Genomic DNA, 56455 nt, shown 5'->3' on the forward strand with positions numbered 1-56455 from the left:
TCTTTTTCCGCCGCCGCCAGCCGGTTGACCAACGGCTGTTTGTCGGCGTTAAGGGTTTTGACCTGGTCGAGGGTGGTCTGCTGCGCCTTCTCTGCCGCGGCGAGCCGGTTAGCCAGCGTCTGCTTATCTGTATTCAGAGCGGTGAGGCTGGCGCTGAGCCGTTTATTTTCAGCTGCGGCTTGCTGAAGCTGTGACGTTAATTGTTGGATCTGCTTCAGCGCGGCGGCCTGACTTTGCTGCAGAGTCGTATTCTGGACTGCGCCTTCTTTTTTAATTAACGCCTCATTTTTCGCGGTGGCGGCGGTTAAGGCGATCTGTAATTCTTTTATTTTGTTATTTAAGGCCGCTTGCTCATTCGCGATGGAGGTTTCTGTGGCCGGAGTGTTAGCAAGCTGTTTTTTTAATTGCTGAATAGTTTTATTTTTTTGCTCAATCGTCGCCTGCTGGCTGACGATTCTTTTTTGCAATTGTGCGGTATTGGGCGTCTTTTTTTTATTATCCGCAGGTTGACGATCGCCGGACGTTTGCTTTGCGGTTGCAGCATCGCTTTTTTCATGCGCCTGGGTTTGCTGCTGGGCGTAGTCAAGAAACGCCGGCGCGGCGCCGGCGAAGAAAGGTGTTGAAAGCGCCAGCGCCGCGACGAGCATCAGCAGGGGCGCGTTGAGGGTCAGCGTGGCGGCTCTGTTCATGGCTGCTTGCTTTCACCCCGCTGTACCAGGCTATCGATTAGCGTTTTCTGAATATCGGCGCACAATTTGATGGATTTAAACTGATACATGGAGTCAATGCCAAGCCGGGTGGGATCCGCCACTTTCTCGCGCACGCTGTTATATTGTGACGCCGCACGCACTAAGGCATTGAAGTCATTGCTGAGTTTGGTTGCCTGCTGTGGGTTAACCTCTTTTAGCGAGTCCAGCGCCTGTCGGCAGGATTCAATGCGCGCTTGTTCGCTGGCCGCTCGCTCCTGCTCTGCTTGCTGCTGCGACGTTAGCGGGGTGGTGAGCGGTTTTACCTGCTGGCGAGGGGCGGTATTGCTACAGCCGGCTAATAACATAGCGGCAAGTGGAATAATACGAAGAGTCAGCGAGATATTCACAATTTCAGTCCATGAAGTAGATATATTTTCAACGGATTCTAAAAGGCTGCTTTTTATTTTGCAATATATCGTTAGGGATATTTTGTTGTTTTTATCTGCCAGGGCTGTTAGTACGGGTTTAATTTATTTATTGGCTTGATATATTGCGAGGTAGATAAAATTTATTTTGTATAAAATAATAATGGTAAATACTAAAGGCGGGTGAGTCGGGAAAAAGCGCGGCGCGTTGCCGCCCGCGCGGGAAATTATTTGACGTAAGCCAGCAGGCTAAGTGAATCGCGGGCCAGCGCTTTACATTTTTTCGCCGTCGGAAGGTTAATGCCGCTGAGATCGCGATAGCTGTCTTCGCCAAGCGCTTTCATGTTGTAGCTGTCGTAGTTGCTCAGGTCCCATTGGTTCTGCTGGGCAAAGAACACCAGGGCGCGACGGATCTGCGTGTTGGGCAGGTTCTGGTAGCCACAGTCGTTTTTCAGAAACACAAAAACCGCGGTTAAATCAGCCATGTCTTCCGCTTCTGATTCGCTGAGCGCGTAGCTGTTGGCGGAGAGAGTAAGCAGGCTGCCGAGTACCATTGTTCTGAAAAGCGTCTTCATTTTTTCTACCGTTAGATCACCGACGCTTCAAATTAGCATACTTCTTTACACAGCGCCGATCTTTATTCTTACTCTTCTGCTTGACCTTCCCGTTACGGTAGGGTTTAAGCTCAAATATTCGCCCGCAGAATAAAAGGATGTGAATATGCAACGTCGAGACTTCCTGAAACTGACCGCCGCGGTCAGCATGGCCAGCGCGTTACCGCTTTGGAGCCGTGCGGTCTTTGCGGCCAGTCGCCCGGCCCTGCCGGTACCGCCGCTGTTGACGGCTGATGCGCGCAACCGTATCGCGCTGACCATCCAGGCGGGCAAAACGCAGTTTGGCGCTTTGAACGCCACCACCTGGGGGTATAACGGTTCGCTACTGGGTCCCGCGCTGCAGCTGACGCAGGGGAAGGCTATCACGGTGGACATTACCAACCAGCTGGCAGAGGAGACGACGCTGCACTGGCATGGTCTGGAGGTACCCGGCGAAGTCGACGGAGGACCGCAGGGGGTCATCGCCCCGGGCGCCACTCGGACGGTGAGCTTCACGCCAACGCAGCGGGCGGCCACCTGCTGGTTTCACCCGCATCAGCACGGGACCACCGGTCGGCAGGTGGCGATGGGGCTGGCGGGGCTGGTGCTGATCGAGGATGAAGAGAGCGGACGCCTGCTGTTGCCGAAGCAGTGGGGAATCGATGATGTACCGGTGATTGTGCAGGACAAGAAATTTACCGCCGCTGGCGAAATTGATTATCAGCTGGATGTGATGAGCGCTGCCGTCGGCTGGTTTGGCGATACGCTGCTGACCAATGGCGCTCTCTATCCTGAACATGCCGCCCCGCGAGGCTGGCTACGTCTGCGCTTGCTGAACGGCTGTAATGCCCGTTCTCTCAATTTTGCGGCCAGCGATAAGCGCCCGCTGTACGTGGTGGCCAGCGACGGCGGTCTGCTGGCAGAGCCGGTGAAGGTCAATGAATTACCGGTCTTGATGGGGGAGCGTTTTGAGGTGCTGGTGGACACCAGCGACGGCAAACCTTTTGATCTGGTGACCCTGCCGGTGAGCCAGATGGGCATGGCCATTGCGCCTTTTGATAAACCACAGCCGGTACTGCGCGTCCAGCCGCTGGTCATTCCTGCCTCCGGCAAGCTGCTGGATACCCTGGCCGCTATGCCGGCGCTACCTTCTCTGACGGGGCTGACGCAGCGTCAGCTCCAGCTGTCGATGGATCCGATGCTCGACAGGATGGGCATGCAGGCGCTGATGGAGAAATATGGCGATCAGGCGATGGCAGGAATGGATCACGGCATGATGGGGCATGGCGGGATGGGCGACATGGGGAATATGCACCATGGCGACATGAACAACATGAACCACGGGTCCGGCATGGATCATGGCATGTCGTCGGGCAAGGGATTTGATTTCCATAACGCCAACCGCATCAACGGCAAAGCCTTCGACATGAATGTGCCGATGTTCGCCGCCGCCAGAGGCCAGTATGAGCGCTGGGTGATTTCGGGTAAGGGCGACATGATGCTGCATCCGTTCCATATCCACGGCACCCAGTTCCGCATCCTGAGCGAAAACGGCAAGCCGCCAGCGGCGCATCGTCGCGGCTGGAAAGACACCGTGCGTGTGGAAGGGGACGTGAGTGAAGTATTAGTGAAGTTTGATCATCCGGCGCCGAAGGAGTTTGCCTATATGGCCCACTGCCACCTGCTGGAACATGAAGACACCGGGATGATGTTGGGGTTCACGGTTTAGGGCGGTATAGCCCGGGCGCGTGGGAGAGGGGATAAAGACAAAAAAAAACGGCAACTTTCGTTGCCGTTTTGCGTTTTATTTCGCCTCATCCGGGAGCGCATAGGCGACGATATAATCGCCCATTTTGGTCCCGAACGAGCCGTGACCGCCGGCAGAGATGACAACATACTGTTTGCCATTCACTTCGTAGGTCATCGGGGTGGCCTGACCGCCGGCTGGCAGACGGGCTTCCCACAGCTTCTCACCGTTGCTCATATTGTACGCGCGCAGGTAGTTATCCGCGGTCGCGCCGATGAACAGAACGTTGCCCGCCGTGGAGATCGGACCGCCCAGCATCGGCATACCCATGGTGAATGGGAGTTTAACCGGCATCGGGAACGGCAGGCTGTCCTGCGGGGTACCGATACGTTTTTTCCATACCACTTCGTTAGTTTTCAGATCCAGCGCGGAGATATAGCCCCAGGCCGGCTGTTTGCACGGCAGACCGAACGGCGACAGGAACGGGTTCAGGGTGACGCCGTACGGGACGCCGTACTGCGGCTGCACGCCGGACTCGGTGCCTGAGCCTTTCGCATCTTTCGGCGGCTCCATTGGGTTGCCCGGGCCGCGTGGGATCAGTTTAGAGACGAACGGCAGCGCCATCGGGTTGGCGATAGCCACCTGACGGTTCGGATCGACGGAGATACCGCCCCATTCAAACATCCCCAGGTTACCCGGGAAGACGAGGGTGCCCTGCTCAGATGGCGGGGTGAAGATACCCTCATAGCGCATCTGATGGAAAATCACGCGGCACACCAGCTGGTCGAACATGGTGGCGCCCCACATGTCCGCCCCGGTCAGATCTTTCTTCGGACGGAAGCTCAGATCGGAGAACGGCTGGGTTTTGGCGACGTAATCGCCTTTGGCGGCGCCCTGCGGAACCGGTTTTTCCGGGGCAGGGACCACCAGCTCGCCGTTACGGCGATCCAGCACGAAGATGTTGCCGGTTTTCGCCGGAGCATAGACGACCGGCACGGTTTTGCCGTTGACTTCAATGTCAGCCAGCGTCGGCTGGGAAGGCATGTCCATATCCCACAGATCGTGGTGGACGGTCTGGTAGCTCCAGGCCAGCTTACCGGTGGTGGCGTTCAGCGCGACAATCGAGCTGGCATAGCGCTCTTGCTCCGGCGTGCGGTTACCGCCCCAGATATCCGGAGTGGTCACGCCCATCGGCAGATAGACCAGATCCAGTTTGGCGTCGTAGGCGGCAGGCGCCCAGGAGTTGGGTGAGTTGAGCGTGAAGTGATGCTCATCGCTTGGGATGGCGTTCGGATCTTTCGCGCCCGGATCGAAGGCCCACAGCAGTTTACCAGTATTCACATCAAAGCCGCGGATCACGCCTGACGGCTCGCGGGTAGAGAAGTTATCGGTAACTGCGCCGGCAATCACGATGGTCTTATCGGTGATAATCGGCGGGGAAGTGGGTTCATACATGCCCGGCGTGGTCACCGGCATGTTGGTCTGCAGGTTGAGAATACCTTTGTTGGCAAAGGTTTCGCACAGCTTACCGTTGTCGGCGTTCACTGCGAACAGGCGACCATCGTTCACCGGCAGGATAATGCGGCGCGGACAGTCGGCGACGACGTCGGCAGGGGCGTTATCCGCTTTCGCTTCGTGATACGAGACACCGCGGCAGGTGACGTGCTGGAACGACGGGTCGGCGTTCAGCTGCGGGTCAAAATGCCACTTCTCTTTACCGGAGGCGGCGTCAAGCGCGAACAGACGCTGGTGGGCGGTACACAGGAAGAGCGTGTCGCCGACTTTAATCGGCGTCACTTCGTTAGTGATTTCACCCGGATCGTTCGGCTGTTTCAGGTCGCCGGTGCGGAACACCCAGGCTTCCTTCAGGTTCTTCACGTTGTCGGCGTTAATCTGCTTCAGCGGGGAGAAGCGCTGGCCTTCCTGGTTGCGGCCATAGGCCGGCCAGTCGCCGTCAGCAACGTTGGAGATCGGCGCCGCCGGGGTGGCGTCGGCGCTCAGAGTGCCGTTGATCTCCTGCGGGTCGTTAAAACCAGCCCAGGTCAGCATGCCGCCGCTGATCAGCAAGGCGACGACCAGCGCGCCTACGGCGCCAGCGGAAGGCACCGGCAGACGACGCCAGACAAAGGGCAGGATCAGCCAGATACCAAAGAAGACGAGGATATCGCTACGCGGCGTCAGCGCCCAGAAGTCGAAGCCGACTTCCCAGACGCCCCAGATCATGGTTGCCAGCAGCAGCGCGGCGTACAGCCACAGCGCAGCGCGCTTGCCGCGGAACAGCATCACGGTCACGCCCAGCATCACCAGACCGGCGACGGGGTAGTACCAGGAGCCGCCAAGCACGACCAGCCATGCTCCGCCGATTAAAAGATAGAGGCCGCAGAACGCTGCAAATAGCGCAGTCAGCGTCACCAGGAGCCTTGATTGTTGAGACTTTGTTTCAGCCATAGAAAGTTACTCATGTGTTTGTTAATTTTTTAACTGCAATTAATTATAGGTTTTAACAAGTGTGATCGGAATCACAAATATGGCTTTATTAATCCCTGCACCGCAGATTTCTTTTTGCTGGTATACTGGATGGCTTGCCGGTCATCGTCGGGGCGAAAGCAGCGGCTTTGATGATTTATATTTAGAATCAAATGGTTAGTCTTATGAAACATACTGTAGAAGTGATGATCCCGGAATCCGAGATCAAAGCGCGCATCGCGGAACTGGGTCGTCAAATCAACGAACATTATCAGGACAGCGGCAGCGAAATGGTGCTGGTGGGGCTGCTGCGCGGCTCGTTTATGTTCATGGCCGACCTGTGCCGTGAAGTGCAGGTGCCGCATGAAGTCGATTTTATGACCGCCTCGAGCTACGGCAGCGGCATGTCCACTACCCGTGATGTGAAAATCCTCAAAGATCTGGACGAAGACATCCGTGGTAAAGACGTTCTGATCGTGGAAGATATCATCGACTCCGGCAATACCCTGTCTAAAGTGCGTGAGATCCTCAGCTTGCGCGAGCCGAAGTCGCTGGCCATTTGTACGCTGCTGGATAAACCAAGCCGCCGTGAAGTGAATGTTCCGGTTGAGTTCGTCGGTTTCGCCATTCCGGACGAGTTCGTGGTGGGCTACGGTATCGACTACGCTCAGCGCTACCGCCATCTGCCGTATATTGGCAAAGTCACCCTGCTGGACGAGTAAGGGGATATCCCACTCTGGCGCGCGCGCCAGAGTGGCTAAGTCTGAAGGCTATTTGTGGTTGATGTGCTTGATCTTGAGGTTGGAGATCCCGTGGCGATAGCGCTGTTCAAGGGTTTCCCGGCTCACGGCGGTCACATCCAGATCGCGCAGCAGTCCGTCGTGAATGCCATATGCCCAGCCGTGGATGGTCACCTTCTGTCCGCGCTTCCACGCCGATTGCATAATCGTCGAATGTCCCAGGTTGTACACCTGCTCCATTACGTTCAGTTCACAAAGGGTATCCAGACGGCGCTCCTCCGGCATTTCCCCCAGCAGCGAGCTGTGTTTAAACCAGATATCGCGGATATGCAGCAGCCAGTTGTCGATGAGCCCCAGCTCCGGGTTCTCCACCGCCGCCTGTACGCCGCCGCAGCCGTAGTGGCCGCAGATAATAATGTGCTCGACTTCGAGAACATCGACGGCATACTGCACCACCGACAGGCAGTTGAGGTCGGTGTGGATCACCAGATTCGCCACGTTACGATGCACAAACAGTTCGCCTGGCTCCAGGCCGGTGAGTCGCTCAGCGGGAACGCGGCTGTCAGAACAGCCAATCCACAGGAAGCGCGGTTTCTGCGTTTGCGACAGTTTCTCAAAAAAGCCGGGGTCCTCTTCCACCAGCATTTTTGACCATAGTGCATTGTTGCTGATGAGTGTATCTATATCATTCATGGACGTTATCGGCCTGTAACCAAGTAAGTGCGTTGCGCTAATATAGGGTAAGCTCACCTTTTTTAAAACCATCTTAACCCGTGATGCTTCCGGCTGCAGATGCGCTGGCCGCGCCACTACAGCGCAAACGTCAGTCAGGCGGGTTAATGACGTGTCATGACACGAGAAGAGATATTTAATGACCATTGCTCTGGAATTAAAACAGCTCAAAAAAACCTACCCCGGCGGGGTTCAGGCACTGCGGGGAATTGACCTGCAGGTTGAAGCGGGGGATTTCTATGCCCTGCTGGGCCCGAACGGGGCGGGAAAATCCACGACGATCGGCATCATCAGCTCGCTGGTGAACAAAACCTCCGGTCAGGTCAATGTCTTTGGCTACGATCTGGAGAAAGATGTCGTCAACGCCAAGCGCCAGCTTGGCCTGGTGCCGCAGGAGTTTAACTTTAACCCGTTCGAGACCGTGCAGCAGATCGTCGTTAACCAGGCGGGCTACTACGGCGTTGAGCGTAAAGAAGCCATCGCCCGCAGCGAAAAGTACTTAAAACAGCTCGATCTGTGGGAAAAACGCAGCGAACGCGCGCGGATGCTTTCCGGCGGGATGAAGCGCCGCCTGATGATCGCTCGCGCGTTGATGCATGAGCCGAAGCTGCTGATCCTCGACGAGCCGACCGCCGGCGTCGATATCGAACTACGCCGCTCGATGTGGGGCTTCCTCAAGGATCTCAACGATCGCGGAACCACCATTATTCTGACCACTCACTATCTGGAAGAGGCCGAAATGCTGTGCCGCAACATCGGCATCATCCAGCACGGTACGCTGGTGGAAAACACCTCGATGAAAGCGCTGCTGTCGAAGCTGAAATCAGAGACCTTTATTCTCGACCTCGCGCCAAAAAGCCCGGTGCCGAAGCTCGAGGGCTACCAGTATCAGCTGGTCGATACCTCGACGCTGGAAGTGGAGGTCCTGCGCGAGCAGGGGATTAACAGCGTTTTCGCGCAGCTGAGCGCCCAGGGGGTGCAGGTATTGAGTATGCGTAACAAAGCCAACCGTCTGGAAGAGCTGTTTGTCACCCTGGTGCATGAGCGAAAAGGAGAGTCAGCATGATGCAGCTTTATTGGGTCGCGCTGAAAAGCATCTGGACCAAAGAGATCCACCGTTTTATGCGCATCTGGGTGCAGACGCTGGTGCCGCCGGTGATCACCATGACCCTGTACTTCGTGATTTTCGGTAACCTGATCGGGTCGCGCATCGGCGAGATGCATGGCTTTACCTACATGCAGTTTATCGTGCCGGGCCTGATCATGATGGCGGTGATCACCAACGCTTACGCCAACGTCGCCTCGTCGTTCTTCAGCGCCAAGTTTCAGCGCAACATTGAGGAGCTGCTGGTGGCGCCGGTGCCGACGCACGTGATTATCGCCGGCTACGTGGGCGGCGGGGTGGCGCGCGGGCTGTGCGTGGGTATCCTGGTGACCGCGGTGTCGCTGTTCTTTGTGCCGTTCCAGGTTCACTCCTGGCTGTTTGTCGCCCTGACGCTGCTCCTCACCGCGGTGCTGTTCTCGCTGGCCGGACTGCTGAACGCGGTGTTTGCCAAGACCTTCGATGACATCAGCCTGATCCCGACCTTTGTGTTGACGCCGCTGACCTATCTCGGCGGGGTGTTCTACTCGCTGACCCTGCTGCCGCCGTTCTGGCAGGGGCTGTCGCATCTGAACCCCATCGTCTACATGATCAGCGGCTTCCGCTTCGGCTTCCTCGGTATCAACGATGTGCCGCTGGTGACCACCTTTGCGGTGCTGGTGGTCTTCATCGTCGCCTTCTATCTCCTCTGCTGGTCGTTAATCCAGCGCGGTCGCGGCCTGCGTAGCTGATACTCATCACGGTTAGCGCTTCCGGACGTCAATACGCGAAGCGCTAACCGCTTATCTTTGACCCCCATCACCGATACGCCATCTTCCCCTTGCTACATTATTGGCTGGCTAAGGAGGGAAGCATGCTTGGTTGGGTCATTACCTGCCACGATGAGCTGGCGCAGGAGATGCTGGATCGTCTTGAACAAAAATTTGGTCCGCTGGCCCAGTGCCGGGCGGTCAATTACTGGCGCAATCTCAGCAGCAATATGTTGAGCCGGATGATGTGCGATGCGCTGCATGCCACCGACTCCGGGGACGGGGTCATTTTCCTAACCGACAGAACCGGCGCGGCGCCTTATCGGGCCGCGGCGCTGATGAGCCACAAACATACCCACTGCGAAGTGATCTCCGGCGTCAGCTATTCATTACTTGAAGGAATGTATCTGCTGCGGGACACGTTAAGCAGCGAGGCGTTTCGCCAGGCTATCGTCAGCGCGGGGGGGCCGATGGTGAGCAGCCTGTGGCATCAGCAGCAGAAGAACCCCCCGTTCCGGTTGCGTCATGATACCTTTGGAAATTAAGCAGCGGGACAGATGCCGCTTTTGTTACAATAACCGCCGTTGATGGTTTACCGGTTCGATGCGCATGCTTGCCCGATTTTTTACTCTGCTTCTTTTACTGACCTCACTCAGCGCCTCCGCCAGTCTGCTTAGCCAGCAGGGCAAACCTGTGCGCTATATGCAAACCACCGAAGACGCGGTGATCTGGGCGCAGGTGGGGAACCATGTGGTCAGCGTGGGCAATGTGCGTGCCGGGCAGATCCTCGCGGTTGTCCCGACGGCGGCTGATTACTATGAGTTTCGCTTCGGCTTCGGCACCGGGTTTATTGACAAGGGCCATCTGGAGCCAGTGCAGGGGAAGCAGCGGGTGGAGGACCGTCTGGGGGATCTCAATAAGCCGCTGAGTAACCAGAATTTACTCACCTGGAAAGATACACCGCTCTATGACGCTCCCTCAGTGAGCAGCGCGCCGTTCGGCACGCTGGCCAATAATCTGCGCTATCCGATCCTCAGCAAGCTGAAAGACCGCCTCAATCAGACCTGGTTTCAGATCCGCATTGGCGATCGGCTGGCGTGGGTCAGCAGTCTGGATGCGCAGGAGGATAACGGGATCCCCGTGCTGACCTATCACCATATTCTGCGTGACGAAGAGAACACCCGTTTCCGCCATACCTCGACCACCACCTCGGTACGCGCCTTCAATAACCAGATGACCTGGCTGCGGGATCAGGGGTATACCACGCTGACCCTGTATCAGCTGGAAGGCTACGTGCGCAATAAAATTAACCTTCCGGCGCGGGCAGTCGCCATTACCTTCGATGACGGTTTGAAATCGGTAAACCGCTACGCCTATCCGGTGTTGAAACAGTATGGCTTCCACGCCACCGCTTTTATTATCTCTTCGCGCATCAAGCGTCATCCGCAGCAATGGGATCCGAAATCGCTGCAGTTCATGAGCATTTCTGAGCTCCGGCAGATCCAGGACGTCTTTGACATTCAGTCGCATACCCACTTCCTGCACCGGGTAGACGCCGGCCGGCGGCCGATCTTATTCAGCCGCAATTACCATAATATTCTGTTTGATTTTGCCCGTTCGCGCCGGGCGCTGAGTCAGTTTAATCCACATGTGCTCTACCTTTCCTATCCCTTCGGCGGCTATAACGCCACGGCGGTGCAGGCGGCGAATGACGCCGGGTTTCATATGGCGGTGACGACGGTGCGTGGGAAGGTGAAGCCGGGGGACAATCCGTTTCTGCTAAAGCGGTTATATATCTTACGCACGGATTCGCTGGAGACGATGTCGCGGCTGATCAGTAACCAGCCGCAGGGGTAAACTTCGGCGCTGCGCCTGAGCGCAGCGCCGTGGTCATCAGGCGACCTGCACCGGAATCGCTTTCGCCTGGCGCTTCATTTCGTTGTCGCCTTCGAAGTAGGCGATGTTGGGCTGCCAGCGGCGCGCCTCTTCGTCAGACATGGTGACGAAGCTGGCGATGATCAGGATATCGCCGACGCTGGCGCAGTGCGCGGCGGCGCCGTTAACGGAGATGATTCTGGAACCCCGCTCGGCGGCAATGGCGTAGGTGGAGAAACGGTTGCCGTTGGTGACGTTCCAGAGGTGAATGGTCTCATTCTCCAGAATACCGGCCGCATCCAGGAAATCCTGGTCAATGGCGCAGGAACCTTCATAGTGCAGGTCAGCCTGCGTCACTTTTACGCGGTGGAGCTTGCCCTGCAGCATATTACGCATCATAACTTCTACCCTTCAACCTTAATGTAGCAGAGCGGACACGACGTCCGCCCTGAGAAAAGCCCGGGCAAGTATTGCCCGATTTTTACCCGCTGTCTACTGACCGAGCGTGACGATCTGGTTGTCGATCAGGCGGGCCTGACCGAGCCAGGCGGCCATCAGGATCACCGCGCGCTGGCTGGCGTCGGTCAGCTCAAGCAGGGTGTCGGCATCGCGGATCTGAATGTCGTCGGCGCGGAAACCTTTCTCGTTCAGCTCCTGCTCGGCGATAGCGATGATCTCGTCGAGCTGACGGTCGCCGGCGGCCAGTTTTTCCGCCACCGCGCTCAGCACTTTATACAGACCGGGGGCGATTTTGCGCTGGTCGGCGGTCAGATAGCCGTTACGCGAGCTCAGCGCCAGGCCATCCTTCGCGCGGACGATCGGCACGCCGATAATATCGATATCGTAGCCCATGTCGGCAACCATCTTGCGGATCAGCGCCAGCTGCTGGAAGTCTTTCTCGCCAAAGCAGGCGACGTCTGGCTGAACCAGGTTGAACAGCTTACTGACGATGGTCGACACGCCGCGAAAATGGCCCGGACGGCTGGCGCCTTCCAGCATAGTGGACAGGCCGGGGACGTCGACGTAGGTCTGGCCTTCGGTGCCCTGCGGGTAGACTTCCGCCGGCGTCGGCGCGAAGACAAAGTCGACATGACGCTTGTTCAGCTTTTCGCAATCATCCTGCAGGGTGCGCGGGTAGCGCGCCAGGTCATCGGCGCGGTCAAACTGCATCGGATTGACGAAAATACTGACCACCACCACGTCCGCGCTGGCTTTGGCTTCATCAACCAGCTTCATATGACCATCATGCAGGTTGCCCATCGTCGGGACCAGCGCGATACGCTTGCCTTCCTGACGCAGACGGCGGATATGCTGACGCAGCAGCGGCACGGATTCTATAATCAGCACAACAAGACTCCTTAATGGAAACTGTGTTCTTCGCCCGGATAGACCCCGGATTCGACTTCGGCAATATACTGCCGCACCGCGGCGCGGATGTCGCCCGCCTCGGCAAGGAAATTCTTGGCAAATTTCGGAATGTGGCCGCCGGTAATGCCGAAAGCGTCATGCATCACCAGGATCTGCCCATCGGTGACGTTGCCCGCGCCGATGCCGATCACCGGAATGGTCAGGGCTTCGGTGATGCGTTTCGCCAGGGCGACCGGGACGCACTCCAGCACCAGCAGCTGCGCGCCTGCCGCTTCCAGCGCTAACGCGTCTTCAAACAGGGTCTGCGCCGCATCGCCGCGGCCCTGCACTTTATAGCCACCAAATACGTTCACCGACTGCGGCGTCAGGCCGAGGTGGCCGCAAACCGGCACCGCGCGTTCCGCCAGCATCCTCACGGTCTCGGCCAGCCAGGCGCCGCCTTCGAGTTTGACCATATTGGCGCCGGCGCGCATCACGATGGCGGCATTTTCGAAGGTCTGCTCCGGCGTGGCGTAGGCCATAAACGGCAGGTCGGCGAGCAGCAGGCTGTTCGGCGCGCCGCGGCGGACGGCGCGGGTGTGATAGGCGATATCTTCCACGGTGACCGGCAGGGTGGAGTCGTGACCCTGCACCGTCATTCCCAGCGAGTCGCCCACCAGCAGCACATTAATGCCTTCATCGGCGAACAGCTTCGCGAAGCTATGGTCGTAGGCGGTAATGGTGGCAAAGCGCTTCTTTTCCTGTTTGCATTTCTGCAGCAGGGCAATGGTGGTCGGTTTCATAACATTTCCTGATGATGAAAGTCATATTAACCGGCATTCTAACAGCAGCATTTAGAGGGGCAATGATTTTGGGCAACCGATTACGACGATCGCCGTAAATGCTAAAAAAGGAGAGGGAATTACCAGATAGCGGGTTTTGTCGCGCCGAGATCATCCAGTACGGTACGCAGCGCAGGGCCGTCAGGAAAGCGGAGGTCCGGGGCGATCTCGAACAGCGGCCAGAGCATAAAGCCGCGGTTTTTCATATCGTAGTGCGGAACGGTCAGACGCTCGCTGTTAATGACCGCATCGCCAAACAGCATGATATCGAGATCGAGGGTGCGCGGCCCCCAGCGTTCGGCTTTGCGCACCCGACCCTGCTGCAGCTCAATGCGCTGGGTGTGATCGAGCAGCGCCTCGGGGGCCAGCGTGGTTTCCAGCGCGACGGCGGCGTTGAGATAATCCGGCTGATCCTGCGGGCCCAGCGGCGGCGTGCGGTAGAACGAAGAGACGTTCACCACGCGGCTGTAAGGTATTTCGCCCAGGGCGCGGATAGCCGCCTGCACCTGCGCCAGTGGCGAAGCGAGGTTACTGCCGAGGGCGATATAGACCAGGGTCATGCGTTACCCTGGCGCGGCGCGCGCTTGCGCGGACGGCGGTGGCGACGGCGCGGCGCCGGATCGTCCCCGAGGTCGTTGAGCATATCTTTTTGCGCTGGCGGCGCGGCGACCTGGAATTCGCCCCACCATTTGGTCAGACGCTGCAGTTCGCCGTTGTTTTCAGCGCCGGCGCGTAGCTCCAGCAGATCGTAGGCGGCGCGGAATTTCGGATGCTCCATCAGCTTCCAGGCGCGTTTGCCCTGGCGACGGGACATGCGCAGCTGCAACTGCCAGATATCGCGGATCAGGGTGGTGATGCGCTTAGGGATCGCCAGCGTACGGCAGGCTTCGTCCAGTACGTCGTTCATCGCCAGCGCGAAGGCGTCATAGTACGCCAGGCCGCTCTCCTGAGCGATTTTTTGCGCTGTTTCCAGCAGCGGATACCAGAACATCACCGAGAAGAGGAAGGCCGGATTGACGCGCATGTCGTTATGAATGCGGGTGTCGGTGTTCTTCAGCACCTGGTTGATGATCCGCTCCATCGGGCTATCGCCGCGCTCGGTAAAGTAGCGGGTGATGGTCGGGAACAGCGGCTGGAACAGGTTGTATTCCCGCAGCAGTAGGTAGGTCTGATAGCCATGCCCGGCCTGCAGCAGCTTGAGCACTTCTTCGAACAGGCGCGCCGGCGGCACGTCGTGGAGCAGGGCGGCCAGCCGCGGCAGCGGTTCGGCCGTTTCCGGGCTGATGGTCATATCCAGCTTGGCGGCGAAGCGCACCGCGCGCAGCATGCGTACCGGATCCTCGCGATAGCGGGTTTCCGGATTGCCGATCAGGCGGATCACGCCGTCCTGCAGATCCTTCATGCCGCCGACGTAGTCGCGCACGGTAAAGTCCGCCACGCTGTAATAGAGGCTGTTAATGGTGAAGTCGCGACGCTGGGCGTCCTCTTCGATCGAGCCGAAGATGTTATCGCGCAGCAGCATGCCGTTCTGGCCCCGCTGGGAGGTGACGCGATCGGTAGTGTGTCCTTCGTGATGGCCACGGAAGGTAGCGACCTCAATGATTTCCGGCCCGAACATCACGTGCGCGAGGCGGAAACGGCGCCCGACCAGACGGCAGTTGCGGAACAGCTTACGCACCTGATCCGGCGTGGCGTTGGTCGTGACGTCAAAATCTTTTGGCTTTTTGCCAAGCAGCAGGTCGCGGACGCCGCCGCCAACCAGCCAGGACTCGTAGCCCGCCTTGTTGAGGCGGTACATGACCTTGAGGGCGTTTTCACTGATATCTTTGCGGGAAATAGCATGCTGCTCACGCGGGATCACCGTCATAGGCGTTGGTTCGACGGCGGCTTCTGCCTCGCGCTCCTCACGGCTTAGCACCTTACGGCAAAAATTAGCGACTCGGGTAAAAATGGTGCACCTCGTAGTGTCAGACGGACTTCAGATCAACTGTACAGTGTAAAAATAGCGGCTAATCATAGCTCAGCGGGAGCCATTTGAGAATGCTCGATTTTCGCGGGCTGCCAGTTGGCGACGGCCTGGGCGAGTAAATCAGCGACGCTCAGGGCCTGCCACTCCCCGGCGATCTCCTGATTCAGAAAGCGGAGCGCGCGGACGATTTCGGGGCGCGGATCGCCTTCCGGCAGCGCCGGCGCGTGGTTTTGTTTAGAGAGCTTATTGCCGTCGGCATTGAGGGCCAGCGGCAGATGGAGGTAGTCCGGCGCCTGCCAGCCAAAATGCTGATACAGCGAAATCTGCCGCACCGTCGGCTCAATCAGATCGGCGCCGCGGACGATCTCGGTGATCCCCTGAAAGTGATCATCGACCACCACCGCCAGGTTGTAGGCAAACAGCCCGTCGCGACGGTGGATAATAAAATCTTCACGCGCCAGCGGCTCGTTGGCGACCAGCGTGCCGCGCAGGCGGTCGGTGAACTGCAGAACCGGACGGGTCTGGCGCAGACGCAGCGCGGCGTTTTCCGCCCCCAGGCCAAGGTCGCGGCAGTGACCATCGTAGATCCCGCCTACGGCGTGGATCCGCGCGCGGGTGCAGGTGCAGTAATAGCTCAGCCCTTGCTCACCCAGCCAGGCCAGCGCCTCGCGGTAGGCTTCGTGCCGTTGCGACTGCCAGAGCACTTCGCCGTCCCAGTGCAGACCGTAGTGGTCGAGCTGGCGCAGGATGGTGTCGGCGGCCCCGGGGACTTCGCGCGGCGGGTCGATATCTTCAATACGAACGCGCCAGATACCCTGGTTCGCGCGGGCTTGCAGGTAGCTGCCGAGCGCGGCGATCAGAGAGCCGAAGTGAAGTTCGCCGGAGGGGGAGGGAGCAAAGCGCCCTATATAGCGTGAGTCAGTCATGATACGGACAACAGAACCAGGCGGGAGAGACTCCCGCCAGAGAGTGAGGCAGCAGGGGATTAGCCCGCCATCTGTTTTTCGCGAATTTCCGCCAGGGTTTTGCAGTCAATGCACAGATCCGCTGTCGGACGCGCTTCCAGACGGCGAATGCCGATCTCCACGCCGCAGGATTCGCAGTAGCCGAAGTCTTCGTCTTCAACTTTTTTCAGCGTTTTCTCGATCTTTTTGATCAGTTTACGTTCGCGGTCGCGGTTACGCAGCTCCAGGCTGAACTCTTCTTCCTGGGCGGCACGGTCTACCGGGTCCGGGAAGTTAGCAGCTTCATCCTGCATGTGCGATACGGTGCGATCCACTTCATCCCTGAGTTGATTACGCCATGCTTCAAGAATACGCTTGAAGTGCGCCAGCTGGGCTTCGTTCATATACTCTTCGCCCGGTTTCTCTTGGTACGGCTCCACCCCAGCGATGGCGAGAATACTCAGGGACGATGTTTTACGGTTTTGCCCTTCTTGCATGTTGCTTCTCCTTAACACGCACTATCGATCCCCATGTGGGGGAAAATCAGGCCGCTATAAATAGCAGATGCTTTTCCGGATAGCAATTATCTAAACGTTACACTTGACAACCCTGTGAAGAAAAGCGTATTCGCGCTTGCGACCCGAACACTATTTAGCCACTTATTTACCGGGGTTTAACACCACGGCGATCGGCTTATTCAGAGTCATCCTCGTCGTAGAAAGTTCCGCTTTCCAGGCGAGAATTTCCACCCCCTTGTCGCGGGCTTCTGTTAACAGCTGTGCGTATCTGGCATCAATATGATGCGCGGGAGAGAAACGGTCAATTGCCGAATGCAGGACGGCAAATAAAATCACCGCGCGGTCGCCATTTGCCGCGACGGCCATCAGCTCCCGCAGGTGCTTCTGACCGCGCGTGGTCACCGCATCGGGAAAATAACCGTATTCTTTCTCCGCCAACGTAACCGATTTCACTTCAATATAGCAGTTTTGGCGATCATCTGCCTGTAACATAATATCGATACGGCTATTCTCTGCGCCGTATTTCACTTCGCTTTTCAGCTGGTTATAGCCTGAAAGTTCAGGGATTATTCCGGCGGAAATCGCCTCTTTCGCCAGCGTATTCGCGCGCAGCGTATTGACGCAAATAACGGCGCCCTGCTGCGTTTCAGTTAATTCCCAGGTGTGGGCATATTTGCGCTTCACATTGTCAGAGGTGGAATACCAGACGGTGTCGCCCGGGGCGGCGCAGCCGGTCATCGCCCCGGTATTCGGGCAGTGGAGCGTCAGCTCGCGGCCATCGGGGGTCACCACGTCGGCAAGAAATCGTTTGTAACGTTTAAGCAAAATGGCGGGCTGCAACGGCGGATCAAACTGCATCAACTTTCCTTATCAAACGGATAATGTTCCAGCGCCGTGTAGCGCGTGCGCCCCCGGCTAAAGCTGGATTCATAGAGCACGAACTTGTTCACCGGAAACGTCCAGCGAAAGCCGGGCGGCGGGATCGGCACCGCCTGGCGGGCGTCGCGCCACAGGGTAATATGCGGATGAAACGGCTGCGGACTCTGATAGCAGCCGCTGCGCGCCGCCTGAGCGCGCAGCATGCTGGCGAGCTGCAGCAGGCCGCGCGGCGGCTGACGGGTCCCGAGCCAGACCACCCGCGAGCGCAGCCACTGTCCGGCATCGTCCAGCGTCAGGGTAAAGCCCGGCGGCTGGAGGCGGCCGGCGAGGGCGGTCAGCGCCCGCTGTTTTTCCGCGCTCACCTCGCCGAGAAACGCCAGCGTGAGGTGAAGGTTATCCGCCGCGACGGGCCTGCCGGCATCCTCCGGGAAGTGCGTTGCCCGCCACTGGACAATCTGTTTGCGGATGGCAGGCGGCAGTTCAATCGCAAAAAACAGCCTTTTCGGCTCAGACATGATAGAGACTCGGTAATGAATTAGGGGGATGCTACAATGCGAGCCCCTGAATGTTAACCCCCGGAGCCTTTTGTGTCCTCATTGCCGGTTGCCGCCGTCCTCCCAGAACTGTTATCCGCCCTGCAGCATGCGCCGCAGGTTTTGCTCAACGCGCCGACCGGCGCCGGGAAGTCGACCTGGCTGCCGCTGCAGATCCTTGCCGAGGGCAACATTACGGGACGCATTATCCTGCTGGAGCCGAGGCGTCTGGCGGCGCGCAATGTCGCGCAGCGGCTGGCTGAACTGCTCGGCGAAAAGCCGGGGGAGACCGTGGGTTACCGCATGCGCGCCGAAACCTGCGTCGGACCGCAGACCCGCCTGGAGGTGGTCACGGAGGGGATCCTGACGCGCATGATCCAGCGCGATCCCGAGCTGACGGGCGTGGGGCTGGTGATCCTCGATGAGTTTCACGAGCGCAGCCTGCAGGCGGATCTGGCGCTGGCCCTGCTGCTTGATGTCCAGCAGGGGTTACGTGACGATCTCAAGCTGCTGATTATGTCGGCGACCCTCGATAACGAGCGCCTGCAGCGTCTGCTGCCGGAGGCGCCGGTGGTGGTCTCGGAGGGGCGCGCTTATCCGGTGGAGCGTCGCTTCAGCCCGCTCTCCGCTCACCAGCGTTTTGATGAGGCGGTGGCGGTAGCGGCGGCGGAGCTCCTGCGGCATGAACAGGGGTCGATGCTGCTGTTTCTGCCCGGCGTCGGCGAGATCCAGCGCGTTCTCGACCAGCTGACGGAGCGCGTGGCGGAGGATGTCATCCTCTGTCCGCTGTATGGCGCGCTGCCCCTGAGCGAGCAGCGCAAAGCGATCCTCCCGGCGCCGGCCGGGAAGCGCAAAGTGGTGCTGGCCACCAATATTGCCGAGACCAGTTTGACCATCGAGGGCATCCGCCTGGTGGTCGACAGCGCCCAGGAGCGGGTTGCCCGCTTTGACCCGCGCACCGGCCTGACCCGGCTGGTGACGCAGCGCATCAGCCAGGCATCGATGACGCAGCGCGCCGGACGCGCCGGTCGTCTCTCCCCGGGGATCTGCCTGCATTTGCTTGGCAAAGAACAGGCCGAACGAGCGGCGGCGCAGAGCGAACCGGAGATCCTGCACAGCGATCTGTCGGCGCTGTTGCTGGAGCTGCTGCAGTGGGGGTGCCACGATCCTGCCGCGCTGGCCTGGCTGGATCAGCCGCCGGCGGTGAACCTGGCCGCCGCGCGCCGCCTGCTGGAGGCGCTCTCGGCGCTGGACGGCGAGCGGCTGTCGGCGTTTGGCCGCAAAATGGCGACTCTCGGCAACGAGCCCCGGCTGGCGGCGATGCTGGCCGCTGCGCAGACCGATGACGAGGTGGCGACGGCGGCCAGGCTGGCGGCGATCCTCGAGGAGCCGCCGCGCGGCGGGCTGGTGGATTTGGCCGCCGTCTTTTCCCGTCAGCAGGCCAACTGGCAGCAGCGGGCGCAGCAGCTGATGAAGCGTCTGGCCTGCCGCAGCGGACAGCCCGACGCCGGACGAATGGCCGCGCTACTGGCGTCGGCCTTCGCCGACCGCATCGCCCGTCGCCGCGGTCAGGAGGGGCGCTATCAGCTGGCGAACGGCATGGGCGCGATGCTTGACGCCGACGACGCGCTGGGCCGCCATGAGTGGCTGATCGCTCCGCTGCTGCTGCAGGGCAGCGCCTCGCCGGATGCCCGCATGCTGCTGGCTCTGCCGGTGGATATCGGCGAGCTGATCGCCGCCCGTCCCGAGCTGGCGCAGCGTTCCGACACGGTGGAGTGGGATGAAGCGCAGGGGACGCTGAAAGCCTGGCGGCGGACCGTGACGGGCCAATTGGTGATCAAGACCCAGCCGCTGGCGAAGCCTTCTGAAGCGGAGCTGCATCAGGCGATGCTCAACGGTATTCGTGAGAAAGGCCTTGCGGTGCTCAACTGGACGCCAGAGGCCGAGCAGCTGCGACTGCGGCTGCAGTGTGCGGCGCAGTGGCTGCCGGAAGAGGCATGGCCCGCGGTGGATGACGCTTCGCTGCTGGCCTCGCTGGAGGCATGGCTGCTGCCGCAGATGAACGGCGTTCACTCGCTGCGGGCGCTGAAGGCGTTGGATCTGCGTCAGGCGCTACAGGACTGGCTGCCGTGGCCGCTGCGCCAGAAGCTGGATCGCGAGCTGCCGACGCACTATACCGTGCCCACCGGCAGCCGTCTGGCGATCCGATACCATGCGGAGAACCCGCCGGCGCTGGCGGTGCGTATGCAGGAGATGTTCGGCGAGGCCACGACGCCGGTTATCGCCGAGGGGCGGGTGCCGCTGGTGCTTGAGCTGCTGTCGCCCGCCCAGCGTCCTCTGCAGATCACTCGCGATCTCAGCGCCTTTTGGCAGGGAAGCTACCGCGAGGTGCAAAAAGAGATGAAGGGACGTTATCCGAAACACGTCTGGCCGGACGATCCGGCCAACGCCGCCCCGACCCGGCGCAGCAAAAAATATTCGTAGCCCCAGGCGCCGGGCGGCATTCTGCCCGGCCAGGCGAACCACTCACGCTAGACCATCTGCTGCCAGAGAAAAACGCCCCCTCCCGCCAGCGCCAGCCAGGGGCCGAAGGCCAGCGGCTGCTGCAGCGACTGCCTGGTCCACAGGCGTTGCAGCAGGGTCGACGCCAGCCCGCTGGCCGAGGCGAGCAACAGCACCTGCGGCAGAGCCTGCCAGCCGCACCAGGCGCCCAGCGCCGCCAGCAGCTTAAAATCGCCATAGCCCAGGGCCTCTTTGCCGGTCAGCAGGCGGAACAGCCAGTAGACCGACCACAGCGCCAGATAACCGGCCATCGCCCCGGCGACCGCGTCCGGCAGCGCAATGTACACCTCGTTAAGATTAAACAGCAGTCCGGCCCACAGCAGGGGCAGGGTCAGGCGATCGGGCAGCAGCTGGGTCCGGGCGTCAATCCGCGCCAGTATCAGCAGGAAGGAGAGCAGCACCAGGCCGCCCGCCAGCGCCAGGCCCGGCGCGAGCAGCACCCCGGCGAGGATAAACAGCAGGCCGGTGGCCAGCTCGGTCAGCGGATAGCTCCACGAGATGCGCGCCTGACAGCAGCGGGCGCGACGGCCTAGCCAGAGGAAGCTGAGCAGCGGGATATTGTCCCGCCAGGCTATCGGCTGGCGACACTGCGGGCAGGATGAGCCCGGCGTGCTGAGGGTTATCGGCTCGTCGTCCGCGGTTTGGGTCAGCATGCGCGGCAGACGGTAGATCACCACGTTGTAAAAGCTGCCCAGCGCCAGGCCGAACAGCAGCAGGAAACCATACCAGACAAGGGGAAAATGCAGCGATAATGCGGCTAATGTCGTCATTTTTGCTCCTTTAATCACCATTTTCCCTGCAGCTGCCACGGCGTCGGGCCCGGGGCGTTTTTCGCCATCGGGCGGGTGACCAGCAGCGCCAGCAGGGGCGGCATCCCCTGACGGGGCTGTAGCGTACCGCGAAACAGATAGCGGCCATCGGGCGACAGGGTTCCCTGGCCGCTGAGGCTCAACTGATGAGAATCCTGGCGGATGGCCAGCGCCACGGCGCCGTTCGCCGTACAGCTTAAGGCGCCACTGACCTGGGCCAGCTCTAGGCTACCGACCGGAGAGTGCAGCCGGGCCTGACGCCACTGCGCGCGTCCGGCGGTGATTTGCCGGCAGCGCCCCTCGCTGAAGTGCGCTTCGGCCAGGCTGAAAGTGACCTCTCCCTCGGCGCTGACGGGCATAGTCGGCGTTAGCCAGCGACCAAGCAGGCTGGCGGGGGCGGTGAGTCGCCCCTCCTGCAGACGCAGATCGCGGATGCCCCACAGCCGGGCCTGGCCCTCCACGCCGCGGGGATCGCTGAGCGCGATCTGCCAGCCAGCCAGGGTGAGCGACCACGTCAGCCGCTCAAGCCGCACGCCGCGCCAGGAGACCGACTGCGCTGCGCCGCGCCAGATGCTGCCGCTAAGGTTGGCCACCTGTACCTCGGACGGCAGCATCGGGACTAACAGACGCGCCGGGGCGGTGGCGGTCAACCACAGCAGATAGAGCGCCAGCAGTAGCCCACCCGCGAACGCGTTAGCTTTCATCGTCGCGCTCCAGCAGCAGATGGTTGACCGTGACCCAGCCCGGCCGCGACGGCTGCCCGGTTACGGACAGCGAGATCGCGTTGACGCCGCGCATCGACGGGGCGTCCAGCCAGTCCATTAGCGCCTGGAAGGTGCAGGGCTGAAGGGTGACCTGCAGACGTTTCCCCTGCGGCTGCAGACGAACGACTTCCAGCCCGTGGCTCGCCGCCTCGCGCATCACCAGCGCGGTGAGCGCCTCTTTTGCCGCCGGCGCGGGCTGCTGGCTGAGCTGCTGCAGGCGCGGACCCTGCTGCGTCATCCAGCGCAGGCTGGCCTGCTCTTTCACCAGGGTTTGCCGCCACTGCGCCTCGCGGGCCCGCCAGGGCTGCCACAGCCCGTACCAGAGGGCGCAGGCTGTCAGCAATCCCGCCAGGCCGAGCAGCAGGCGCTGCTCCGACAGCGTGCGCTGCCGCCACCAGATGAGCAGATTAGCCATCGTTTTCCTCCAGCGTCAGCTGTCCTTCAATGCCATCCGGCCTGGTGGTCATGTCGCCTGGCCGGACGCGAAACCGCGGCTGCGCTCGCTGGGTAAACTGCTCCAGCGCCCGGGAAGAGGCCGCGGCGATATCCAGCTGCAGACGGTTGCCTGCGGCATCCCAGCTCAGCGCCCGCAGGCGGATCCCCGGCGTTTCGCTGATGATGTTTTGCAACGCGCTGAGGCGGTCGACGAGGGGGGCATGCTGCGCCTGACGGGCAAGGGTTTGCAGATGCTGCTGCATCTGCAGTCGCGGGTTAATCACCTTTTTCTCCGTTGGAAACCAGCGATGATAGTAGGCCCGGCTGGCCTGCCGGGCGGCCTCGGCCTGACGCGCCAGATCGCGATGATCCAGCACGCTGTTCACCGCCGCCAGCAGAGTCAGGGCCAGCGCGGCATACCGCGCCGGACGCCAGCTCGTCTGATCAGGCCGTCGACGGCGGACGGCGAACTCCCCCTGCAGCAGACTGAGCTTCTGCGCCGCCGGATGACTTGCGGCGAGGGAGAGCAGCGTCTGCGCAGGCTGCGCGCGCCACTCTCCCGGCGCCGCGGGCGGCGGCGAATAGCTGTCGATGACGTGCTCTTCCGCCTCGCCCTGCAGCAGCTCCGCCAGCCAGGGGCTTTCCGCCGCCATGCCGGCCCATGGCTGGTGGCGGATCAGCCACTGGTCGTCCGCCTGCACCGCGCTCCACGCCGGTGGTTGCCAGGGCAGGGCCAGCACATCGGGCGTCAACGCCAGGGGCCGTAGCGAGAGCGACCCGCAGCGCGCCAGCCAGTCGCGCATTTTTTGCCGCTGCACGGCGACGATCTCGCACTGGGCCTGCTGGCGGTGGAGCAGGGCAAAATGGGTGGCTTCCACCTCGTCGGCCAGCTGCTCTTCCAGCAGGAAGGGGGCCACCTGCAGCGGCGGTTTACGCAGGCCCGCCGGCAGGGTGAGGGTGTGAAACGCGCAGTCGCTGGCCGGGATCAGCACCCAGGCCGGGTAATGCGCCGCCAGCGTCGGGAAAGGGCTGGCGTCGTCAGCCGGCCACCGGCCGCTGGCTTCGTGATGCGGCTCGCCGGGGGCGAAGAGTTGCCAGTGCAGCGGCGCCTGCCCGGGGGCGAAGCGCACGATCAGCATGGCCTGGGGGGAAGCGTTAAACTTATTCATCAACCACCATAGAAAGTCCGTATCGCCGCTGGACGACGGTAAAGGCGCGCCCCTCCTGTTGCAGGACGCTGTGCAGCTGAAAGCGAAGGTTGCCGGTCACCACGGTGAAGGCGGCGATAAAGCGTGCGCTGTGCACCGTCAGCCAGGGACGGGCGAGCGTGGTATCGGTTTTCTGCAGCGTCGGCTGCGCGAGAAAGGCGGCGACGCTGCTCCACCCGGTTCGCGGGCGGTTGTGCAGCAGCTGTTGCGCCTCCTGCAGCGTCAGATCGCCGGGAAAGAGGGCCGCCAGCAGGGCGGCCTGGGAGGGGCGCAGGGTGTTGACATTGACCTGCAGCGCATCATCCGGCTGGACGCAGACGAAGGGGATCAGGCGCTGATAGAGCGCGGCGTCCATTCCGGCCAGCAGGCGCAGCTCGCTGACATCCTGCATCGGCTGGTTGGCGGCGAGATAGCCCGGGGTTTGCGCCATATAGACCTCGTCTTCCGCGCCGTTCAGCCGCGGCTGGCCGTCGCTGTCCGTCCAGTCGCCGAGGGCGGCGGCGATCTGGCTGGCGCGCAGCGGCGACTCGCCGAGCAGCGCCAGCAGCCGGGCGAAGACGTCGGTCGGGTAGGGCGTACCGCCGCTGGTCTCATCCGCGCGATGGTTGATGGCATTGAGATTAAAGCAGGCGTGCCCGTCGCGGATCGTGGCGAGGATTTCGCCATCGTCGAGGGTAAAGCGGCGCCCCTCCTGCGCCCAGGTTTGCGCCAGGTTCGTTTGACTGGGCGAGTCCAGCGCGTCGCGTTGCAGTAGCGCGGCGGCCATGTTTTCCGCCGCCAGGGCGTACCATCTGGCCTGCAGATTATCGAGGGTCACGGCGGTGTGTTGATACATGACCGAGGTGCGTTCGGTCATGGCGCTGGCGAGGATCATCATCAGGGCGAGGATGAACAGCACCATCAGGAGCGCGACACCGCGTTGCCGATTTTTCACTGGCCGCCTCCCGGGGTGAGTAAAAACAGGCGGGTTATCTCCCCGCTGTTCGCCAGCGTCAGGGTGATCTCCAGCCCCTGCGGCAGCGACTGCGAGCGGTCCCAGGTCTCCTGCCAGCGCCCGTCGGCATAAAACCGCAGGCGAAACGCCGTCACCTCGCGCAGCAGCACCCGGACCGTCGGCTGGCTGCCGGTCAGCGGATCCTGTTGATCGAAGCTGAGCCGTTCAAGCTGCTGCTGGCGCAGGCGGTAGCTGACGTTCTGGATCTCCGAGCGCGGGAGGATCCCCAGCGGATTCGGCCAGCCGCTGCGGCTGAAGGCCAGCCCCCAGTCGTCGCTCTGCAACTGGAAACGTCCGGCGAAGAAAAGCGTGTCGCTGTTTCTGGCGCGACGGGGAATGATGTGCGTGACATCATCGGCGATCTGGCGAAAGGCGCGCTGGAGGGCGGCGATCTGCTGGCTCTTCTCGCGGGTCAGGCCATCGGCGCGGATGACATTCTGCAGCACCATCACGGCGGCGGCGCTGAGGACGGCGAGGATAGCCAGCGCCAGCAGCGTTTCAATCAGGGTGAAACCGCGCATTTTCGTTATCATGGCGACGTCACCCAGGTGCGAAGCGTCGCCAGCGGCGCGGGATCGCTTTTTTGCCGCCGGACCTCCACGTCCAGCGCCCGCAGCTGCGGCAGCGCGGTTTCCACCCCCTGCCAGCGGACGAACCAGCGCGTCCCGGCGGCCTCCACGGTGGTTTCGGACCAGCTGAGGGCGGGCCAGCGTTTCTCCAGCCGCAGCTGCACCAGCTGATTATCCGCCAGCCAGCTGGCGAGGATTTTCTCTTCCATACGCCCAAGCTGGCGCGTCTGCTGCAGGGTGGACTGCATCACCGCCAGGCCGGCGAGGGCGAAAATCACCAGCGCGACCATCACTTCGATAAGCGTCATTCCGCTCTCGCGTTTCATGGCTGCTCCCGCGCCGCCAGCGGCTGACTGTCGCCCTGGGCGTCGATGTTGATGCCCGTCGCGGCGTCAATCCGCAGCTGAAACGGCGTGACTTCGCCACCGGGGAAGATGATCACGTCGGGCTGCTCGCCCGGCGTCCACGCCTGGCCGTCGGGAAAGCGCAGCGTCAGCCTGGCCTGCGGGAGGGTTTCCGCCGTGGTGGCGCGCCCGGCCTGCAGCGGCAGCCACTGCGCGTTGCCCCAGCGGTCGTCAGCCGCCGCCGGGGCGCCTTCGTCTGCTGGCTGCAGGCGCATAAACTGCCAGCGGTCAGGGTGGATGACGATCCCGAAGAGCTGGCCGGTTTGCTGCCCGCGCTCGCGGACAAAGTCCAGCTGCGCCTGAAAGCGCGCCAGGATCTGCGTGGCCTCCTGGGTGCGGGCGGAGGGAAACGCCAGCAGCACCATGCTGGCGCTGACGCCGATCAGCAGCAGGACCAGCATCATTTCCAGGAGGGTGAAACCGCGCTGAGACACTATTTCTTCCCGAGGGTCCAGTTGCCGATGTCGTCATTGGTGTCGGGCATCCCGTCCGGGCCGACGCTGAAGACGTCGATGGCGCCATGCTGACCGGGGCTTAACAGCTGATACTCATTTCCCCACGGGTCCTGCGGCAGGCGGCGGATATAGCCCCCTTCCGGGTAGTTGCGGGCATGCGGCTCGGCGGCCGGGGCGGTTACCAGCGCCTGCAGTCCCTGTTCGGTATTCGGGTAGCGGCTGTTGTCCAGCTTATACATGTCCAGCGCCCCCTCGAGCGCCACCAGATCGCTGACCACCTTCTGGCGGTCCGCTTTCTCCTTGTTGCCCATCAGGTTAGGTACCACCAGGCTGGCGAGGATGCCGAGAATGACGATCACCACCATAATTTCCAGTAACGTGAAGCCGCGTTGCCGTTGCATAGTTTTCTCCATTAATACAGTCACATACTCATAAGGGTATTCAGTTGCAGGATCGGCTGCAGGATGGCCAGCACGATAAACAGCACCATGCCGGCCATGGTGACCACCAGCAGGGGTTCAAACAGGCTGAGGGACATCTGGATCTGCGCGCTCAGCTCCCGGTCCTGGTTCTCCGCCGCGCGCTCCAGCATGGCGGTCAGCTCACCGCTCTGCTCGCCGCTGGCGATCATGTAGCGCATCATCGGCGGAAACAGCGCTGTGGCCTCCAGCGCGCGATGCAGGCTGACGCCTTCGCGCACCGATTCGCTGGCGGTCTCCAGCTGGCTGCGCGCCCAGGCATTGCTGAGGACGCCGGCGCTGATGCGCATCGACAGCAGCAGCGGCACCGCGCTGGCGTTGAGAATGCTTAAGGTGCGGGCGTAGCGCGCGCTGTTGACGCTGCGCGTCACGCGGCCGATGACCGGCAGACGCAGCAGCGCCCGGTCCCAGGCGAGCCGCCGGGCGGGCTGGCGCAGCAGATAGCGCAGCCCCAGCAGCGCCAGGAATGACAGCAGCACCAGCCAGGGGCCCGCGCTGCGCACAATGTCGCTCAGGCTCATCAGCAGCCGGGTAGAGAAGGGCAGGGCCTGTTTTAGGTGGACAAACTGCTCGACGACTTTCGGCACCACGGTGGAGAGCAGAATGGCGATCACGCTGATGGCGACCAGCGTCAGCACGATGGGGTAGATCATCGCCTGTAGCAGGCGGGCGCGAAGCTGCTGGCGCTGCTCGGTATAGTCCGCCAGCCGGTTCAGCACGCCGTCGAGATGGCCGGAGGTTTCGCCGGCCGCCACCATGGCGCAGAACAGGCCATCGAAGCAGGCGGGATAGGCGCGCATCGCCTCCGCCAGCGAATGGCCTTCAAGCACTTTGCTGCGCACCCCAGCCATTAACGTTCTCAGCGACGCCTTTTCGCACTGCTGGGCGACGGCATCGAGCGCTTTTTCCAGCGGAATGCCGGCGGCGACCAGGGTGGCCAGCTGGCGAGTGAGCAGGGCTAAATCACCGGCGCTGGTGCGCCGGGCGATCAGCCCGCCGCGCCACAGCCGGCTCGCCGGGTCGGCGGTGGCCACTTCCAGCGCCAGCCAGCCCTTGTCCCGCAGCAGCTGGCGGGCGTGGCGGGCGGAGTCGGCCTGTTGAACGCCGCGGCGGGTTTTGCCCTGCGCGTCCAGCGCCTGATAGCGAAAGAGGGCCATCTCAGACGCTGTCCGCCGTTTGCTGTTCGGTGACCCGCATCACCTCCTCCCAGCTGGTGATCCCCGCCAGCGCTTTATCGCGCCCGGCATGGCGCAGGGTCTGCCAGGCTGGCCCCAGCTGCTGGATCAGGGTGATCTCATTTTCGCCGCGGTGGATGGCGGCGCGGACGCGGTCGTCAATGAGCAGCAGCTCGTGAATGCCGGTGCGTCCGCGATAGCCGGTGAAATTACACCGGGCGCAGCCTTTTGGCTGCCACAGCGGCGTACCGGCCGGGACCGCCATCTGCCGGGCGGCGTCAGCATCCGCCTGCCAGGGCTGACGACAGTGCGGGCACAGCCGACGCACCAGCCGCTGCGACATCACCGCCAGCAGCGAAGTAGAGAGTAAAAAGGGCTCCACCCCCATATCCTGCAGGCGGGAAACGGCCCCCAGCGCGCTGTTGGTGTGCAGCGTCGACAGCACCAGGTGGCCGGTCAGCGACGCCTGGATGGCGATCTGGGCGGTTTCGCCATCGCGGATTTCGCCCACCAGCACCACGTCCGGATCCTGGCGCAGTATGGCGCGCAGGCCGCGGGCGAAGGTCATCTCGACTTTGGCGTTGACCTGGGTCTGGCCGATACCTTCCAGCTCATACTCCACCGGATCTTCAATGGTCATGATGTTGCGCTCCCGGGCGTCGAGGCGGCTGAGGGCGGCGTAGAGCGTTGTGCTTTTCCCGGATCCGGTCGGCCCGGTGACCAGAATGATGCCGTGTGGCCGGGAGATCAGCGCGTCGACCTGGTCAAGCAGGGCGGGGGGCATGCCCAGCGTCTGCAGATCCAGGTTGACGCTGTTTTTGTCCAGCAGGCGCAGCACCACGCGTTCGCCGTGGCTGGAGGGCAGGGTGGAGACGCGCACGTCTATCGCCCGCCCGCCGATACGCAGCGCCATGCGGCCATCCTGGGGCACCCGTTTTTCGGCAATGTCCAGGCTCGCCATCACCTTGATGCGCGAAATGAGCAGCGCGGCCAGCCGCCGCTGCGGGCGCAGAATTTCCCGCAGCACGCCGTCGACGCGAAAGCGAATTTGCAAATGGCGCTCATAGGTTTCGATATGGATATCGGAGGCTTTCTCTTTGATGGCCTCGGTGAGCATGGCGTTGATCAGACGGATAATCGGCGCATCGTCTTCGCTGTCGAGCAGATCGTCGGTATCCGGCAGCTCTTCGGCGAGGGTATAGAGGTCAAGCTCATTGCCGATGTCGGCCATCATCCGGTGCGCTTCCGCCGAGTCACGCTGATAGCTGAGCACCAGCACTTTCTCGAACGCTTCCGGCGCCAGACGGCTGACGCTCATCGGCCCGTCCGCCAGGCGGCGCGCTTCCAGCAGCGCCCGGGCGGCGGTATCAGCGCGGCACAGCGCTTCGCAGCGTTCGCCGTCGCTGAGCAGCACCAGATGGTGCGCGCGGGCCCACGCGAAGGGCAACAGCGGACGGCGTTCGGCAGCTGGCGTCATGGGCGGCCTCCGAGGTTAAAGGCGTCAATGGCGGCGCTAACCTGGCGGAAGGCCTGGGTCTCCTGCTGCGGATAGATGTGCAGCAGATCGTTGCTGAGCGATGCTTCGCTGCTCTCTTTGCCCCGCTGTTTGGTTTGCGCATCGTTGAAGGCGGTGTACTGGCCGGAGGAGGCCCGGCGGTACTCATCGCGGTCGCGAATAATGGTCGGGCGGATAAACAGCATCAGGTTGCGTTTCGACACTTTCTTGCTGTCGGAGCGGAACAGCGCGCCGATCACCGGGATGTCGCCGAGCAGCGGCACTTTGTCGGCGCTATCGGTGACGCTTTTATCCAGCAGCCCGCCAACCACCACCGTTTCGCCGCTACCCACCAGCACGGCGTTATTTACCGTCCGGGTATTAAAGGTCGCCCCGAGATCGCTGCTGGTGCTGGAGGCCGAATCGGCGACGCTCGATACTTCCTGCTCAATCTCCAGCAGCACGGCATCGCCTTCGTTAATCTGCGGTTTCACCTTCAGCTTAATGCCCACGGTTTTGCGCTCGACGGTATTGAAGATGTTGTCGCCGGAGGTGGTTTGCGAGCCGGTTAACACCGGGACTTCCTGGCCGACGTTGAAGGTGGCTTGCATATTGTCGAGGGTGACGATGCTGGGGGTGGCCAGAATATCGTTCTTGGTACTGCTGGAGAGGGCGGTGAGCAGCATCGCCCAGTTCCCCTGGTAGAAGCCGGCGGCGATACCGTTAAACGAGCCGAGGGCGCTGGCCAGCGAGCTGCTGATGGTGCCGTCTTTGTTGTACTGGTTGGCGCCGGCGATCGCGGTGGAGATCGGCAATCCGCTGTTGGTAAACTGGGTCATGCCGGCGTTTTTATTGGCCCACTGGATACCGAGGTTGAGTCCGTCGGCATCCTGCACTTCGGCGATAATCGCCTCCACCAGCACCTGCGGGCGGCGGATATCCAGCTGGGCGATCACCCGCTCCAGATCGTTCATCACGTCCGGCGCCGCGGTGACGATCAGGGCGTTGGTCTGGCCGTGGGCTTTGATAATAATATTTTTATCGATCGCGGCCACCGGTTTGGCGCTTTGCTTATCGTTCTGCAGCGAGCTGCTGATCCCGGTCAGGACCTCCACCAGATCGGCGGCTTTGGCGTACTTCAGGTAGATCACTTTGGTGTTGCCCTGCACCGCCTGCTGGCGGTCGAGCTGTTTGATCATGGCGATAATGCGCTGGCGCGAGTTTGGCTCGCCGCTCACCAGCACCGAGTTGGTGCGCTCATCGGCCACCACGTTCGCCACCATCGATCCCGGCAGCGCCGACTTGCTGGTGTCTTTATTGAGTTCGGTAACCAGTTTGACCACCTCCGCGGCGGAGGCCCAGGAGAGAGGCACGGTCACCACGCTGCGATCCCCGGCGTTGTCGACGCGTTCGACAATGGTCAGCAGGCGTTTGATCACCGCCGCGCGGCCGGTCATCAGCAGGACGTTGGAAGGTTCATAATGGACCACGCTGCCGGCGCCAGCGTTATCGTTCAGCTGGCGGAGCAGCGGCGCGAGATCGCGAGCGGCGACGTTGGTCAGGGGCACCACCCGGGTGACGACCTCATCGCCTTCGCCCGGTGCGGCCTCGCTGGCGACCGGAACGGCCGAGGTCTTGGCATCTTTGGCGCGGACCACCTTCAGCACGCCGTTATTCATATTAATCACGGCGAAGCCATATACATCCAGCACGCTGAGGAAGAATTGATAATATTGCTCTTCATTGAGCATATCGTAACTGCGCACGGTGATAGTGCCGCGTACGCTGGGATCGATAATCACCGTTTTATTCAGGTTTTTGCTGACGGTATTGATAAATTCCTGGATATCGGTGCCTTTAAAACTGGCGGAAAATTCCTCCGCGGCGGCCGGAGAAAATAGCAGCGGGGTTAATATCAGCAGCGCAGGAAGCATTTTTCGCAGGCGTTTCATGGTTGGCAATTATTCATCCCCCAGGGAGAAAGCAATATCGTGTCGTTGGCCTTCCCGCTCAACGGTTAGCGTTATTTCGGTCATATCGGCCAGATTCTGCAGCGCCTGTTGCGCTTGTTCCTGATCGCGTAAATCGATGCCATTTAAGGCGATCGCCAAATCATTTGCCTGCAGGCCGGCCTGGCGAAACAGCGAGGCGTCTTTGCCAGGGTTAAGTCGGTAGCCCTGCAGTTTGTCGCCGCTGAGTACCGGCGAAATCGTTAAATAAGTGAGGATATTTTGCGGCTGCTCACGGAGTCGCTTCATAAGGGGCGGACGGGGCGCGGCGGCGGGCGATGACGACGACGCGCGGGTATCGTTAAATAATAAAATGGCCTCCTGGCGCCCCTGATAGTTGACGATGATCCGGTCTGGCAGGATGGCAGCGATCTGTGCATTGTATCCCGGGGTGGTATCGCCGACGCTAAGGCTAACCTGCTGATTTCCTTTTTCAATAATCGCGATGGAACGCGCCGGGTTGCTGCTGGCGAGCAGCCCGGCCAGGCGTAGCTTCAGGCTGGAAACCGGCACCTGATCGAGGCTGGTGGCCTCCGCTGGCGCGGGGGGATTTTTCGTCGCCAGGCCAAACAGGGTAAACGCGGGCCGCACGTTTTTTAATTCCGGTTCCGCTGCCGGAGGCGCAGTTAACGGCAGGGCGGAAATATCCTCAGAACTGACAGGGAATACCACTCGCCAGGTTAATTTCGCCAGCTGCGGAATGGCGGTTATTAATATGATGAGCGTCACAATTCGGGGTAATAATTTAATTATCCCTTTATTTATATTTGTTAACCCCATCACAGAAATCGGCATTTTAATTCCTTTGCTAATTTATTTTTCTGCACGCTGGCGTAATACCCTACCGAAACAGGTAGGTGATTATTGGCTTTTGAATGAATTATTGCCGGAGAGTGGCGATAAGCGTGGCGAATCATAATCAGTTTGCGGTTTGCGGTCGTCATTCCCTTTATTCATTTACTCCCCCGGCTTCCTACGCCCCCCTCTCATTTGTGGGGGATGATTGCGCCTGAGAAAGCAAAAATATCTAATTAGCGCGCTGTAAAGATATTCATCCTTTCTTACCTTTTATAATTTAATAAGCATATTAGGGACTATCGAATGCTCAGATATACCTGTCATGCCCTATTTCTTGGATCGTTAGTATTATTGAGTGGCTGTGATAACAGCTCTTCCTCCTCTTCCTCTGGCTCACCTGGCGAACCCGGTAATCCTGGTACGCCCGACCCGCAGGATGTCGTCGTCCGTTTACCGGACGTTGCCGTCCCTGGCGAAGCGGTACAGGCCTCTGCCAACCAGGCTGTCATTCATCTCGTCGATATCGCCGGCATCACCAGCAGCACGCCGGCCGACTATGCCAGCAAAAACCTCTATCTGTGGAATAACGAAACCTGTGATGCGCTGAGCGCGCCGGTGGCGGACTGGAATGATGTCAGCACCACGCCGACCGGCAGCGACAAATATGGCCCTTACTGGGTGATCCCGCTGACTAAAGAGAGCGGGTGTATCAACGTGATCGTCCGCGATGGCACCAATAAGCTTATCGACAGCGACCTGCGCGTCTCTTTCAGTGATTTCACCGATCGGACGGTATCGGTCATCGCCGGCAACAGCGCGGTCTATGACTCCCGCGCCGACGCCTTCCGCGCCGCCTTTGGCGTGGCGCTGGCCGATGCGCACTGGGTCGATAAGACCACTCTGCTGTGGCCGGGCGGGGAAAATAAACCCATTGTGCGTCTCTATTACAGCCATAGCAGTAAGGTGGCCGCCGACAGTAACAGCGAATTTACCGATAAGTATGTCAAGCTGACCCCGACCACCGTCAGCCAGCAGGTGAGCATGCGCTTCCCGCATCTCGCCAGCTATCCTGCCTTTAAGCTGCCGGATGACGTCAACGTCGAGGAATTGCTGCAGGGCGAGACGGTGGCGATATCCGCCGAAAGCGACGGGATACTGAGCTCCGCCACCCAGGTGCAGACCGCCGGCGTGCTGGATGATACCTATGCCGCCGCCGCCGAGGCGCTGAGCTATGGCGCCCAGCTGACCGATAGCGGCGTGACCTTCCGCGTCTGGGCGCCCACGGCGCAGCAGGTCGAGCTGGTGCTCTACAGTGCGGACAAGAAAGTGGTTGCCAGTCACCCGATGACCCGCGACAGCGCCTCCGGCGCCTGGTCCTGGCAGGGAGGGAGCGACCTGAAAGGCGCGTTCTACCGCTACGCGATGACGGTCTACCACCCGCAGTCGCGCAAAGTCGAGCAGTACGAAGTGACCGATCCCTACGCCCACAGTTTGTCGACCAACTCGGAGTACAGCCAGGTGGTCGATCTGAACGACAGCGCGCTGAAGCCGGAAGGCTGGGACGGGCTGACGATGCCGCACGCGCAGAAAACCAAAGCTGACCTGGCGAAGATGACGATCCACGAATCGCATATTCGCGATCTCTCCGCCTGGGATCAAACCGTTCCTGCGGAGCTGCGCGGTAAGTATCTGGCGCTCACCGCCCAGGAGAGCAATATGGTCCAGCATCTGAAGCAGCTGTCGGCCTCGGGCGTGACCCATATTGAGCTGCTGCCGGTCTTCGATCTGGCGACGGTCAATGAGTTCAGCGACAAAGTCGCCGATATTCAGCAGCCGTTCAGTCGCCTGTGCGAGGTCAACAGCGCGGTGAAGAGCAGCGAGTTCGCGGGCTATTGCGACAGCGGTTCGACGGTTGAAGAGGTGCTGACTCAGCTGAAGCAGAACGACAGTAAGGATAACCCGCAGGTGCAGGCGTTGAATACGCTGGTGGCGCAGACCGACTCCTATAACTGGGGCTACGATCCGTTCCACTACACGGTACCGGAAGGATCCTACGCCACCGACCCGGAAGGCACGGCGCGCATTAAAGAGTTCCGCACCATGATTCAGGCGATCAAGCAGGATCTGGGAATGAACGTCATTATGGACGTGGTGTACAACCACACCAACGCCGCCGGCCCGACCGACCGCACCTCGGTGCTGGATAAGATCGTCCCCTGGTACTATCAGCGTCTGAACGAAACCACCGGCAGCGTGGAATCGGCCACCTGTTGCTCCGACTCGGCGCCAGAGCACCGGATGTTCGCCAAGCTTATCGCCGATTCACTGGCGGTATGGACCACCGATTATAAGATCGATGGCTTCCGCTTCGACCTGATGGGCTACCACCCGAAAGCGCAGATCCTCTCGGCCTGGGAGCGCATTAAAGCGCTGAACCCGGATATCTACTTCTTTGGCGAAGGCTGGGATTCCAACCAGAGCGATCGCTTTGAAATTGCCTCGCAAATCAATCTCAAAGGCACCGGGATCGGCACGTTCTCCGATCGTCTGCGCGACGCCGTGCGCGGCGGCGGGCCGTTCGACTCCGGCGATGCATTGCGCCAGAACCAGGGCGTGGGCAGCGGGGCCGGCGTTCTGCCGAATGAGCTGACCACCCTGACCGACGATCAGGCGCGCCATCTCGCCGATCTGACCCGTCTCGGCATGGCCGGTAACCTTGCGGACTTCGTGCTGATCGACAAAGATGGCGCGGTGAAGAGAGGCAGCGAGATTGACTATAACGGCGCGCCTGGCGGCTACGCGGCTGATCCGACGGAAGTCGTGAACTATGTGTCAAAACACGACAACCAGACGCTGTGGGACATGATCAGCTACAAAGCTGCTCAGGAGGCGGATCTCGACACCCGCGTCCGGATGCAGGCGGTGTCGCTGGCCACGGTCATGCTCGGCCAGGGGATCGCCTTTGACCAGCAGGGCTCGGAGCTGCTGCGCTCCAAATCCTTTACCCGCGACTCGTATGATTCCGGCGACTGGTTTAACCGCGTGGATTACTCCCTGCAGGACAACAACTACAACGTTGGTATGCCGCGCAGCAGCGATGATGGCAGCAACTATGACATCATCGCCCGCGTGAAGGACTGGGTGGCCACCCCGGGTGAAGCCGAGCTCAAGCAGATGACCGCGTTTTATCAGGAGCTGACCGCGCTGCGTAAGTCATCTCCGCTGTTTACCCTCGGCGACGGCGCGACGGTGATGCAGCGTGTGGACTTCCGCAATACCGGCGCCGATCAGCAGACCGGTCTGCTGGTGATGACCATCGATGACGGGATGCAGGCTGGCGCCAGTCTGGACAGCCGCGTCGACGGTATCGTGGTGGCGATTAACGCCGCCCCGGAAAGCCGGACGCTGCAGGATTTCGCCGGCACATCGCTCCAGCTGAGCGCCATCCAGCAGGCGGCGGGCGACCGTTCGCTGGCCAGCGGCGTGCAGATTGCCGCTGACGGCTCGGTCACGCTGCCGGCCTGGTCGGTTGCTGTTCTCGAATTGCCGCAGGGCGAATCGCAGGGCGCCGGCCTGCCGGTGAGCAGTAAATAACGTGACGTGGGGCGCCCGTAAGGGCGCCTCTGGCTGATGACAAACCTGGTTTGATACTGTGCCGCCTTTCTGCCGGGTGGCGGCTTTCGCCTTACCCGGCCTGTGAAGGACTGCAATATCAAACCGTTATGCAGTTAGCTGTAGGCCCGCGCAAGCGCAGCGCCGCCGGGCAATCCCTGAAGATTGCGCTTTGTCAGCCGTTTGGGGCGCCCGTAAGGGCGCCTTCTCGTTATCGTGAGGGAACAGGAGATCGTGGTGATTGTTCGTGATGACAGTGAAAGAGGGATCCCCCCGTTGGTGGCGCATCAGCCGCCTTCCGCGCAGGCGGACGCGCCGGTGATCCGCGGCCGGATGGTGCAGATCCCAGGCTGGATTATCCCGCTGTACGCCGGATTATTATTCGCGCTCGGCTGGTTTGGCGGCGAGCAGTGGCGTCATCCGGCACCGCCGCAACCGCTGCCCTTGCCGGTGGCGCATGCGGCGCTTCTGCCGTTAACCGCTGCCGGAGAGGCCGCGCCAAAGACGCCGCCGCCGGCGATAAAACCCAGCGCGCCCGCCGCGCCGGTGGTGGACAGCGATACGCTGCCGCCTCTGCGCTATAGCGCGCATGTCTACGCCTCGTTAGCGGAAAAGCGCAGCATTGTGTTAAATGGCAAAGCGTGGACGGAGGGCGACTCCCCGCTGCCCAATCTGGTGGTGGAGCAGATCCAGCAGGATGTGACGATCTTTAGCTTCAACGGCACGACCTTTACCCTCGCGGCGCTCGAGGACTGGCCCGGGGGGAAAATTGACGAGGAGCCGAAAGGCGAATAAGGGGCACGCGCAATAAAATGCGCGTTGAAGATATTTTGCTTAGTCGCCGCGCAGGCTGGCAATAAAGGGTGCAAGCTGGCGATTAAATTGACTGCACTGCGCGGCTTCCGGGGTGCTGTCCTGTAAAAGCTGTTGGTAAAGCCGGTCGCTATTTTGGCTTAACGTTGCCGGATCAATATTTCCCCAGCCGCGCGCTTTGCCGACATTCACCGCCGCGCGATAAATAGCTTCATCGGCGGGCAGATCGCTACGATTACATTTATTCTTGAGATAGCGCGTTCCTGCCGCCACGGACGAGAGCTGCTCGAGCTGCGCCTGGCTACTGATGGCCGGACTGAGCGTTGAGGCGGGTTTCTGTTGGCAGCCAGAGAGCACGGCCACCACGCAAAGCGGAAATATAAGCGGAATGCGCATAGTAGAGTAATCAAAATAATGAATCACTGGCCGCTAGTTTAACAAATATTTCCCTGGTGTCATCATAAAATATGATTCTGCATAAATGTTAACAGGCTCTCATTTTTATTGGCAGAAACTCGATTAATCCCCTTTACTTCTTTCAATAATAAACATTGGCGGCCGGAAAATATATTTTCTGCGGCAGATGATGCCGCCGCATTTGGCATCAGGGCGAGCGTCATTTTTTATGTTATTAAAAAACATACTCTTTCCCATCTTGTTACGTGAGTACGAGGTAAAATGCTGGTTAAGAATGTCGCATTTTAGTGCTATCCTGTATGCCCTGAACATTACGTGCTATGTTCTGACTCATTCTGCCAGTGATGCGTTTAACACAATGATTTTATGGTGAATTTTTATTGTTAGTATCATGTGAAACGAAGCAAACCAACCCTTTGAAAGATGGGCGGCGCGTTCTGCCCGCCAGCAGGTTGTCGTCCCGAGGGTAAGCAGCCAGGACGTTAATTTGAGAGATTTCTTCTTCCTCTGAACAGGGGAAGTATTGAGAATCAGGCCTTTGCGCCTGAACGTTGCGGAGAAAAAGCATGGCGGGAGATGACCGCGAGCCTATCGGACGTAAGGGAAGACCCTCACGTCCGACAAAACAGAAAGTCACCCGTCGCCGGGTCCGGGAAGAGGACTACGACGACGAGTATGATGACGATGATTATGAGGATGAGAAACCGGTGCCGAGAAAAGCCAAAGGCAAAGGTGGCAAGCCTCGTCGTAAGCGCAGCTGGCTGTGGCTGCTGGTCAAGCTGGGGATTGTCTTCGCGGTGCTGATTGCCGCCTATGGCGTCTACCTCGACCAGAAAATCCGCAGCCGCATTGACGGTAAAGTCTGGGAGCTGCCGGCCGCGGTCTATGGCCGAATGGTGAACCTTGAGCCGGACATGCAGATCAGCAAAAACGAGATGGTGCGTCTGCTGAACGCCACCCAGTATCGTCAGGTCAGCGCGATGACGCGTCCTGGCGAATATACGGTGCAGGCCAACAGCATCGAGATGATCCGCCGTCCGTTCGATTTCCCGGACAGTAAAGAAGGGCAGGTGCGCGCGCGTCTGACCTTCGACGGCGACCATCTGGAAACCATCGAGAATATGGATAACAACCGCCAGTTCGGTTTCTTCCGCCTCGATCCGCGGCTTATCACCATGCTGCAGTCGCCGAACGGCGAGCAGCGTCTGTTCGTGAAGCGCAGCGGCTTCCCCGACCTGCTGGTGGATACGCTGCTGGCGACCGAAGACCGCCACTTCTACGAGCACGATGGTATCAGCCTCTATTCCATCGGCCGTGCGGTGCTGGCGAACCTGACGGCAGGCCGGACGGTGCAGGGGGCAAGTACCCTGACCCAGCAGCTGGTGAAAAACCTGTTCCTCTCCAGCGAACGCTCCTACTGGCGTAAAGCCAACGAAGCGTACATGGCGCTGATCGTCGACGCCCGCTACAGCAAGGATCGCATCCTTGAGCTGTATATGAACGAGGTGTACCTCGGTCAGAGCGGCGATAACGAAATTCGCGGCTTCCCGCTGGCCAGCCTGTACTACTTTGGCCGTCCGGTGGAAGAGCTGAGCCTCGACCAGCAGGCGCTGCTGGTGGGGATGGTGAAAGGGGCGTCAGTCTATAACCCGTGGCGCAACCCGAAACTGGCCCTTGAGCGACGCAATCTGGTGCTGCGCCTGCTGCAGCAGCAGCAGGTCATCGACCAGGAGCTGTACGACATGCTGAGCGCGCGTCCGCTGGGTGTGCAGCCGCGTGGCGGGGTGATTTCACCACAGCCGGCGTTTATGCAGATGGTGCGTCAGGAGCTGCAGGCGAAGCTGGGCGATAAAGTGAAAGATCTCTCCGGCGTGAAGATCTTTACGACCTTCGACTCGGTGGCGCAGGATGCCGCGGAAAAAGCGGCCACCGAAGGGATCCCGGTACTGAAGAAACAGCGCAAGCTGGCAGATCTGGAAACCGCCATGGTGGTGGTGGACCGCTTTACCGGTGAAGTGCGGGCGATGGTCGGCGGCGCGGAGCCGCAGTTCGCCGGCTACAACCGTGCGATGCAGGCCCGCCGGTCGATTGGTTCTCTGGCCAAGCCGGCGACCTATCTGACCGCGCTGAGCCAGCCGAACCAGTATCGCCTGAATACGTGGATCGCCGATGCGCCAGTGACCATTCGCCTGTCCAACGGCCAGACCTGGTCGCCGCAGAACGACGATCGTCGCTTCAGCGGCCAGGTGATGCTGGTGGATGCCCTGACCCGTTCGATGAACGTGCCGACGGTTAACCTCGGGATGGCGCTGGGCTTGCCGGCGGTGGTCGATACCTGGACCAAACTGGGGGCGCCGAAGAATCAGCTCAACGCCGTGCCGGCGATGCTGCTTGGCGCGCTGAACCTGACGCCAATTGAAGTGGCCCAGGCCTTCCAGACCATCGCCAGCGGCGGCAACCGTGCGCCACTCTCCGCCCTGCGGTCAGTGATTGCGGAAGATGGCACGGTGCTGTATCAGAGCTACCCGCAGGCGGAGCGCGCGGTGCCTGCCCAGGCGGCCTACATGACGCTGTGGACCATGCAGCAGGTGGTGCAGCGCGGGACGGGGCGTCAGCTGGGCGCGAAGTATCCGGGCCTCCATCTGGCGGGGAAAACCGGGACCACCAACAATAACGTCGATACCTGGTTTGCCGGGATCGACGGTAGCCAGGTGACCATCACCTGGGTGGGTCGCGATAATAACCAGCCAACCAAACTGTACGGCGCCAGCGGTGCGATGTCGATTTACCAGCGTTATCTGGCGAACCAGACGCCAACGCCGCTGGTGCTGACGGCGCCTGAAGACGTGGTCGACATGGGCGTGGACAGCAACGGCAACTTCGTCTGCAGCGGCGGTATGCGTTCGCTGCCGGTGTGGACGACGCAGCCGGATGCGCTGTGCCGCCAGGGCGAGATGATGCAGCAGCAGCAGTTGCAGCAGCAGGAAGCGAACAACCCGTTCAATCAGTCCGGGCAGCAGCAGCCTCAGCAGCAACAGCAGCAGCAACAGCAGCCGCCGAAGCAGCAGGAGAAGAGCGACGGCGTCGCGGGCTGGATCAAGGATATGTTCGGCAGTAACTGATTTAAGCCCTAAGACCAGACCCCTTAAGACGAAAGTATTAAGGGGTTTTTTTATGCCTGTAAAAAAGTTAACGGCTCTTTAACTCCATAATAACTATCTGGTTATTAATTCAGCCTTCAACCCGCAGCGACAGGCATATCGCTTGCCTTGCCTTCAACGTTTCGCCTATTATATCGCCCGTCATAATAATAATTCTCGTTTACGTTATCATTCACTTTCATCAGAGATATACCCATGGCGCGTCCAAAAACTGCTCAGCCAAACCACTCGCTGCGTAAAGTCGCAGCTGTAGTAGCCACGGCGGTTAGCGGCATGTCTGTCTACGCACAGGCAGCAGAACAACCGAAGCAAGAAGAAACCATCACCGTCGTTGCCGCCCCGGCCGCCCAGGAAAGCGCCTGGGGACCGGCGCCGACCATCGCGGCGAAACGCTCCGCCACGGCGACGAAAACCGATACCCCGATAGAAAAAACGCCGCAGTCTGTGTCGGTGGTGACGCGCCAGGAGATGGAGATGCGTCAGCCGACGACGGTAAAAGAGGCGCTCTCCTATACGCCAAGCGTCTTCTCCACCCGCGGCAGTTCGACCACCTATGACGTGGTCACCATTCGCGGCTTCACCACCTCGACGACCGTCAACACCAACCAGTATCTGGACGGCATGAAGCTGCAGGGGAATAACTACTCTGAAGTCTCCATGGATCCTTACTTCCTGGAGCGCGTGGAAGTGATGCGCGGGCCAACCTCGGTGCTGTACGGCAACAGCAACCCGGGTGGTATCGTCAGCATGGTCAGCAAACGCCCGACCACCGAGCCGCTGAAAGAAGTGCAGTTTAAGATGGGCACCGACAATCTGTGGCAGACCGGGTTTGACTTCAGCGACGCCATTGATGATGCCGGCGTCTGGTCCTACCGCCTGACCGGCCTGGGCCGCAGCCAGGATGCCCAGCAGCAGATGGCGAAATCGACCCGCTACGCGGTGGCGCCCTCCTTTAGCTGGCGTCCGGATGATAAAACCGACTTCACCTTCCTGAGCAACTTCCAGAATGATCCGGATGCGGGCTACTACGGCTGGCTGCCGCGCGAAGGCACCGTGGTGCCGTATTACGACGCCAACGGTAAGGCGCATAAGCTGCCGACCGATTTCAACGAAGGCGAGGCGGATAATAAAATCTCCCGCCGCCAGAAGATGGTGGGCTACAGCTTCTCCCATCAGTTCGATGACACCTTTACCGTGCGGCAGAACCTGCGCTATGCCGATGTGCATACGCTCTATCGTTCGGTGTACGGCAACGGCTATGTCGCGCCGGGCTACATGAATCGCGCCTATGTGCGCTCCGACGAGCACCTGAACACCTTCACCGTCGATACTCAGCTGCAGTCTGATTTCGCCACCGGCGCGGTTAGCCATACCCTGCTGACCGGCGTGGACTACTCGCGGATGCGTAACGATGTGGATGCCGACTACGGGACGGCGGATCCCATCAGCATGAACAATCCGCAGTACGGTAACCCGAATATTCAGGTCACCTTCCCGTACGCGGTGCTCAACCGGATGGAGCAGACTGGCCTGTACGCGCAGGATCAGATGGAGTGGGATAAATGGGTGATGACCCTGGGCGGCCGTTACGATTACGCCACGACCTCAACGTTAACCCGCGCCACCAACAGCCTGGCGGAGAACCACGACCAGCAGTTCAGCTGGCGCGGCGGCATCAACTACCTGTTCGATAACGGTATCTCTCCGTACTTCAGCTACAGCGAATCGTTTGAACCGGTATCGGGCGCCAGCAGCAGCGGTAAGCCGTTCGATCCGTCGCGCGGTAAGCAGTATGAAGCCGGCGTGAAATATGTGCCGAAAGATATGCCGGTGGTGGTCACCGCGGCGGTCTATCAGCTGACCAAAGACAAGAACCTGACGGCGGATCCGGCTAACCAGGCGTTCAGCATCCAGACCGGCGAAATCCGCTCCCGCGGCCTTGAGCTGGAGGCGAAGGCGGCGGTGAACGCCAATATTAACGTCACCGCAGCCTACAGCTACACCGATGCGGAGTACACTCACGATACGGTGTTCAACGGCAAACGTCCGGCGGAAGTGCCGCGTAACATGGCCTCCCTGTGGGCGGATTATACCTTCCACGAAACCGCGCTGAGCGGTCTGACGATTGGGGCCGGGGCGCGCTATATCGGTTCAACGGTCAGCTACTACAAAAATGACACCAGCACCGGTAAGAAAAATGATGCCTTTAGTGTGGCCGGTTATGCGCTGATGGATGCGACGGTGAAATACGATCTGGCGCGCTTTGGCCTGCCGGGCTCGTCGGTCGGCGTCAACGTCAACAACCTGTTCGACCGCGAATATGTCTCCAGTTGCTACAGCGAATACGCCTGCTACTGGGGGGCCGGACGTCAGGTCGTCGCCACCGCCACCTTCCGTTTCTAACCACCTACGGGCGCGGTTCGCCGCGCCCTTTATCAGGTTATCGCTATGCAGGAACAGACTCCGCACGCAGAAACCACCTTTGCGCTGGATCGCGTCACTTTCCGTGTGCCTGGCCGCACGTTGCTCCATCCGCTCTCGCTCACCTTCCCGGCCGGAAAAGTCACAGGCCTGATCGGCCATAATGGCTCCGGCAAGTCGACGTTACTGAAAATGCTTGGCCGCCATCAGCCGCCTTCTGCAGGCGATGTGCTGCTGGACGGCCAGCCGCTGGAGAGCTGGGGCAGCAAAGCCTTTGCCCGCAAAGTGGCCTATCTGCCGCAGCAGCTGCCGCCGGCCGAAGGTATGACGGTGCGCGAGCTGGTGGCGATCGGCCGCTATCCGTGGCACGGCGCGCTGGGTCGCTTTGGCGCGGCGGACCGCGAGAAAGTGGAAGAGGCGATTGCGCTGGTAGGGCTGAAGCCGCTCGCCCATCGTCTAGTGGACAGCCTCTCCGGCGGCGAACGTCAGCGGGCGTGGATCGCCATGCTGGTGGCGCAGGATAGCCGCTGTCTGCTGCTCGATGAACCCACCTCGGCGCTGGATATCGCCCATCAGGTTGATGTCCTCGCGCTGGTGCATCGTCTCAGCCAGCAGCGCGGCCTGACGGTGATCGCCGTCCTGCACGACGTTAATATGGCGGCCCGCTACTGCGACTATCTGGTGGCCCTGCGCGGCGGGGAAATGATCGCCCAGGGGACGCCGGCGGAACTGATGCGCAGCGATACCCTGGAACAAATCTACGGCATCCCGATGGGGATCCTGCCGCACCCGGCCGGCGCGGCGCCGGTAAGCTTTGTCTATTAATGATGACCCCGACTCAGATAACCCGACGTCGCCTGCTGACCGCGATGGCGCTCTCGCCGCTGCTGTGGCAGATGCGCGGCGCGCAGGCGGCGAACGTTGACCCGCAGCGTGTGGTCGCCCTGGAGTGGCTGCCGGCGGAGCTGCTGCTGGCGCTGGGCGTCACGCCTTACGGCGTGGCCGATATCCCTAACTATCGCCTGTGGGTAAACGAGCCCGCGCTGCCCGACTCGGTGATCGATGTCGGTTTGCGCACTGAACCCAATCTTGAGCTGCTGACGCAGATGAAACCGTCGTTTATCGTCTGGTCAGCAGGCTACGGCCCGTCGCCGGAGAAGCTGGCGCGTATCGCCCCCGGTCGCGGATTCACCTTTAGCGACGGCAAACGCCCGCTGGCGATGGCTCAGCGCTCGCTGCTGGAGATGGCTGACCTGCTGGGCAAACCGCAGCAGGCTCAGCGCCACCTGGCGGAGTTTGAGGCGCTGATGGCGAGCCTGAAGCCGCGCTTTGCCGGACGCGGCGACCGTCCGCTGCTGATGATCTCCCTGCTCGATCCGCGCCACGTTCTGGTGTTTGGCGAAAACTGCCTGTTCCAGGAGGTGCTTGACCGCTTTGGTATTAAAAACGCCTGGCGCGGCGAAGCGGCGTTCTGGGGCAGCGTTAGCGTTGGCATCGACCGGCTGGCGGCGTTTAACGAGGCCGATGTGATCTGTTTTGATCATGGTAACGAGCGGGAGATGACCCAGCTGCTGGCGACCCCGCTGTGGCAGGCGATGCCGTTCGTGCGCGCGGGGCGCTTCCAGCGCGTTCCGGCGGTGTGGTTCTATGGCGCGACGCTGTCGGCGATGCATTTTGCCCGCGTGCTGGCCGAGGCCCAGGGGAGTCCGGCATGAATACGCGTATTTCACCGTTAGCCAGTATCCTGCTGGCCGCGCTGCTGGTCGCCGCCTTCGCGTTGAGTATCGTCAATCTCAATGTCGCCTTGCCCTATGCGCAATGGCGGCAGGCGCTGCGGCAGCCGGATAGCGATCAGATTGCCCAGATGCTGTTTCATTACAGCCTGCTGCCGCGGGTGGCCGTTTCACTGCTGGTGGGGGCCGGGCTGGGACTGGTCGGCGTACTGTTCCAGCAGGTGCTGCGCAATCCGCTGGCGGAGCCGACCACCCTTGGCGTCGCCACCGGCGCGCAGCTGGGGATAACGGTCACCACGCTGTGGGCCATCCCTGGCGTGCTGGCGTCGCAGTTTGCCGCGCTGGCCGGGGCCTGTCTGGTGGGTGCGCTGGTGTTTGGCGTCTCCTGGGGCAAGCGTCTGTCGCCGGTAACGCTGATCCTGGCGGGCCTGGTGGTCAGCCTCTACTGCGGGGCGCTTAACCAGCTGATGGTGATTTTCCATCACGACCAGCTGCAGAGCATGTTCCTGTGGAGCACCGGGACGCTGACGCAAACCGACTGGAGCGTGGCGCAGCGCCTGTGGCCGCAGCTGCTGGGCGGGGCGATACTCACCCTGCTGCTGCTGCGTCCGCTGACTCTGATGGGGCTCGATGACGGGGTGGCGCGCAACCTGGGGCTGGCGCTGTCTCTGGCGCGCCTCGGCGCCCTGACGCTGGCGATCGTGATGAGCGCGCTGCTGGTCAATGCGGTCGGGATTATCGGCTTTATCGGCCTGTTCGCGCCGCTGCTGGCGAAAATGCTCGGCGCCCGTCGACTGCTTGCCCGGCTGCTGCTGGCGGCGCTGATCGGCGCGCTGCTCCTGTGGCTTTCCGATCAGGTGATCCTCTGGCTGAGCCGGGTATGGCGGGAAGTCTCCACCGGCTCGGTCACCGCCCTGATTGGCGCGCCGCTGCTGCTGTGGCTGCTGCCGCGGCTGCGCAGCATCAGCGCCCCGGTGATGAACGGCGGCGATAATGTGCAGCCTGAACGCTATCACGTGCAATGGTTTGTTCTCGGGGGCGTCGCGTTGCTGCTGCTGGCGATGAGCGTAGCGCTGGCCTTTGGTCGCGATGCCCACGGTTGGCTGTGGGCTCACGGCGATCTGCTGGAGCAACTGCTGCCCTGGCGCTGGCCGCGAGTGCTGTCGGCGCTGTTCGCCGGGGTGATGCTGGCGGTCGCCGGCTGTATTATCCAGCGCCTGACCGGCAACCCGATGGCCAGCCCGGAAGTGCTGGGCATCAGCTCCGGCGCCGCCTTTGGCGTGGTGCTGATGCTGTTCTTCGTGCCTGGCGACGCCTTTGGCTGGCTGCTGCCGGCCGGGAGCCTTGGCGCGGCGGCCACTTTGCTGATCATTATGCTGGCCGCCGGGCGGGGCGGTTTCTCGCCGCATCGGATGCTGCTGGCGGGGATGGCGCTCAGTACCGCCTTCACCATGCTGCTGATGATGCTGCAGGCCAGCGGCGATCCGCGCATGGCGCAGATCCTGACGTGGATCTCGGGGTCGACCTACAGCGCGACGCCGGAGAGGGTGGTACGCAGCGGCGCGGTGATGCTGGTCCTGCTGGCGCTGGCGCCGCTCTGTCGCCGCTGGTTAACCATCCTGCCGCTGGGCGGGGAGGCGGCGCGGGCGGTGGGCATGGCGCTGACGTCATCGCGGATTGTTCTGCTGCTGCTGGCGGCCTGCCTGACGGCGGCGGCGACGCTGACCATCGGCCCGCTGAGCTTCGTCGGGCTGATGGCGCCGCATATTGCGCGCATGATGGGCTTCCGGCGAACGCTGCCGCATATGGTGATCTCCGGACTGACTGGCGGGCTGCTGCTGGTCTTCGCCGACTGGTGCGGACGGATGATCATGTTCCCGTACCAGATCCCGGCGGGGCTGCTGTCGACCTTTATCGGCGCGCCGTACTTTATCTATTTGCTGAGGAAGCAGAGCCGCTAACGCGTGGCGTTTGCGCGAAAGCACCCGGATAGCGACGCATTGCGCCTTATCCGGGCTACCGGACGGTGCCGTTTTTTGTCGGGTGGCGGCTAACGCCTTACCCGACCTGCGGTCCGTGCCATGGCGAGTATGGTAGGCCGGGTAAGCGGAGCGCCACCCGGCATGCAGGGAGCTTACAGTTTGGCAAATACCCGGCGCGCGGCGTCGATGGTATTGTCGATATCTTCCTCGCTGTGGGCGACGGACATAAAGCCGGCCTCAAACGCTGACGGCGCCAGGTACACGCCTTCCTCCAGCATCAGATGGAAGAAGCGCTTGAAGCGTTCGACGTCGCACTTCACCACGTCCTGATAGCAGGTGACGGTTTCGGCATCGGTAAAGAAGATGCCGAACATGCCGCCGACGTTATTGACCACCAGCGGGATCCCGGCGTCACGCGCCGCATCCAGCAGGCCTTGCGCCAGCTGGTTGGTCAGCTCGGTGAGGGTTTCATGCACGCCCGGCTGCGCCACTTCGCTTAAGCAGGCGAAGCCGGCGGCCATGGCGATCGGGTTACCGGAGAGGGTTCCGGCCTGGTAGACCGGACCGGTGGGCGCCAGCGCGTCCATCACCTCGCGACGGCCGCCGAAGGCGCCTACCGGCATCCCGCCGCCGATGATTTTCCCGAGACAGGTCAGATCCGGCTCCACGCCGTAATAAGCCTGCGCGCCCGCCAGCGCCACGCGGAAGCCGGTCATCACTTCGTCGATGATCAGCAGGGCGCCAAATTCGTCGCACAGCGCGCGCAGGCCCGGCAGGAACTCCGGCTGCGGCGGAATGCAGTTCATATTCCCGGCGACCGGCTCGACGATGATGCAGGCGATATCCTGCGGATACTGCTCGAACGCCGCGCGCACGGAGGCGAGGTCGTTATAGGTGCAGGTCAGGGTATGTTTGGCGAAATCAGCCGGCACGCCCGGCGAGTTCGGCTGGCCGAGGGTCAGCGCGCCGGAACCGGCTTTCACCAGCAGGCAGTCGGCATGGCCGTGGTAGCAGCCTTCGAACTTGATGATCTTGTCGCGGCCTGTGAAACCGCGCGCCAGGCGAATCGCGCTCATGGTGGCTTCGGTACCGGAGTTCACCATGCGCACCATATCCATGGTCGGCACCAGCTCGGTCACCAGCGCCGCCATTTTTACTTCCATTTCGGTCGGCGCGCCAAAGCTCAGGCCGCGGGACGCCGCCTCGATCACCGCGTTGCGGATCGCCGGATGGTTGTGGCCCAGCACCATCGGACCCCAGGAGCCGACATAATCGATATAGGCTTTTCCATCCACGTCATAGAGGTAAGCGCCATCCGCGCGTTCGATAAACAGCGGGGTGCCGCCGACGCCGGTGAAGGCGCGGACCGGCGAGTTAACGCCGCCGGGGATCAGTTCACGCGCAGCGTGGTACAGATTTTCAGATTTGCTCATGGCCAGGGTCCTGGTTCGTGAAAAATGTTTTATCGGCTATTCTAAGTTATTCCAGGATGGTTATGAAAGTTTTGCCCAATTGAAACAATGTGCCGCAAGGGCATTTTTTTGACGACGCAGCGCGCCGGGGCGGCTAAAATGCCTCTCTCTTCATTTGTATTACCAATAATTGATAACGGCATGAAAGCAGAAACTCCCTCTTTTGAAGCACATCAGTTCGTGCGGGTGCGTCGCGGCGATGCGGTGCGCCGGTTGATTCAGCGCGATAAAACGCCGCTGGCGGTGCTGTTTATGGCGGCGGTGGTCGGCACGCTGGCCGGACTGGTGGGCGTGGCGTTTGAAAAGAGCGTGAACTGGGTGCAGAACCAGCGGATCGGCGCCCTGGCGCAGGTGGCGGACCACTGGTATCTGGTCTGGCCGCTGGCGTTTATCTTGTCGGCGCTGCTGGCGATGGTCGGCTATTTCCTCGTGCGCCGCTTTGCGCCGGAGGCTGGCGGATCGGGGATCCCGGAAATCGAAGGGGCGCTGGAGGAGCTGCGGCCGGTGCGCTGGTGGCGCGTGCTGCCGGTGAAATTCATCGGCGGCATGGGGACCCTGGGCGCCGGAATGGTGCTGGGACGCGAGGGGCCGATGGTGCAGCTTGGCGGCAACATTGGACGCATGGTGCTGGATATTTTCCGCATGCGCAGTCCGGAAGCGCGGCACACGCTGCTGGCGACCGGTGCGGCGTCGGGGCTCTCAGCGGCCTTTAACGCGCCGCTGGCCGGTATCCTGTTTATCATCGAAGAGATGCGCCCGCAGTTCCGCTACAACCTGATCTCCATTAAAGCGGTATTTACCGGCGTGATCATGTCGAGCATTGTGTTTCGCATTTTCAACGGCGAGGCGGCAATTATAGAGGTGGGCAAGCTGAGCAATGCCCCGGTGAATACCCTGTGGCTGTACCTGGTGCTGGGGATGCTGTTTGGCTGCTTTGGCCCGCTGTTTAATTTTCTGGTGCTACGCACCCAGGATCTGTTCCAGCGCATTCACGGCGGCAACATCAAAAAATGGGTGTTAATTGGCGGGGTCATCGGCGGGCTTTGCGGCCTGCTGGGGCTGATGCAGCCCTCCGCGGTGGGGGGCGGCTTTAACCTGATCCCCATCGCCGCCGCCGGTAACTTCTCCGTCGGTTTGCTGCTGTTCATCTTTATTGCCCGCGTGGTGACCACGCTGATCTGCTTCTCTTCCGGCGCGCCGGGCGGCATTTTCGCTCCGATGCTGGCGCTCGGCACGCTGCTGGGCACGGCGTTCGGCATGGCGGCTATTCCGCTGTTTCCGTCCTACCATCTCGATGCCGGCACCTTCGCCATTGCCGGTATGGGGGCGCTGCTCGCCGCCTCGGTGCGCGCGCCGCTGACCGGGATTGTGCTGGTGCTGGAGATGACCGATAACTATCAGCTCATTTTGCCAATGATTATTACCTGCCTTGGCGCAACACTACTGGCGCAATTCCTCGGTGGTAAGCCTTTGTATTCGACCATTCTGCAACGTACTCTGGCGAAGCAGGAGGCCGAGCAGGCGGCAAAAGCGCAGCAGGCACCCCGGGAGAATACTTGAACGATTTACCAGGGTATTAGATAATGGCTCAAAAGGTCCGGTTATTCTTTAACCGGCCGGAAGTATCAATGGGAGCAAAAAATGAGTGATGACGTAGCGTTGCCGCTGGAGTTTACCGAAGCCGCAGCCAATAAAGTAAAACACCTGATTGCGGATGAAGATAATCCGAACCTGAAACTGCGCGTGTATATCACCGGCGGCGGTTGCAGCGGTTTCCAGTATGGCTTCACCTTCGACGATCAGGTGAACGAAGGGGATATGACCATTGAGAAACAGGGTGTCGGCCTGGTGGTTGACCCGATGAGCCTGCAGTACCTGGTCGGCGGCTCTGTCGACTATACCGAAGGGCTGGAAGGTTCACGCTTTATCGTGACCAACCCGAATGCGAAAAGCACCTGCGGCTGCGGGTCCTCGTTCAGCGTTTAAAGCGAGCGCGGCAGGGGCTTTTTCTCGCAGCGAGAGGGCGCCAACGCTAAAAACGGTAACCTCAGGGTTACCGTTTTGCTTTTATGGCCGTCCGTTATCGTCCAGGGCAAACGTCGGCAGCTTCAGGTGCCAGCGGATCGCCGCCAGCCGGATCGCCAGGGTCACCACCATCCCCATCATTGCCGAATTCTCCAGCGGGAGATGGAAGGTGTCGTGCGCGGTGGCGTGGACAATGCCGCCGACAATACAGGCGGTGGCGTAGATCTCGGTGCGCAGAATCATAGGAATTTCGCGCGCCAGCACGTCGCGGATTATCCCGCCGCCAACGCCGGTCACCACGCCCATGCATACCGCTACCAGCGGGCCGCTGCCGGCGAGAAAGGCTTTATTGACGCCGATGCCGACAAACACCGCTAAACCGACGGCGTCGAGCACCGGCAGGATCCATTTCGGCAGCCGGCGCGGCTGGCGGACCAGCAGGATGGTCAGCATGCTGGTGACCATCGCCACCACCAGATCGGTGGGATCTTTGACCCAGAATACCGGGCCATTCGCCAGCGCCATGTCGCGGATGGTTCCGCCGCCCACCGCCGTCACCACGCCTAACACCAGCACGCCAAACGGGTCCATGCGTAACTTTCCGGCCAGCAGAACGCCGGAGATCGCGAAAACGGCCGTGCCAATAATATCCAGCCAATAGACAAGCATCGTTGATTCCCACTGAACATCCGCTTTACCGGATGGTTATTTTACCTGGTCGAGCGCCGCACAAAGTTGTTTGGCGGCGAGGATAATACGTGGGCTTGCGCGTTCAAACCAGTCGCTGTGTAACGCAATCAACGAAATGGTGAGCTGATGTTGCCAAAAGCGCTGCGCCTCGGCGATGCGGCTGGCGTCGCCGGTCACCACAATCGCCTGCGGCTGACGGGCCAGCACCTGTTCGCGGCTCACCTGCGGCCAGGGAACACGGCTGGCGGCAAAGATATTCTCGCCGCCGCACAGCCTCAGCACCTGATCCTGAATCGAGCCGGGGCCGCTGGTGAACAGCGGGGCGGAACCGAACTGCAGGAAGACGCGTTTCTTCGGCGCGCTGGCATAGCGCGCTTTCAGCGCATCGTATTCCTGCTGCATCGCCTGCGCCGCCTGCTGCGCTTTTTCCGGCTGCGGGCTCCACTTCGCCAGTTGACGCAGGGTGGCGATGATCTCTTCGATGGTCGAAGTCTGCACCCAGAGGACGTGGATCCCCAGGGACTGCAGCTGGTTAACCTGACGTTCGGCATTACCGCCGCGCCAGGCCAGCACCAGGTCTGGCTTTAACGCTACGATGCGCTCCAGGTTCATCCCCTGCCAGCTGGCAACCTGCTCAATCGTTTTGGCCTGCGGCGGATAATCGGAATAGCTACTGACGCCGACCGGCGTGATCCCGGCGGCAAAGGCCAGTTCGGTATTGGCGGGGGAGAGGGTGATCACCCGCGGCGCGGCCAGCAGCCACGCCGGGGCGAGTAACAGCAGCGCGGCAAGCGCGAAGGAGAGCGACTTAGCCACGTGCCAGGTTCTGGACCAGATTCTCCACCATCAGGGTGGACTGTCTGGCGGCGACCGCAAGGAACTCCTCAAAGCTGAGGTGAGACTGCTGGTCGGCCACATCGGAGATGGCGCGAACCACCACGAAGGGAACCTTAAAGTTATGGCAAACGTGAGCGATAGCGGTCGCTTCCATTTCCACAGCGATCGCCTGCGGGAAATTATGGCGGATCTTCGCCAGACCGACAGAGCCGTTAATGAAGGCATCGCCGCTGACGATCAGGCCGCGAACGGCATTGAGATCTAACGCGTTAATGCAGCTCTCCGCGGCGGCCACCAGTTTTTCGTCCGCTTTAAAGCCCGCCGGGCAGCCAGGCAGCTGGCCGTACTCATAACCGAAGGCGGTGACGTCGGCGTCGTGGTAGCGCGCTTCATCGGAGACGACGATATCGCCGACCTTCAGCGTCGGCGCCAGGCCGCCGGCAGAGCCGGTATTAATGATCACGTCAGGCTGGTAACGCTCCAGCAGCAGGGTCGCGCCCATCGCCGCCGCCACTTTCCCGATACCAGACTTCAGTAGCGCGACGTCAACGCCGTGAAGTTGGCCGGTATAGATTTCGCTCCCGCCAATAGTGATAGTCTGGCGGTTTTCGATTTTGTCGCGCAGAAGGGTAACTTCCTCTTCCATAGCGCCAATAATGCCAATTTTCATAGATTTACTCGCGATGTGTCAGGTTTAGTTGCATAGTCTATCATGCGCTTAAGGGGAAGCGTATTGCTCGCGCGGGAGAGGCTATGGCAAAGATTGATTTTCGCAACAAGATAAACTGGCGTCGACGCTTCCGTTCGCCGCCGCGTGTCGAGACGGAGCGCGACATCCTGCGGATCTTCGAAAGCGATCGGGGACGGATCGTCAACTCGCCGGCCATCCGTCGCTTACAACAAAAAACTCAGGTCTTCCCGCTGGAGCGCAACGCGGCGGTGCGTACCCGTCTGACCCACTCGCTGGAGGTGCAGCAGGTGGGGCGTTACATCGCCAAAGAGGTACTGAGCCGGCTGAAAGAGCAGAGGCTGCTGGAAGAGTATGGCCTGGAAGAGCTGACCGGGCCATTCGAGAGCGTGGTGGAGATGGCCTGCCTGATGCACGATATCGGCAACCCGCCGTTTGGCCATTTTGGCGAGGCGGCGATTAACGACTGGTTCCGCCAGCGTCTGGCGCCCGGCGATGCGCTCGGGCAGCCGCTGACCGACGATCGCTGTGAAGTGCAGGCATTACGCCTGCAGGAGGGGGAAACGTCGCTTAACGCGCTGCGCCGCAAAGTGCGCCAGGATCTCTGTTGCTTTGAGGGCAACGCCCAGGGCATTCGTCTGGTCCATACGCTGATGCGCATGAATCTAACCTGGGCGCAGGTCGGCTGTATTCTGAAATATACTCGTCCGGCGTGGTGGTCCGAGGCGACGCCAGCCAGCCACAGTTATTTAATGAAGAAGCCTGGCTACTATTTAGCCGAAGAGGAGTATGTGGCGCGCCTGCGTAAAGAACTGGATCTGGCGCCTTACAATCGGTTCCCATTAACCTGGATTATGGAAGCCGCGGATGACATCTCATATTGCGTCGCGGATCTCGAGGACGCGGTGGAAAAACGTATTTTCAGCGCTGAGCAGCTTTATCAGCATCTTTACGACGCCTGGGGCAGCCATGAAAAAGGATCGTTATTCTCGCAGGTGGTGGAAAATGCCTGGGAGAAATCACGAGCCAATTCCCTGAAGCAGAGCGCGGAAGATCAGTTTTTTATGTATTTGCGGGTGAACACGCTGAATAAGCTGGTGCCCTACGCGGCGCGCCGATTTATTGACAACCTGCCGGCCATCTTTACGGGCGACTTTAATCATGCGCTGCTCGAGGACGACAGCGATTGCAGTCAGCTGCTGGAGCTTTATAAAAATGTGGCGATGAAACAGGTGTTTAGCCATCCGGATGTCGAGCAGCTGGAATTGCAGGGCTACCGGGTGATCAGCGGCCTGCTGGATATCTATCAGCCGCTGCTGAAATTATCACTGGAGGATTTCAGCGAATTAGTGGCGCAGGAGCGGGTACGGCGTTTACCCATTGCCTCCCGGCTGTATCAGAAACTTTCAACCCGCCACCGGCTGGCCTATGTGGAAGCGGTAAATAAGCTCGCGCGCACAGCGCCTGAATTTGCGCTGATGGAATACTATTATCGCTGCCGTCTGATTCAGGATTATATCAGCGGGATGACGGATTTATATGCGTGGGATGAATATCGACGACTGATGGCGGTGGAATAGGCTGGAGTTTTGTAAAGATGGACAATAAATTTTTACTTTTTCCAGAAACTTAATTCCGGAACTTAGCGCTATAAAATGACTCTGATAGTCACGTACACAGCAACTTTCGTTTTCTGATATTGAGATTGAAACTGATGAAAAAAACCACGTTAGCAATGAGTGCACTGGCTCTGAGTTTAGGTCTGGCATTGTCCCCGCTCTCTGCGAGCGCGGCGGAAACGGCATCTTCGGCCACTAACGCGCAGCAGATGCCAAGCCTGGCCCCGATGCTGGAGAAAGTGATGCCGTCGGTGGTGAGCATTAACGTTGAAGGTAGCACCACCGTTAATACCCCACGGATGCCGCGTAACTTCCAGCAGTTCTTTGGCGATAACTCGCCGTTCTGCCAGGATGGTTCTCCATTCCAGAGTTCGCCGTTTTGCCAGGGCGGCGGACAGGGCGGTCAGCCTGACGGCGGCCAGCAGCAGAAATTCATGGCGCTGGGCTCCGGCGTGATTATTGATGCGGCCAAAGGGTATGTGGTGACCAACAACCACGTCGTGGACAACGCCACCACGATTAAGGTCCAGCTGAGCGATGGTCGTAAGTTTGATGCCAAAGTCGTGGGTAAAGACCCGCGCTCTGATATCGCGCTGATTCAGATTCAGGATCCGAAAAACCTGACGGCAATTAAGCTTGCCGACTCTGACGCGCTGCGCGTCGGCGACTACACCGTGGCTATCGGTAACCCGTTCGGTCTGGGCGAAACCGTGACCTCCGGGATTGTTTCCGCGCTGGGTCGTAGCGGCCTGAACGTGGAAAACTACGAAAACTTTATCCAGACCGATGCGGCGATTAACCGCGGGAACTCCGGCGGCGCGCTGGTGAATCTCAACGGCGAGCTGATCGGCATCAACACCGCCATTCTGGCGCCGGACGGCGGCAACATCGGTATCGGTTTTGCTATCCCGAGCAACATGGTGAAAAACCTGACCGAACAGATGGTGAAATATGGCCAGGTGAAACGCGGCGAGCTCGGCATCATGGGCACCGAACTGAACTCTGAGCTGGCGAAAGCGATGAAAGTCGACGCCCAGCGCGGCGCCTTCGTCAGCCAGGTGATGCCGGGGTCGGCGGCCGCGAAAGCGGGCATTAAAGCCGGCGACGTGATCACCTCCCTCAACGGGAAGGCGATCAGCAGCTTCGCCGCGCTGCGTGCTCAGGTCGGCACCATGCCTATCGGCAGCAAGGTTGAGCTTGGCCTGCTGCGCGATGGCAAACCGGTGACCGTCACCGTCGAACTGCAGCAGAGCAACCAGACCCAGGTTGACTCCAGCACCATCTTCAACGGGATTGAAGGGGCGGAAATGAGCAACAAGGGTCAGGACAAAGGCGTGGTGGTCAATAATGTGAAAGCCGGCACCCCGGCGGCGCAGATTGGCCTCAAGAAAGGCGACATCATTGTCGGGGCCAACCAGCAGCCGGTGAAAAACATCGCCGATCTGCGGAAAATCTTCGACGCCAAACCGTCCGTGCTGGCGCTGAACATTCAGCGCGGCGACGCCTCCATCTACCTGCTGCTGCAGTAATCGTCAGCGCTTGATCCCAGCCCCTTCCCTCGCCGAGGGCAGGGGCTTTTTTTCGTTCTGTGACCGCTTCCACAACTCCACATATCTCATCCGGGCTTCGGGCATATGCACAATGCAGCAGGGCGACGACTCTTTTATGCTGGTGCCCTGCAAAGGGGAGGATTACATGGCTGGCTGGCATCTCGATACCAAAATGGCGCAGGATATTGTGGCGCGGACGATGCGCATCATCGATACCAACATCAACGTGATGGATGCCCGCGGGCGGATTATCGGCAGCGGCGATCGGGAAAGGATTGGTGAATTGCACGAAGGCGCGCTGCTGGTGCTTTCCCAGGGGAGGGTGGTGGATATCGACGACGCGGTGGCTCGCCATCTGCACGGGGTGCGCCAGGGCATTAACCTGCCGCTGCGCCTGGAGGGGGAGATCGTCGGGGTGATCGGCCTGACCGGCGAGCCGGAGTCGCTGCGAAAATATGGCGAGCTGGTGTGCATGACGGCAGAGATGATGCTGGAGCAGTCGCGACTGATGCATCTCCTGGCGCAGGACAGCCGTCTGCGCGAAGAGCTGGTGATGAACCTGATTCAGGCGGAAGAGCATACCCCGGCGCTGAACGAATGGGCTCAGCGATTAGGCATCGACCTGAATCAGCCGCGCGTGGTGGCGATGATTGAGGTGGACAGCGGCCAGCTCGGCGTAGACAGCGCGATGGCGGAATTACAGCAACTGCAGAACGCGCTGACCACGCCCGATCGCCATAATCTCGTGGCCATTGTCTCGCTCACGGAAATGGTGGTGCTGAAACCGGCGCTGAACAGCTTTGGCCGCTGGGACGCCGACGATCACGTCCGGCGCGTCGAGCAGCTTATTGCCAGGATGAAAGAGAATGGCCAGCTCCGTTTCCGCGTGGCGTTGGGCAACTTCTTCACCGGCCCCGGGAGTATCGCCCGCTCTTACCGTACCGCTCGCACGACGATGATGGTGGGCAAGCAGCGGATGCCGGAGAGCCGCTGCTATTTCTATCAGGATTTGATGCTGCCGGTGCTGCTTGACAGCCTGCGCGGCGGCTGGCAGGCCAATGAGTTGGCTCGTCCGCTGGCGCGTCTCAAGGCGATGGATAACAACGGACTGCTGCGGCGAACGCTGCAG

The 56455-nt window shown here is 60.8% G+C and carries 53 protein-coding genes and 1 pseudogene (1 of these 54 cut by a window edge); 20 read left to right on the plus strand and 34 right to left on the minus strand.

Annotated elements, in window-relative coordinates; genetic code table 11:
- The 3 genes and pseudogenes from ABLX76_RS23825 to ABLX76_RS23835 all read right to left on the minus strand — a co-directional run.
- Nucleotides 1–689, minus strand: a pseudogene (locus tag ABLX76_RS23825) (peptidylprolyl isomerase); the annotation flags it as partial.
- Nucleotides 686–1096, minus strand: coding sequence for a hypothetical protein (locus tag ABLX76_RS23830; protein WP_023292003.1), 411 nt, complete (start codon nt 1094–1096; stop codon nt 686–688). The pseudogene ABLX76_RS23825 and the gene ABLX76_RS23830, both read right to left, overlap by 4 nt.
- Nucleotides 1097–1341: 245 nt before the next feature.
- Complete coding sequence (locus tag ABLX76_RS23835) at nt 1342–1689, minus strand: YacC family pilotin-like protein (protein WP_004204381.1); 348 nt, start codon at nt 1687–1689, stop codon at nt 1342–1344.
- A gap of 145 nt (nt 1690–1834) precedes the next feature.
- Between ABLX76_RS23835 and cueO the strand changes: the two genes are divergently transcribed.
- Nucleotides 1835–3436 carry a multicopper oxidase CueO gene (gene cueO / locus ABLX76_RS23840; protein ID WP_348875374.1) on the plus strand — a complete coding sequence of 534 codons (1602 nt, stop codon included), beginning with the start codon at nt 1835–1837 and terminating at the stop codon, nt 3434–3436.
- A 75-nt stretch (nt 3437–3511) separates the two neighbouring features.
- Here cueO and ABLX76_RS23845 read toward each other — a convergent pair whose 3' ends face one another.
- The gene (locus tag ABLX76_RS23845) at nt 3512–5902 is read right to left on the minus strand and encodes a glucose/quinate/shikimate family membrane-bound PQQ-dependent dehydrogenase (RefSeq protein WP_032455031.1); all 2391 of its coding nucleotides are present in this window, start codon (nt 5900–5902) and stop codon (nt 3512–3514) included.
- Nucleotides 5903–5981: 79 nt separating this feature from the next.
- On the opposite strand from ABLX76_RS23845, the gene ABLX76_RS23850 reads away from it, so the two are divergent.
- Both ABLX76_RS23850 and hpt read left to right on the plus strand, forming a co-directional pair.
- Nucleotides 5982–6101, plus strand: coding sequence for a hypothetical protein (locus ABLX76_RS23850; RefSeq protein WP_032426021.1), 120 nt, complete (start codon nt 5982–5984; stop codon nt 6099–6101).
- 4 nt (nt 6102–6105) lie between these two features.
- Nucleotides 6106–6642 (plus strand): hypoxanthine phosphoribosyltransferase, encoded by a 537-nt coding sequence (gene hpt / locus ABLX76_RS23855; RefSeq protein ID WP_004204384.1) that lies wholly within the window; start codon nt 6106–6108, stop codon nt 6640–6642.
- A gap of 48 nt (nt 6643–6690) precedes the next feature.
- Here hpt and can read toward each other — a convergent pair whose 3' ends face one another.
- Entirely contained in the window at nt 6691–7353 is a 663-nt protein-coding gene (gene can / locus ABLX76_RS23860; RefSeq protein WP_004204385.1) for a carbonate dehydratase, read from the minus strand.
- A gap of 178 nt (nt 7354–7531) precedes the next feature.
- Between can and ABLX76_RS23865 the strand changes: the two genes are divergently transcribed.
- The 4 genes from ABLX76_RS23865 (at nt 7532) to ABLX76_RS23880 (ending at nt 11100) form a co-directional block, all read left to right on the plus strand.
- Complete coding sequence (locus ABLX76_RS23865) at nt 7532–8458, plus strand: ABC transporter ATP-binding protein (RefSeq protein ID WP_004204387.1); 927 nt, start codon at nt 7532–7534, stop codon at nt 8456–8458.
- Entirely contained in the window at nt 8455–9225 is a 771-nt protein-coding gene (locus ABLX76_RS23870) for an ABC transporter permease (protein WP_004204389.1), read from the plus strand. Before ABLX76_RS23865 ends, ABLX76_RS23870 begins: the two co-directional genes overlap by 4 nt.
- Before the next feature lie 122 nt (nt 9226–9347).
- Nucleotides 9348–9788 carry a PTS sugar transporter subunit IIA gene (locus ABLX76_RS23875; protein WP_065882749.1) on the plus strand — a complete coding sequence of 147 codons (441 nt, stop codon included), beginning with the start codon at nt 9348–9350 and terminating at the stop codon, nt 9786–9788.
- Nucleotides 9789–9846: 58 nt separating this feature from the next.
- Complete coding sequence (locus ABLX76_RS23880; RefSeq protein ID WP_065804799.1) at nt 9847–11100, plus strand: polysaccharide deacetylase family protein; 1254 nt, start codon at nt 9847–9849, stop codon at nt 11098–11100.
- A gap of 36 nt (nt 11101–11136) precedes the next feature.
- Here ABLX76_RS23880 and panD read toward each other — a convergent pair whose 3' ends face one another.
- From panD to thpR, 9 genes are all read right to left on the minus strand, one after another.
- Nucleotides 11137–11517 carry an aspartate 1-decarboxylase gene (panD, locus tag ABLX76_RS23885; protein WP_004204397.1) on the minus strand — a complete coding sequence of 127 codons (381 nt, stop codon included), beginning with the start codon at nt 11515–11517 and terminating at the stop codon, nt 11137–11139.
- Between the two features lie 93 nt (nt 11518–11610).
- The gene (gene panC / locus ABLX76_RS23890; RefSeq protein ID WP_102002104.1) at nt 11611–12465 is read right to left on the minus strand and encodes a pantoate--beta-alanine ligase; all 855 of its coding nucleotides are present in this window, start codon (nt 12463–12465) and stop codon (nt 11611–11613) included.
- An 11-nt stretch (nt 12466–12476) separates the two neighbouring features.
- The gene (gene panB / locus ABLX76_RS23895) at nt 12477–13268 is read right to left on the minus strand and encodes a 3-methyl-2-oxobutanoate hydroxymethyltransferase (protein WP_023292010.1); all 792 of its coding nucleotides are present in this window, start codon (nt 13266–13268) and stop codon (nt 12477–12479) included.
- Nucleotides 13269–13387: 119 nt separating this feature from the next.
- Complete coding sequence (folK, locus tag ABLX76_RS23900) at nt 13388–13867, minus strand: 2-amino-4-hydroxy-6-hydroxymethyldihydropteridine diphosphokinase (RefSeq protein ID WP_048296707.1); 480 nt, start codon at nt 13865–13867, stop codon at nt 13388–13390.
- Nucleotides 13864–15258: a polynucleotide adenylyltransferase PcnB gene (pcnB, locus tag ABLX76_RS23905; protein WP_071787251.1), complete on the minus strand. Its 1395-nt coding sequence runs from the start codon at nt 15256–15258 to the stop codon at nt 13864–13866. Before pcnB ends, folK begins: the two co-directional genes overlap by 4 nt.
- A 62-nt stretch (nt 15259–15320) precedes the next feature.
- On the minus strand, nt 15321–16202 hold the full coding sequence (gluQRS, locus tag ABLX76_RS23910; RefSeq protein ID WP_048296709.1) for a tRNA glutamyl-Q(34) synthetase GluQRS: 882 nt from the start codon (nt 16200–16202) through the stop codon (nt 15321–15323).
- Between the two features lie 59 nt (nt 16203–16261).
- The gene (gene dksA / locus ABLX76_RS23915; protein WP_002888845.1) at nt 16262–16717 is read right to left on the minus strand and encodes an RNA polymerase-binding protein DksA; all 456 of its coding nucleotides are present in this window, start codon (nt 16715–16717) and stop codon (nt 16262–16264) included.
- A 162-nt stretch (nt 16718–16879) separates the two neighbouring features.
- Nucleotides 16880–17596 carry a DNA/RNA nuclease SfsA gene (gene sfsA, locus ABLX76_RS23920; protein WP_023292014.1) on the minus strand — a complete coding sequence of 239 codons (717 nt, stop codon included), beginning with the start codon at nt 17594–17596 and terminating at the stop codon, nt 16880–16882.
- Complete coding sequence (thpR, locus tag ABLX76_RS23925) at nt 17596–18132, minus strand: RNA 2',3'-cyclic phosphodiesterase (protein ID WP_086075017.1); 537 nt, start codon at nt 18130–18132, stop codon at nt 17596–17598. The genes sfsA and thpR overlap by 1 nt, the downstream gene beginning before the upstream one ends.
- A 72-nt stretch (nt 18133–18204) precedes the next feature.
- On the opposite strand from thpR, the gene hrpB reads away from it, so the two are divergent.
- Nucleotides 18205–20634 carry an ATP-dependent helicase HrpB gene (gene hrpB, locus ABLX76_RS23930; RefSeq protein ID WP_044521056.1) on the plus strand — a complete coding sequence of 810 codons (2430 nt, stop codon included), beginning with the start codon at nt 18205–18207 and terminating at the stop codon, nt 20632–20634.
- A 47-nt stretch (nt 20635–20681) separates the two neighbouring features.
- Here the strand turns inward: hrpB and ABLX76_RS23935 are convergent, their stop codons facing one another.
- From ABLX76_RS23935 to ABLX76_RS24000, 14 genes are read right to left on the minus strand one after another with little or no spacing between them, the layout of a single operon-like run.
- Nucleotides 20682–21482, minus strand: a complete 801-nt coding sequence (locus tag ABLX76_RS23935) for an A24 family peptidase (RefSeq protein ID WP_348875375.1) — start codon at nt 21480–21482, stop codon at nt 20682–20684.
- 14 nt (nt 21483–21496) lie between these two features.
- Complete coding sequence (locus ABLX76_RS23940; protein ID WP_348875377.1) at nt 21497–22225, minus strand: type II secretion system protein N; 729 nt, start codon at nt 22223–22225, stop codon at nt 21497–21499.
- Entirely contained in the window at nt 22215–22700 is a 486-nt protein-coding gene (locus ABLX76_RS23945) for a type II secretion system protein M (protein WP_348875378.1), read from the minus strand. Before ABLX76_RS23945 ends, ABLX76_RS23940 begins: the two co-directional genes overlap by 11 nt.
- A complete protein-coding gene (gene gspL / locus ABLX76_RS23950) occupies nt 22693–23889 on the minus strand; it encodes a type II secretion system protein GspL (protein WP_348875379.1) in 1197 nt (398 codons plus the stop codon). The genes ABLX76_RS23945 and gspL overlap by 8 nt, the downstream gene beginning before the upstream one ends.
- On the minus strand, nt 23882–24862 hold the full coding sequence (gspK, locus tag ABLX76_RS23955) for a type II secretion system minor pseudopilin GspK (RefSeq protein ID WP_348875380.1): 981 nt from the start codon (nt 24860–24862) through the stop codon (nt 23882–23884). Before gspK ends, gspL begins: the two co-directional genes overlap by 8 nt.
- The gene (gspJ, locus tag ABLX76_RS23960) at nt 24859–25455 is read right to left on the minus strand and encodes a type II secretion system minor pseudopilin GspJ (protein ID WP_023292022.1); all 597 of its coding nucleotides are present in this window, start codon (nt 25453–25455) and stop codon (nt 24859–24861) included. The genes gspK and gspJ overlap by 4 nt, the downstream gene beginning before the upstream one ends.
- Complete coding sequence (gspI, locus tag ABLX76_RS23965; RefSeq protein WP_032452553.1) at nt 25452–25817, minus strand: type II secretion system minor pseudopilin GspI; 366 nt, start codon at nt 25815–25817, stop codon at nt 25452–25454. The genes gspJ and gspI overlap by 4 nt, the downstream gene beginning before the upstream one ends.
- Nucleotides 25814–26329, minus strand: a complete 516-nt coding sequence (gspH, locus tag ABLX76_RS23970; RefSeq protein ID WP_065882744.1) for a type II secretion system minor pseudopilin GspH — start codon at nt 26327–26329, stop codon at nt 25814–25816. The genes gspI and gspH overlap by 4 nt, the downstream gene beginning before the upstream one ends.
- On the minus strand, nt 26329–26751 hold the full coding sequence (gene gspG / locus ABLX76_RS23975; RefSeq protein WP_002889054.1) for a type II secretion system major pseudopilin GspG: 423 nt from the start codon (nt 26749–26751) through the stop codon (nt 26329–26331). Before gspG ends, gspH begins: the two co-directional genes overlap by 1 nt.
- 20 nt (nt 26752–26771) lie before the next feature.
- Nucleotides 26772–27986, minus strand: coding sequence for a type II secretion system inner membrane protein GspF (gene gspF, locus ABLX76_RS23980; RefSeq protein ID WP_241516164.1), 1215 nt, complete (start codon nt 27984–27986; stop codon nt 26772–26774).
- A 1-nt stretch (nt 27987) separates the two neighbouring features.
- Nucleotides 27988–29481 (minus strand): type II secretion system ATPase GspE, encoded by a 1494-nt coding sequence (gene gspE, locus ABLX76_RS23985; RefSeq protein ID WP_348875382.1) that lies wholly within the window; start codon nt 29479–29481, stop codon nt 27988–27990.
- Nucleotides 29478–31451: a GspD family T2SS secretin variant PulD gene (pulD, locus tag ABLX76_RS23990; RefSeq protein WP_023292027.1), complete on the minus strand. Its 1974-nt coding sequence runs from the start codon at nt 31449–31451 to the stop codon at nt 29478–29480. Before pulD ends, gspE begins: the two co-directional genes overlap by 4 nt.
- A gap of 9 nt (nt 31452–31460) precedes the next feature.
- A complete protein-coding gene (gene gspC / locus ABLX76_RS23995) occupies nt 31461–32303 on the minus strand; it encodes a type II secretion system protein GspC (RefSeq protein ID WP_087776519.1) in 843 nt (280 codons plus the stop codon).
- Nucleotides 32288–32425, minus strand: a complete 138-nt coding sequence (locus ABLX76_RS24000) for a hypothetical protein (RefSeq protein WP_168380065.1) — start codon at nt 32423–32425, stop codon at nt 32288–32290. Before ABLX76_RS24000 ends, gspC begins: the two co-directional genes overlap by 16 nt.
- Nucleotides 32426–32609: 184 nt before the next feature.
- On the opposite strand from ABLX76_RS24000, the gene pulA reads away from it, so the two are divergent.
- Both pulA and gspB read left to right on the plus strand, forming a co-directional pair.
- Nucleotides 32610–35900 (plus strand): pullulanase-type alpha-1,6-glucosidase, encoded by a 3291-nt coding sequence (gene pulA / locus ABLX76_RS24005; protein ID WP_348875383.1) that lies wholly within the window; start codon nt 32610–32612, stop codon nt 35898–35900.
- Nucleotides 35901–36155: 255 nt separating this feature from the next.
- On the plus strand, nt 36156–36713 hold the full coding sequence (gspB, locus tag ABLX76_RS24010) for a type II secretion system assembly factor GspB (RefSeq protein WP_348875384.1): 558 nt from the start codon (nt 36156–36158) through the stop codon (nt 36711–36713).
- Nucleotides 36714–36752: 39 nt separating this feature from the next.
- On the opposite strand, the gene gspS is transcribed toward gspB, so the two are convergent.
- On the minus strand, nt 36753–37127 hold the full coding sequence (gene gspS, locus ABLX76_RS24015; RefSeq protein WP_023292031.1) for a type II secretion system pilot lipoprotein GspS: 375 nt from the start codon (nt 37125–37127) through the stop codon (nt 36753–36755).
- Between the two features lie 62 nt (nt 37128–37189).
- On the minus strand, nt 37190–37336 hold the full coding sequence (locus tag ABLX76_RS24020) for a hypothetical protein (RefSeq protein ID WP_044521095.1): 147 nt from the start codon (nt 37334–37336) through the stop codon (nt 37190–37192).
- Between the two features lie 378 nt (nt 37337–37714).
- Here ABLX76_RS24020 and mrcB point away from each other — a divergent pair, with 378 nt between their 5' ends.
- The 5 genes from mrcB (at nt 37715) to fhuB (ending at nt 46424) form a co-directional block, all read left to right on the plus strand.
- On the plus strand, nt 37715–40270 hold the full coding sequence (mrcB, locus tag ABLX76_RS24025; RefSeq protein WP_032455574.1) for a bifunctional glycosyl transferase/transpeptidase: 2556 nt from the start codon (nt 37715–37717) through the stop codon (nt 40268–40270).
- A gap of 234 nt (nt 40271–40504) precedes the next feature.
- The gene (gene fhuA, locus ABLX76_RS24030) at nt 40505–42712 is read left to right on the plus strand and encodes a ferrichrome porin FhuA (protein ID WP_032452784.1); all 2208 of its coding nucleotides are present in this window, start codon (nt 40505–40507) and stop codon (nt 42710–42712) included.
- 45 nt (nt 42713–42757) lie between these two features.
- Nucleotides 42758–43555 carry a Fe3+-hydroxamate ABC transporter ATP-binding protein FhuC gene (fhuC, locus tag ABLX76_RS24035; RefSeq protein WP_032452785.1) on the plus strand — a complete coding sequence of 266 codons (798 nt, stop codon included), beginning with the start codon at nt 42758–42760 and terminating at the stop codon, nt 43553–43555.
- Nucleotides 43555–44445 carry a Fe(3+)-hydroxamate ABC transporter substrate-binding protein FhuD gene (gene fhuD / locus ABLX76_RS24040; RefSeq protein WP_032452786.1) on the plus strand — a complete coding sequence of 297 codons (891 nt, stop codon included), beginning with the start codon at nt 43555–43557 and terminating at the stop codon, nt 44443–44445. The genes fhuC and fhuD overlap by 1 nt, the downstream gene beginning before the upstream one ends.
- Nucleotides 44442–46424 carry a Fe(3+)-hydroxamate ABC transporter permease FhuB gene (gene fhuB / locus ABLX76_RS24045; RefSeq protein ID WP_023292036.1) on the plus strand — a complete coding sequence of 661 codons (1983 nt, stop codon included), beginning with the start codon at nt 44442–44444 and terminating at the stop codon, nt 46422–46424. Before fhuD ends, fhuB begins: the two co-directional genes overlap by 4 nt.
- Nucleotides 46425–46597: 173 nt before the next feature.
- Here the strand turns inward: fhuB and hemL are convergent, their stop codons facing one another.
- Nucleotides 46598–47878 (minus strand): glutamate-1-semialdehyde 2,1-aminomutase, encoded by a 1281-nt coding sequence (hemL, locus tag ABLX76_RS24050; RefSeq protein WP_017900647.1) that lies wholly within the window; start codon nt 47876–47878, stop codon nt 46598–46600.
- Nucleotides 47879–48058: 180 nt separating this feature from the next.
- Between hemL and clcA the strand changes: the two genes are divergently transcribed.
- Entirely contained in the window at nt 48059–49477 is a 1419-nt protein-coding gene (gene clcA, locus ABLX76_RS24055; RefSeq protein ID WP_032429103.1) for a H(+)/Cl(-) exchange transporter ClcA, read from the plus strand.
- Between the two features lie 81 nt (nt 49478–49558).
- A complete protein-coding gene (gene erpA, locus ABLX76_RS24060) occupies nt 49559–49903 on the plus strand; it encodes an iron-sulfur cluster insertion protein ErpA (protein WP_002889275.1) in 345 nt (114 codons plus the stop codon).
- An 81-nt stretch (nt 49904–49984) separates the two neighbouring features.
- Here the strand turns inward: erpA and ABLX76_RS24065 are convergent, their stop codons facing one another.
- From ABLX76_RS24065 to mtnN, 3 genes are read right to left on the minus strand one after another with little or no spacing between them, the layout of a single operon-like run.
- On the minus strand, nt 49985–50611 hold the full coding sequence (locus ABLX76_RS24065) for a TRIC cation channel family protein (RefSeq protein WP_087776508.1): 627 nt from the start codon (nt 50609–50611) through the stop codon (nt 49985–49987).
- Nucleotides 50612–50647: 36 nt separating this feature from the next.
- Nucleotides 50648–51448 carry a vitamin B12 ABC transporter substrate-binding protein BtuF gene (btuF, locus tag ABLX76_RS24070; RefSeq protein WP_023292039.1) on the minus strand — a complete coding sequence of 267 codons (801 nt, stop codon included), beginning with the start codon at nt 51446–51448 and terminating at the stop codon, nt 50648–50650.
- Nucleotides 51441–52139 (minus strand): 5'-methylthioadenosine/S-adenosylhomocysteine nucleosidase, encoded by a 699-nt coding sequence (gene mtnN / locus ABLX76_RS24075; RefSeq protein ID WP_348875386.1) that lies wholly within the window; start codon nt 52137–52139, stop codon nt 51441–51443. Before mtnN ends, btuF begins: the two co-directional genes overlap by 8 nt.
- Before the next feature lie 83 nt (nt 52140–52222).
- Here mtnN and dgt point away from each other — a divergent pair, with 83 nt between their 5' ends.
- From dgt to cdaR, 3 genes are all read left to right on the plus strand, one after another.
- On the plus strand, nt 52223–53737 hold the full coding sequence (gene dgt, locus ABLX76_RS24080) for a dGTPase (RefSeq protein ID WP_049013573.1): 1515 nt from the start codon (nt 52223–52225) through the stop codon (nt 53735–53737).
- 134 nt (nt 53738–53871) lie between these two features.
- Entirely contained in the window at nt 53872–55305 is a 1434-nt protein-coding gene (gene degP / locus ABLX76_RS24085; RefSeq protein ID WP_023292042.1) for a serine endoprotease DegP, read from the plus strand.
- Nucleotides 55306–55471: 166 nt separating this feature from the next.
- Nucleotides 55472–56455, plus strand: partial view of a DNA-binding transcriptional regulator CdaR gene (cdaR, locus tag ABLX76_RS24090; protein WP_023292043.1) — the 5' portion only. Its footprint extends 174 nt past the window's final position; 984 of the gene's 1158 nt are visible here — the first part of the coding sequence; the start codon lies at nt 55472–55474; the stop codon falls past the right edge of the window.

The organism is Klebsiella sp. JB_Kp004, assembly GCF_040065795.1.
GTDB classification, from domain to species: Bacteria; Pseudomonadota; Gammaproteobacteria; order Enterobacterales; family Enterobacteriaceae; genus Klebsiella; species Klebsiella quasipneumoniae.

Excerpts from the sequence above, each read along its gene's own strand:
- ABLX76_RS23835 (WP_004204381.1), bottom strand. The coding sequence starts at position 1,689 with ATGAAGACGCTTTTCAGAACAATGGTACTCGGCAGCCTGCTTACTCTC.
- cueO (WP_348875374.1), top strand. The coding sequence starts at position 1,835 with ATGCAACGTCGAGACTTCCTGAAACTGACCGCCGCGGTCAGCATGGCC.
- ABLX76_RS23845 (WP_032455031.1), bottom strand. The coding sequence starts at position 5,902 with ATGGCTGAAACAAAGTCTCAACAATCAAGGCTCCTGGTGACGCTGACT.
- ABLX76_RS23850 (WP_032426021.1), top strand. The coding sequence starts at position 5,982 with ATGGCTTTATTAATCCCTGCACCGCAGATTTCTTTTTGCTGGTATACT.
- hpt (WP_004204384.1), top strand. The coding sequence starts at position 6,106 with ATGAAACATACTGTAGAAGTGATGATCCCGGAATCCGAGATCAAAGCG.
- can (WP_004204385.1), bottom strand. The coding sequence starts at position 7,353 with ATGAATGATATAGATACACTCATCAGCAACAATGCACTATGGTCAAAA.
- ABLX76_RS23865 (WP_004204387.1), top strand. The coding sequence starts at position 7,532 with ATGACCATTGCTCTGGAATTAAAACAGCTCAAAAAAACCTACCCCGGC.
- ABLX76_RS23870 (WP_004204389.1), top strand. The coding sequence starts at position 8,455 with ATGATGCAGCTTTATTGGGTCGCGCTGAAAAGCATCTGGACCAAAGAG.
- ABLX76_RS23875 (WP_065882749.1), top strand. The coding sequence starts at position 9,348 with ATGCTTGGTTGGGTCATTACCTGCCACGATGAGCTGGCGCAGGAGATG.
- ABLX76_RS23880 (WP_065804799.1), top strand. The coding sequence starts at position 9,847 with ATGCGCATGCTTGCCCGATTTTTTACTCTGCTTCTTTTACTGACCTCA.
- panD (WP_004204397.1), bottom strand. The coding sequence starts at position 11,517 with ATGATGCGTAATATGCTGCAGGGCAAGCTCCACCGCGTAAAAGTGACG.
- panB (WP_023292010.1), bottom strand. The coding sequence starts at position 13,268 with ATGAAACCGACCACCATTGCCCTGCTGCAGAAATGCAAACAGGAAAAG.
- folK (WP_048296707.1), bottom strand. The coding sequence starts at position 13,867 with ATGACCCTGGTCTATATCGCCCTCGGCAGTAACCTCGCTTCGCCACTG.
- gluQRS (WP_048296709.1), bottom strand. The coding sequence starts at position 16,202 with ATGACTGACTCACGCTATATAGGGCGCTTTGCTCCCTCCCCCTCCGGC.
- dksA (WP_002888845.1), bottom strand. The coding sequence starts at position 16,717 with ATGCAAGAAGGGCAAAACCGTAAAACATCGTCCCTGAGTATTCTCGCC.
- sfsA (WP_023292014.1), bottom strand. The coding sequence starts at position 17,596 with ATGCAGTTTGATCCGCCGTTGCAGCCCGCCATTTTGCTTAAACGTTAC.
- thpR (WP_086075017.1), bottom strand. The coding sequence starts at position 18,132 with ATGTCTGAGCCGAAAAGGCTGTTTTTTGCGATTGAACTGCCGCCTGCC.
- ABLX76_RS23935 (WP_348875375.1), bottom strand. The coding sequence starts at position 21,482 with ATGACGACATTAGCCGCATTATCGCTGCATTTTCCCCTTGTCTGGTAT.
- ABLX76_RS23940 (WP_348875377.1), bottom strand. The coding sequence starts at position 22,225 with ATGAAAGCTAACGCGTTCGCGGGTGGGCTACTGCTGGCGCTCTATCTG.
- ABLX76_RS23945 (WP_348875378.1), bottom strand. The coding sequence starts at position 22,700 with ATGGCTAATCTGCTCATCTGGTGGCGGCAGCGCACGCTGTCGGAGCAG.
- gspL (WP_348875379.1), bottom strand. The coding sequence starts at position 23,889 with ATGAATAAGTTTAACGCTTCCCCCCAGGCCATGCTGATCGTGCGCTTC.
- gspJ (WP_023292022.1), bottom strand. The coding sequence starts at position 25,455 with ATGATAACGAAAATGCGCGGTTTCACCCTGATTGAAACGCTGCTGGCG.
- gspI (WP_032452553.1), bottom strand. The coding sequence starts at position 25,817 with ATGAAACGCGAGAGCGGAATGACGCTTATCGAAGTGATGGTCGCGCTG.
- gspG (WP_002889054.1), bottom strand. The coding sequence starts at position 26,751 with ATGCAACGGCAACGCGGCTTCACGTTACTGGAAATTATGGTGGTGATC.
- gspF (WP_241516164.1), bottom strand. The coding sequence starts at position 27,986 with ATGGCCCTCTTTCGCTATCAGGCGCTGGACGCGCAGGGCAAAACCCGC.
- gspE (WP_348875382.1), bottom strand. The coding sequence starts at position 29,481 with ATGACGCCAGCTGCCGAACGCCGTCCGCTGTTGCCCTTCGCGTGGGCC.
- pulD (WP_023292027.1), bottom strand. The coding sequence starts at position 31,451 with ATGAAACGCCTGCGAAAAATGCTTCCTGCGCTGCTGATATTAACCCCG.
- gspC (WP_087776519.1), bottom strand. The coding sequence starts at position 32,303 with ATGCCGATTTCTGTGATGGGGTTAACAAATATAAATAAAGGGATAATT.
- ABLX76_RS24000 (WP_168380065.1), bottom strand. The coding sequence starts at position 32,425 with ATGATTCGCCACGCTTATCGCCACTCTCCGGCAATAATTCATTCAAAA.
- pulA (WP_348875383.1), top strand. The coding sequence starts at position 32,610 with ATGCTCAGATATACCTGTCATGCCCTATTTCTTGGATCGTTAGTATTA.
- gspS (WP_023292031.1), bottom strand. The coding sequence starts at position 37,127 with ATGCGCATTCCGCTTATATTTCCGCTTTGCGTGGTGGCCGTGCTCTCT.
- ABLX76_RS24020 (WP_044521095.1), bottom strand. The coding sequence starts at position 37,336 with ATGCCAAATGCGGCGGCATCATCTGCCGCAGAAAATATATTTTCCGGC.
- mrcB (WP_032455574.1), top strand. The coding sequence starts at position 37,715 with ATGGCGGGAGATGACCGCGAGCCTATCGGACGTAAGGGAAGACCCTCA.
- fhuA (WP_032452784.1), top strand. The coding sequence starts at position 40,505 with ATGGCGCGTCCAAAAACTGCTCAGCCAAACCACTCGCTGCGTAAAGTC.
- fhuC (WP_032452785.1), top strand. The coding sequence starts at position 42,758 with ATGCAGGAACAGACTCCGCACGCAGAAACCACCTTTGCGCTGGATCGC.
- fhuD (WP_032452786.1), top strand. The coding sequence starts at position 43,555 with ATGATGACCCCGACTCAGATAACCCGACGTCGCCTGCTGACCGCGATG.
- fhuB (WP_023292036.1), top strand. The coding sequence starts at position 44,442 with ATGAATACGCGTATTTCACCGTTAGCCAGTATCCTGCTGGCCGCGCTG.
- hemL (WP_017900647.1), bottom strand. The coding sequence starts at position 47,878 with ATGAGCAAATCTGAAAATCTGTACCACGCTGCGCGTGAACTGATCCCC.
- clcA (WP_032429103.1), top strand. The coding sequence starts at position 48,059 with ATGAAAGCAGAAACTCCCTCTTTTGAAGCACATCAGTTCGTGCGGGTG.
- erpA (WP_002889275.1), top strand. The coding sequence starts at position 49,559 with ATGAGTGATGACGTAGCGTTGCCGCTGGAGTTTACCGAAGCCGCAGCC.
- ABLX76_RS24065 (WP_087776508.1), bottom strand. The coding sequence starts at position 50,611 with ATGCTTGTCTATTGGCTGGATATTATTGGCACGGCCGTTTTCGCGATC.
- mtnN (WP_348875386.1), bottom strand. The coding sequence starts at position 52,139 with ATGAAAATTGGCATTATTGGCGCTATGGAAGAGGAAGTTACCCTTCTG.
- dgt (WP_049013573.1), top strand. The coding sequence starts at position 52,223 with ATGGCAAAGATTGATTTTCGCAACAAGATAAACTGGCGTCGACGCTTC.
- degP (WP_023292042.1), top strand. The coding sequence starts at position 53,872 with ATGAAAAAAACCACGTTAGCAATGAGTGCACTGGCTCTGAGTTTAGGT.